General features: G+C 48.2%; 52 protein-coding genes (1 of these 52 running past the window's edge). 40 read left to right on the forward strand and 12 right to left on the reverse strand.

What is annotated here, in order from left to right; genetic code table 11:
- Window positions 1–32 precede the first annotated feature (32 nt).
- Entirely contained in the window at window positions 33–1889 is a 1857-nt protein-coding gene (locus AB3Y94_RS11500) for a cation:proton antiporter (RefSeq protein WP_367296336.1), read from the reverse strand.
- A gap of 331 nt (window positions 1890–2220) precedes the next feature.
- On the opposite strand from AB3Y94_RS11500, the gene helD reads away from it, so the two are divergent.
- From helD to AB3Y94_RS11540, 8 genes are all read left to right on the forward strand, one after another.
- A complete protein-coding gene (helD, locus tag AB3Y94_RS11505; RefSeq protein WP_367296337.1) occupies window positions 2221–4515 on the forward strand; it encodes an RNA polymerase recycling motor HelD in 2295 nt (764 codons plus the stop codon).
- Window positions 4516–5315: 800 nt separating this feature from the next.
- Complete coding sequence (gene coaA / locus AB3Y94_RS11510) at window positions 5316–6239, forward strand: type I pantothenate kinase (RefSeq protein ID WP_125683195.1); 924 nt, start codon at window positions 5316–5318, stop codon at window positions 6237–6239.
- An 11-nt stretch (window positions 6240–6250) separates the two neighbouring features.
- A complete protein-coding gene (locus AB3Y94_RS11515) occupies window positions 6251–6829 on the forward strand; it encodes a hypothetical protein (protein WP_367296338.1) in 579 nt (192 codons plus the stop codon).
- A gap of 92 nt (window positions 6830–6921) precedes the next feature.
- Entirely contained in the window at window positions 6922–8478 is a 1557-nt protein-coding gene (guaA, locus tag AB3Y94_RS11520) for a glutamine-hydrolyzing GMP synthase (RefSeq protein ID WP_367296339.1), read from the forward strand.
- Between the two features lie 608 nt (window positions 8479–9086).
- Window positions 9087–9632, forward strand: coding sequence for a hypothetical protein (locus AB3Y94_RS11525; RefSeq protein ID WP_367296340.1), 546 nt, complete (start codon window positions 9087–9089; stop codon window positions 9630–9632).
- A 63-nt stretch (window positions 9633–9695) separates the two neighbouring features.
- Complete coding sequence (locus tag AB3Y94_RS11530; protein WP_367296341.1) at window positions 9696–10226, forward strand: hypothetical protein; 531 nt, start codon at window positions 9696–9698, stop codon at window positions 10224–10226.
- A 76-nt stretch (window positions 10227–10302) separates the two neighbouring features.
- Window positions 10303–10869, forward strand: coding sequence for a hypothetical protein (locus AB3Y94_RS11535; RefSeq protein ID WP_367296342.1), 567 nt, complete (start codon window positions 10303–10305; stop codon window positions 10867–10869).
- A 304-nt stretch (window positions 10870–11173) separates the two neighbouring features.
- Window positions 11174–11401 carry a hypothetical protein gene (locus AB3Y94_RS11540; protein ID WP_367296343.1) on the forward strand — a complete coding sequence of 76 codons (228 nt, stop codon included), beginning with the start codon at window positions 11174–11176 and terminating at the stop codon, window positions 11399–11401.
- On the opposite strand, the gene AB3Y94_RS11545 is transcribed toward AB3Y94_RS11540, so the two are convergent.
- Window positions 11396–11707 (reverse strand): helix-turn-helix domain-containing protein, encoded by a 312-nt coding sequence (locus AB3Y94_RS11545; protein WP_367296344.1) that lies wholly within the window; start codon window positions 11705–11707, stop codon window positions 11396–11398. The genes AB3Y94_RS11540 and AB3Y94_RS11545 overlap by 6 nt on opposite strands.
- A 381-nt stretch (window positions 11708–12088) precedes the next feature.
- On the opposite strand from AB3Y94_RS11545, the gene AB3Y94_RS11550 reads away from it, so the two are divergent.
- The 6 genes from AB3Y94_RS11550 to AB3Y94_RS11575 all read left to right on the forward strand — a co-directional run bounded on the left by AB3Y94_RS11550 (window position 12089) and on the right by AB3Y94_RS11575 (window position 16680).
- Complete coding sequence (locus AB3Y94_RS11550; RefSeq protein ID WP_367296345.1) at window positions 12089–12520, forward strand: hypothetical protein; 432 nt, start codon at window positions 12089–12091, stop codon at window positions 12518–12520.
- 45 nt (window positions 12521–12565) lie between these two features.
- The gene (locus AB3Y94_RS11555; protein WP_367296346.1) at window positions 12566–13405 is read left to right on the forward strand and encodes a hypothetical protein; all 840 of its coding nucleotides are present in this window, start codon (window positions 12566–12568) and stop codon (window positions 13403–13405) included.
- A 108-nt stretch (window positions 13406–13513) separates the two neighbouring features.
- Window positions 13514–13645 carry a hypothetical protein gene (locus AB3Y94_RS11560; RefSeq protein WP_367296347.1) on the forward strand — a complete coding sequence of 44 codons (132 nt, stop codon included), beginning with the start codon at window positions 13514–13516 and terminating at the stop codon, window positions 13643–13645.
- A gap of 288 nt (window positions 13646–13933) precedes the next feature.
- Window positions 13934–14869, forward strand: a complete 936-nt coding sequence (locus AB3Y94_RS11565) for a C39 family peptidase (protein WP_367296348.1) — start codon at window positions 13934–13936, stop codon at window positions 14867–14869.
- A 41-nt stretch (window positions 14870–14910) separates the two neighbouring features.
- On the forward strand, window positions 14911–15948 hold the full coding sequence (locus AB3Y94_RS11570; protein WP_367296349.1) for a DUF5776 domain-containing protein: 1038 nt from the start codon (window positions 14911–14913) through the stop codon (window positions 15946–15948).
- 300 nt (window positions 15949–16248) lie between these two features.
- The gene (locus AB3Y94_RS11575; protein ID WP_367296350.1) at window positions 16249–16680 is read left to right on the forward strand and encodes a hypothetical protein; all 432 of its coding nucleotides are present in this window, start codon (window positions 16249–16251) and stop codon (window positions 16678–16680) included.
- A gap of 175 nt (window positions 16681–16855) precedes the next feature.
- Here AB3Y94_RS11575 and AB3Y94_RS11580 read toward each other — a convergent pair whose 3' ends face one another.
- Window positions 16856–17485, reverse strand: a complete 630-nt coding sequence (locus AB3Y94_RS11580) for a hypothetical protein (RefSeq protein WP_367296351.1) — start codon at window positions 17483–17485, stop codon at window positions 16856–16858.
- Window positions 17486–17763: 278 nt separating this feature from the next.
- Between AB3Y94_RS11580 and AB3Y94_RS11585 the strand changes: the two genes are divergently transcribed.
- The 3 genes from AB3Y94_RS11585 to AB3Y94_RS11595 all read left to right on the forward strand — a co-directional run bounded on the left by AB3Y94_RS11585 (window position 17764) and on the right by AB3Y94_RS11595 (window position 23073).
- Window positions 17764–18165: a hypothetical protein gene (locus AB3Y94_RS11585; protein ID WP_367296352.1), complete on the forward strand. Its 402-nt coding sequence runs from the start codon at window positions 17764–17766 to the stop codon at window positions 18163–18165.
- Between the two features lie 380 nt (window positions 18166–18545).
- The gene (locus tag AB3Y94_RS11590; protein ID WP_367296353.1) at window positions 18546–21758 is read left to right on the forward strand and encodes an LPXTG cell wall anchor domain-containing protein; all 3213 of its coding nucleotides are present in this window, start codon (window positions 18546–18548) and stop codon (window positions 21756–21758) included.
- A gap of 277 nt (window positions 21759–22035) precedes the next feature.
- Window positions 22036–23073: a hypothetical protein gene (locus AB3Y94_RS11595; RefSeq protein ID WP_367296354.1), complete on the forward strand. Its 1038-nt coding sequence runs from the start codon at window positions 22036–22038 to the stop codon at window positions 23071–23073.
- Between the two features lie 57 nt (window positions 23074–23130).
- Here the strand turns inward: AB3Y94_RS11595 and AB3Y94_RS11600 are convergent, their stop codons facing one another.
- Window positions 23131–24000, reverse strand: coding sequence for a LysR family transcriptional regulator (locus AB3Y94_RS11600; RefSeq protein WP_367296355.1), 870 nt, complete (start codon window positions 23998–24000; stop codon window positions 23131–23133).
- A gap of 127 nt (window positions 24001–24127) precedes the next feature.
- Between AB3Y94_RS11600 and AB3Y94_RS11605 the strand changes: the two genes are divergently transcribed.
- From AB3Y94_RS11605 to AB3Y94_RS11615, 3 genes are all read left to right on the forward strand, one after another.
- Window positions 24128–24916, forward strand: coding sequence for a PhzF family phenazine biosynthesis protein (locus AB3Y94_RS11605; RefSeq protein ID WP_367296356.1), 789 nt, complete (start codon window positions 24128–24130; stop codon window positions 24914–24916).
- 188 nt (window positions 24917–25104) lie between these two features.
- Complete coding sequence (locus AB3Y94_RS11610) at window positions 25105–25587, forward strand: flavodoxin (RefSeq protein WP_367296357.1); 483 nt, start codon at window positions 25105–25107, stop codon at window positions 25585–25587.
- Window positions 25563–25946, forward strand: a complete 384-nt coding sequence (locus AB3Y94_RS11615; protein ID WP_367296358.1) for a hypothetical protein — start codon at window positions 25563–25565, stop codon at window positions 25944–25946. Before AB3Y94_RS11610 ends, AB3Y94_RS11615 begins: the two co-directional genes overlap by 25 nt.
- Window positions 25947–26100: 154 nt before the next feature.
- Here AB3Y94_RS11615 and AB3Y94_RS11620 read toward each other — a convergent pair whose 3' ends face one another.
- The gene (locus AB3Y94_RS11620; RefSeq protein ID WP_125694810.1) at window positions 26101–26640 is read right to left on the reverse strand and encodes a hypothetical protein; all 540 of its coding nucleotides are present in this window, start codon (window positions 26638–26640) and stop codon (window positions 26101–26103) included.
- Window positions 26641–26988: 348 nt separating this feature from the next.
- Here AB3Y94_RS11620 and AB3Y94_RS11625 point away from each other — a divergent pair, with 348 nt between their 5' ends.
- Window positions 26989–29523 carry a M1 family metallopeptidase gene (locus AB3Y94_RS11625; RefSeq protein WP_367296359.1) on the forward strand — a complete coding sequence of 845 codons (2535 nt, stop codon included), beginning with the start codon at window positions 26989–26991 and terminating at the stop codon, window positions 29521–29523.
- Window positions 29524–30005: 482 nt separating this feature from the next.
- Here AB3Y94_RS11625 and AB3Y94_RS11630 read toward each other — a convergent pair whose 3' ends face one another.
- The 3 genes from AB3Y94_RS11630 to AB3Y94_RS11640 form a co-directional block, all read right to left on the reverse strand.
- Window positions 30006–31409: a C69 family dipeptidase gene (locus AB3Y94_RS11630; RefSeq protein ID WP_367296360.1), complete on the reverse strand. Its 1404-nt coding sequence runs from the start codon at window positions 31407–31409 to the stop codon at window positions 30006–30008.
- Window positions 31410–31697: 288 nt separating this feature from the next.
- Entirely contained in the window at window positions 31698–33080 is a 1383-nt protein-coding gene (locus tag AB3Y94_RS11635; protein ID WP_367296361.1) for an NAD(P)/FAD-dependent oxidoreductase, read from the reverse strand.
- A 61-nt stretch (window positions 33081–33141) separates the two neighbouring features.
- On the reverse strand, window positions 33142–33582 hold the full coding sequence (locus tag AB3Y94_RS11640) for a MarR family winged helix-turn-helix transcriptional regulator (RefSeq protein WP_367296362.1): 441 nt from the start codon (window positions 33580–33582) through the stop codon (window positions 33142–33144).
- A gap of 170 nt (window positions 33583–33752) precedes the next feature.
- Between AB3Y94_RS11640 and recQ the strand changes: the two genes are divergently transcribed.
- The 9 genes from recQ (at window position 33753) to AB3Y94_RS11685 (ending at window position 47260) form a co-directional block, all read left to right on the forward strand.
- Window positions 33753–35552 (forward strand): DNA helicase RecQ, encoded by a 1800-nt coding sequence (recQ, locus tag AB3Y94_RS11645; protein WP_367296363.1) that lies wholly within the window; start codon window positions 33753–33755, stop codon window positions 35550–35552.
- A gap of 170 nt (window positions 35553–35722) precedes the next feature.
- Window positions 35723–37966, forward strand: coding sequence for an ATP-binding cassette domain-containing protein (locus tag AB3Y94_RS11650; RefSeq protein ID WP_367296364.1), 2244 nt, complete (start codon window positions 35723–35725; stop codon window positions 37964–37966).
- Window positions 37967–38190: 224 nt separating this feature from the next.
- Window positions 38191–38775 carry a sugar O-acetyltransferase gene (locus AB3Y94_RS11655; RefSeq protein ID WP_367296365.1) on the forward strand — a complete coding sequence of 195 codons (585 nt, stop codon included), beginning with the start codon at window positions 38191–38193 and terminating at the stop codon, window positions 38773–38775.
- A gap of 344 nt (window positions 38776–39119) precedes the next feature.
- Window positions 39120–40211 (forward strand): GntR family transcriptional regulator, encoded by a 1092-nt coding sequence (locus AB3Y94_RS11660; RefSeq protein ID WP_367296366.1) that lies wholly within the window; start codon window positions 39120–39122, stop codon window positions 40209–40211.
- 440 nt (window positions 40212–40651) lie between these two features.
- Window positions 40652–42055, forward strand: a complete 1404-nt coding sequence (locus tag AB3Y94_RS11665; RefSeq protein ID WP_367296367.1) for a sugar porter family MFS transporter — start codon at window positions 40652–40654, stop codon at window positions 42053–42055.
- A 43-nt stretch (window positions 42056–42098) separates the two neighbouring features.
- Entirely contained in the window at window positions 42099–43700 is a 1602-nt protein-coding gene (locus AB3Y94_RS11670) for a xylulokinase (RefSeq protein WP_367296368.1), read from the forward strand.
- An 18-nt stretch (window positions 43701–43718) separates the two neighbouring features.
- Window positions 43719–44447, forward strand: a complete 729-nt coding sequence (locus AB3Y94_RS11675; RefSeq protein ID WP_125684551.1) for an L-ribulose-5-phosphate 4-epimerase — start codon at window positions 43719–43721, stop codon at window positions 44445–44447.
- A 55-nt stretch (window positions 44448–44502) separates the two neighbouring features.
- A complete protein-coding gene (gene araA, locus AB3Y94_RS11680) occupies window positions 44503–45927 on the forward strand; it encodes an L-arabinose isomerase (RefSeq protein WP_367296369.1) in 1425 nt (474 codons plus the stop codon).
- A 769-nt stretch (window positions 45928–46696) separates the two neighbouring features.
- Window positions 46697–47260, forward strand: coding sequence for a sugar O-acetyltransferase (locus AB3Y94_RS11685; RefSeq protein ID WP_367296370.1), 564 nt, complete (start codon window positions 46697–46699; stop codon window positions 47258–47260).
- Between the two features lie 333 nt (window positions 47261–47593).
- Here AB3Y94_RS11685 and AB3Y94_RS11690 read toward each other — a convergent pair whose 3' ends face one another.
- Entirely contained in the window at window positions 47594–47806 is a 213-nt protein-coding gene (locus AB3Y94_RS11690) for a hypothetical protein (RefSeq protein WP_367296371.1), read from the reverse strand.
- 217 nt (window positions 47807–48023) lie between these two features.
- Here AB3Y94_RS11690 and AB3Y94_RS11695 point away from each other — a divergent pair, with 217 nt between their 5' ends.
- From AB3Y94_RS11695 to AB3Y94_RS11735, 9 genes are all read left to right on the forward strand, one after another.
- Entirely contained in the window at window positions 48024–48341 is a 318-nt protein-coding gene (locus AB3Y94_RS11695) for a glycine cleavage system H protein (lipoate-binding) (protein ID WP_367296372.1), read from the forward strand.
- Between the two features lie 15 nt (window positions 48342–48356).
- Window positions 48357–49244 carry an RluA family pseudouridine synthase gene (locus tag AB3Y94_RS11700; protein WP_367296373.1) on the forward strand — a complete coding sequence of 296 codons (888 nt, stop codon included), beginning with the start codon at window positions 48357–48359 and terminating at the stop codon, window positions 49242–49244.
- 32 nt (window positions 49245–49276) lie between these two features.
- Window positions 49277–50020, forward strand: a complete 744-nt coding sequence (locus tag AB3Y94_RS11705) for a DUF1003 domain-containing protein (protein WP_367296526.1) — start codon at window positions 49277–49279, stop codon at window positions 50018–50020.
- 196 nt (window positions 50021–50216) lie between these two features.
- The gene (locus tag AB3Y94_RS11710; RefSeq protein WP_367296527.1) at window positions 50217–50753 is read left to right on the forward strand and encodes a GNAT family N-acetyltransferase; all 537 of its coding nucleotides are present in this window, start codon (window positions 50217–50219) and stop codon (window positions 50751–50753) included.
- A gap of 114 nt (window positions 50754–50867) precedes the next feature.
- Entirely contained in the window at window positions 50868–51320 is a 453-nt protein-coding gene (locus AB3Y94_RS11715; RefSeq protein WP_367296374.1) for a MarR family winged helix-turn-helix transcriptional regulator, read from the forward strand.
- A gap of 13 nt (window positions 51321–51333) precedes the next feature.
- Window positions 51334–51852: a GNAT family N-acetyltransferase gene (locus AB3Y94_RS11720; protein WP_367296375.1), complete on the forward strand. Its 519-nt coding sequence runs from the start codon at window positions 51334–51336 to the stop codon at window positions 51850–51852.
- An 84-nt stretch (window positions 51853–51936) separates the two neighbouring features.
- Window positions 51937–52344, forward strand: coding sequence for a hypothetical protein (locus AB3Y94_RS11725; protein ID WP_367296376.1), 408 nt, complete (start codon window positions 51937–51939; stop codon window positions 52342–52344).
- Between the two features lie 31 nt (window positions 52345–52375).
- Window positions 52376–53572, forward strand: coding sequence for an MFS transporter (locus AB3Y94_RS11730; protein WP_367296377.1), 1197 nt, complete (start codon window positions 52376–52378; stop codon window positions 53570–53572).
- 203 nt (window positions 53573–53775) lie between these two features.
- Window positions 53776–55056: a uracil-xanthine permease family protein gene (locus tag AB3Y94_RS11735; protein WP_367296378.1), complete on the forward strand. Its 1281-nt coding sequence runs from the start codon at window positions 53776–53778 to the stop codon at window positions 55054–55056.
- 514 nt (window positions 55057–55570) lie between these two features.
- On the opposite strand, the gene AB3Y94_RS11740 is transcribed toward AB3Y94_RS11735, so the two are convergent.
- A complete protein-coding gene (locus AB3Y94_RS11740) occupies window positions 55571–55906 on the reverse strand; it encodes an AzlD domain-containing protein (RefSeq protein ID WP_125682870.1) in 336 nt (111 codons plus the stop codon).
- The gene (locus tag AB3Y94_RS11745) at window positions 55897–56601 is read right to left on the reverse strand and encodes an AzlC family ABC transporter permease (RefSeq protein WP_367296379.1); all 705 of its coding nucleotides are present in this window, start codon (window positions 56599–56601) and stop codon (window positions 55897–55899) included. Before AB3Y94_RS11745 ends, AB3Y94_RS11740 begins: the two co-directional genes overlap by 10 nt.
- Before the next feature lie 187 nt (window positions 56602–56788).
- Between AB3Y94_RS11745 and AB3Y94_RS11750 the strand changes: the two genes are divergently transcribed.
- A complete protein-coding gene (locus AB3Y94_RS11750) occupies window positions 56789–57028 on the forward strand; it encodes a MerR family transcriptional regulator (RefSeq protein WP_367296380.1) in 240 nt (79 codons plus the stop codon).
- Between the two features lie 140 nt (window positions 57029–57168).
- On the opposite strand, the gene AB3Y94_RS11755 is transcribed toward AB3Y94_RS11750, so the two are convergent.
- Window positions 57169–57671 carry the 3' portion of a DUF4811 domain-containing protein gene (locus AB3Y94_RS11755; RefSeq protein WP_367296381.1) on the reverse strand. It continues 220 nt past the right edge of the window, so only the last 503 of its 723 coding nucleotides appear in the window; its start codon lies off the right edge, out of view; it ends in the stop codon at window positions 57169–57171.

Raw genomic sequence — 57671 nt, forward strand, 5'->3', positions numbered from 1 at the left:
CCAAGTCCACACTGGTTAACATCTTACCAGTTCTAGTTGAGGATGCCTAGTTCGCGCCGAATTTCACGAGCCTTTTCTGGTGTGCTGGTGAAGATGATGCGGTCATTAAATTTCAACGTGGTAGCACCGGTTGGGCGGACAAAGTGACCGTCCCGGAAAATCTGACTGATGGTGACGTCGCCGACAAAGTCTAGACTGTGGATAGCTTGGTCCGTGTAACGGCGGTTGCGGAGGGCCACTTCGTAGACAGCCGAGGTCGAGGAGGTCAACAGACGTAACGTTGTTGGCGTTTCAATCAGGCTTCTGAGCATTGCGATATTGACGTTCGGTGTGTTGTAGACTTCAATTCCTAAGTCGATCAGCTCATCCTCCCGTTCGTCGAGGATGTTGCGGTCTTCAAAGCGGGCAATGACTCGATTGACACCGTAAGCTTTAGCGGCCTTGGCTAACTCGAAATTCTTGGTGGCATTGAAATGGCCGAGCACCACGATGTCAGCGTCAAAGGCGTCCTTCTGCTCAGCGTCGGCAACTTCTAGGGAGTCTAAGAGTTCAACGTTGACCTCGGAATTGTAAGTTTTGTAGTTGGCGGCCTTGTCGGTGTACATGGTGATGTCGTACCAACTATTGGCTAGCTGCTGGGCTACGGGCACCGTAAGGAGGTTGGTGCCAATAAAGTGGACCGTCGATTTTTTGAGATCTTCGGCTTCGGCAGAATAGCCGGTGTTGAACAGGAGTGGCCCCAGCACACAGGTCAGAATGGCCGCCAGCAGGAAGGCGCCGGACTGTTGGGTTGTGACGACCTTCATCGTCTTGGCGACTTGTAAGACGGCCAGAACCATGGTGATCGTCGTGGCGGTAATGGCGGTGCCGGCGAAGGCGTTGCCGCATTTGAAACGTAAACGGAGAACAAAGTAGACACCGACCTTGGCTAACAGGTAGGCGGCAAAGAATGCTGGAATCAGCAACAGAGTGGCTGGGTCTGCCAGCAAGGTCCGCAGGTTCAACTCGGCCCCACTCATCATGAAGAAGATGGGGATAAAGAAGCCGTAGCCAATCCCGTCTAGGCGCACACGAGTGTCCTCCTGCGGTTGAAGTAGTTTCATCACAATACCAGCCACGAAGGCACCTAGAATCCCTTCAGCCCCGACAGATTCGGCAATGACGACCATGCTAAAGATGAGGAAGAAAGCTAGGCGAATGTCGAGCTGCGTGGTGGATTTGTTGATGGACTCGAAGAAGGTAAAGAAGGGCTTGAACCGGCGGAACAGGACCCCAGCGGCCAAGAAGACGAGTAGGAGGAGCCACAGGGATTTACTGCTGTCGCCGAAGATTGAGGCGTAGATGGTCAACGAAAACAGAGGAACGATTTCGCCCAAGGCAGCAATCAGGAGTATGGTCTGGCCAAAGGGCTTACTCAGGAGCTCCTTTTCCTTGAGCGTGGCAATGACGATGCCTAACGAAATGGTCATGAAGATAATGGCGGCCAACCACGGGTCCTTGAAAAGGCCAGTCCACTGGCAAATGAAACCCAGGAGCAGGGCACAGACGACGATGGCCGCGTAACTGGTGACCGCTAAGAAAACGGGTGAATAGCGCGGGGCGCTCCCGGCAACTTTGGCGGCCAACGGGGTTTGCGGGCGTTTGCGACGACCGAATAGGCTGAAATCAATTTCCATCCCACTCAGAAACATCAGGAAGATGACTCCCGTGTTTGATAAGAGACTTAACGTATTGTTGCTGTGGACAACGTTTAAAATGCTGGGTCCTAACAGGATACCCACGAGGATTTCCACGACGGCGGTCGGTAGTACGGTGAGCTTGAATTTCGCCATGACTAGCGGCGTGACCAACGCGGCGGTTAAGATAATTAACAAGGAAACTTGGTCCATAGTTTCACCTCCGAAAAAATTTCTCCTTTATTATAGCAAACCTGGGAAAAACTAACTGGATTCACGCCGGGCGGAATGCTTTATTTATAGGCTGAATTAGTGTAGAATTGAAAGTCGAATTATCATGGGTAACGTCTAAGATAGGGCGGTGGAGCCAGCATCACGAGTCGGTTGGCTGAGCGAATTTTTGCTTAACCGGCAATTAGTTTGTGGCTAGTAATTGTGTGACCACTCAGGGATTGACCCGTTGGTGACACTGTTGGTTCACCGCAGTTTAAATGGCGTATCCCGTTTCAACGTTTGTTGTTTAGTTAATCGAGGAGGGATTGGCTTGCCAGATTCAATCAAGTCCCAAGAGCAGAAACATTTAGATATGGTCGTCCAGAAGATTCAAACCGCCGAAAAGGAAGCTAAGCAACGGATCGACGTTGCGGAGACCGACGAGGCCGGCATCCGGAAGAACTTTGTGAATGACTTGCGGATTAAAACGGATAGCTATGAGGGCTTGTTAGAGACGGCGCTTTCTGTTCGGCAACAGCAACAACTGTTGGCTGAACGGCAGAATAGTTGGCAACATGCCACGACTGAGCTGAGTACGTTAAAACGCCTGGAGCAGAAGGCCTACTTCGCCCGGATCGACTTTCAAGAAGGACCTAAGGCGAAGGTTGAGACCATTTATATTGGTCTGGGATCTTTCTCTGACACCCCCGATCATTTTCTGATTTACGATTGGCGGGCCCCTATCTCCAGTATTTATTATGATGGGGAATTGGGCAACGTCAGCTACCAAACGCCTGACGGGGAACAAACCGTTGACGTTAAATTAAAACGGCAATTTCAAATTGAGGACGGCACCATCGTGACCCTGTACGATACGGATCAGACGGTGACCGACCAGATGTTGTTATCTGCGTTGAGTGAACATTCTGATACGAAGATGAAGAGTATTGTCACCACCATTCAAAAGGAACAAAACCAAATTATTCGAGACACCAAGTCCGACCTGTTATTTGTGCAGGGGGCCGCGGGTTCGGGGAAGACGGCCGCTATTTTACAACGGGTGGCATTCCTGCTGTACCGTTACCGGGGCCATCTGAACGCTGGGCAGGTCATGTTGTTCTCACCTAACCAGTTGTTCAACGACTACATTGATCAAGTGTTGCCTGAACTCGGGGAGCACAACATGGTCCAGATGACGTACTACCAGTACGCCGGTCGTCGGTTGCCGAAGATCGACGTGGAAACGCTGGCGCAACGGTTTGACGAATCCAATACGCCGGCACAAAAGGCCATCAACCAGCTGAAGGGAAGCTTGAACTTCTTTGATGCGGTGACCGATTACGCCGACCATTTGGAAAGTGCGGACATGGTGTTCCGCAACATCAAATTCAAGGGCGACGTCTTTATTCCTAAGGAAAAGATTCAAGAAATCTACTACAGCTTTAACCGCAATTACCACCTTGGTAACCGGCTCCAGGCCACTAAGGAAGCACTGATTCGAATCTTGAACCGGCGGATTTCTAGTGAAATGAAGACCAAGTGGGTTGAAGATACCATTCAGGACCTGAGTAAGGAAGAATTGGATTCGCTGTACGGGGATGACCCACGGGAGTTCGATTCAGCTGAAAAGGAAACTCAATTCCTGTCACGGAAAGTCGTAATGAAGGCCTTTGACCCGATTCGAAAGGCCATCGTCCGGGCTCGGTTCCTGAGCATCAACAACCAGTACGTGCACATGCTACGGGATATGCCGAATCGCGTGGACTTGAAGCGGGCGGGAATCTCTGTGGCAGACTGGAATGCTAGCGTGGAGGAATCCATCGACAAGCTGAAGGACCACCGGATGCAACTGGTGGATACCACACCATACCTGTACCTCTACGACAAGATGACTGGTAAGGGTGGCGAACGTGACATGCGTTACGTCTTCATGGATGAGATTCAGGATTATAACGCCTTTCAACTGGCATTCTTGAAGTTTAGCTTCCCTCGGGCACGGTTCACGATGCTGGGGGACCTGAACCAGGCCATCTTTACCAAAGAAAATAGTCGGACGCTCTTGCAGGAACTCAGCACGATGTTCGACCCTGATAAGACGCGAGTCGTCCAATTGACACAGTCGTACCGGTCAACGCAACAGGTAACCGACTTCACCAAGCACATCCTAAAGAATGGGGAAGCCGTTACGGCGTTTGCTCGTGAAGGGGAACTGCCAACCATGACGGTTGCTACTGATGAAGCGGCTGGGATTCAACGAGTCATTGCGCAGCTGAAACAAAATGATGAGGAACAAGAGACGACGGCCATCATTGGTAAGGATTTGGCGGATTGTCGGGACCTGACCGAGAAGCTGAAAGCTGCTGGTGTTGCGGTAACGCTGATTCAATCTGAAAACCAGCGACTGGCTCCCGGGACCATCGTGGTACCATCGTTCCTGGCCAAGGGGTTGGAGTTTGATGCCGTCATCGTTTGGCAGGCATCGAAGAGTCGTTATGTGGCTGAGGATGAACGGCAATTGCTATACACCATCTGTTCGCGGGCGATGCACCGGTTGACAGTCATTGGGATCAACGAGTTGTCACCATTGTTGAGCGACGTGCCTGAATCTGAGTTTGAACTGGTCTAGTTTGGCTGGAGCTGGATTGGCCGCCTTCGGCCGCCAGGGCGGGTGCCCGCTGTGGGGAACGCCTGCGGCCTGAGGGGCGGTCCTCCGGCTCGGTTGGCAGTCTCGGAAAATCACCGAGACTGCCAACTCGTCCCGTGGCCTAACCTCGGTAACCCGCCGAGCTAACGCCACTTTCACTGCGGCCACCCGCCCTGGCGTCCTACGGCTACGATTGGCTGTTCAATCACAGATTGGGGATTGGGCGGCATTCAGGCTGGTGGTAGGTTGTTCAGATTCGTGGTATTTTAACAAATTAAGTTTGATGAGAGGTTTCGGACATTTTGTGTCCGGGGCCTCTTTTTGTATGGTTGCTGAGTGAAGTGCTTGTAAGTAGGACTGTGCTTAATCGTGTTGGACCGGTATGAAGTAATCTACGGCGTTTGGAGGGAAAATGGAGCTGCCACCTTAGTTGCAATAGCTCTCAACTTTAGCGGAGGTGGCCAGGGGTGGGGCCGGCCGTGAAAATGGCGTTAGCTAGTGGGTTGCTAGCTTACGGCATGGGCGACTTTGAAGACAGGTGGGCTTGACCTGGCTTCAAATCGAGCGAGAAGCCCGTACTTTGGCTGAAGCGTCCCCACAGCGGGCCCCACCCCTGGCCGCCGGAGCGTACTGACGGATAAACTGACAGAAAATACTGAGTGAGTCGACAGTTTCGGTAGCGTTTCCATTTACGGCATACTTTGTGAAATCTCTCCCCGAAAACCGCAGAATTTGCGGTATAATGGTGGGTAATTATTCCTGACTAGAGTTGAGGTGTCTTCATGAGTGATCCGATTAATTACAATGCGTTTACCCGAGCACAGTGGCGGGCGTTTTCGGACGATGCCACGTTGCCATTGACCCAAGAGAGTCTGCGGCAGATCAAGGCGTTTAACGACCGCATTTCCCTGCAGGATGTGCAGGATATTTATATTCCGTTGATTCACTTGTTACACCTACAGTTTGATCACTATCAAAAACTGCAACGGGACAAGGCGGAGTTCCTGCAACAGAAACCTCACCGAGTACCGTTTATTATCGGCATCGCCGGTAGTGTGGCGGTGGGGAAGACCACGGCGGCTCGGCTGTTAGAGGTTCTACTGAATCACTACTTTACTGGCCAACGGATTCAATTGATCACGACCGACGGGTTTCTCTACAGCAATGAGGAACTGAAGAAGCGTAATCTCATGGCGCGTAAAGGGTTTCCGGAAAGTTATAACATGGGGGCGCTGATTCAATTCTTAAACGACGTCAAGGCGGGCAAAAAGCTCATTAAGTCGCCGGTCTATTCGCATAAGGTTTACGACATCGTGCCGGACCGCTACGACTACATCATGCACCCGGACGTGCTGATTGTTGAGGGGATTAACACACTACAACTGCCAACCAACGAGCAGATTTACGTCAGTGATTTTACGGATTTTTCTGTATACGTGGATGCTGACCCCGCATTGATTGAGGACTGGTTCTTAGAGCGGTTTAAATTGTTGCTGGAGACGTCCTTTCAAGATCCTAGCAACTACTACTACCCATATGCCATTGGTGATCGGGACGTGGCCTTAGAAAAGGGGAAACAGGTTTGGCGCGACATTGACCTGAAGAACCTGACCGAATACATTTTGCCGACACGAAATCGGGCGGACATGATTATTCACAAGACGTTCCATCACCGGATTGATCGGCTCCTGTTGCGGAAATACTAGGAGGGACCAGGATGTTACGAGATGCCACGATTGTAGACGCGGATGCGGTGGCCATGTTGGTCTTGCATGAGTTAGAGCGGCGCCAACTTCGGCAGCTGCGTCGGCTCAGTAAGGAACAGCTGTCACAATTGTTATTCGTAGGCTATCATCAGGAAAACTTCCGCTACGGTTATCCCCAAGCGCGCGTTTATCAGAATCAAGGAGTTGCGGTGGGTGTCGCTTATGGCTACCCGGCGGCGGTTGAACCAACGTTGGATAATCAGTGGGCGTCGCTATTCTCGCGTCTGCAAGAGACACCCCCGCAACAACTGGTGGTGGCGCCGCGGGCGTTGCCGGATGAATGGTACCTGGATCTGTTAACGGTTCGGAATCGTTCGAAGGGCAAGACGTTTCAGCAGAAATGGTTTGATGAGTGGCTGCTGGGTGGTGCGTTGCACCAGGCACGACTAAGCGGTCAAGCGGTTGTGGGGATGGACGTTCGTCCCGGGAGTTCTAATGCCAAATTGGCTGCGGAGTTTGGCTTTGTGGCAACGATGTGGCGACGGCTGGACCGGCAAAATTATCTGCATTTACGTTATCGGGTGAACTAGTCTTGTGGGAATTACCCGGGATTTAGATTGACCCGGGTTTGAGAAATCTGTATGATATAAGCAATGTTGAAAAAGAAGAAAGGGTGAATGGCTTGGCAAACGTTGATATGTCCAAATTCGATAAGATCATCGTCTTGGACTTCGGAAGTCAATACAATCAGTTGATTACGCGCCGGATTCGTGACTTAGGCGTTTACTCCGAACTGAAGGCACACACGATGAGTGCTGCTGAGATCAAGGCTTGGGGCCCCAAGGGGATTGTGTTCTCCGGGGGACCAAACAGTGTTTACGATAGTAGTGCCTTTAACGTTGATCCTGAGATTTTTAACCTGGGTATTCCCATCTTAGGAATCTGTTACGGGATGCAACTCATGGCACACCACCTGGCTGGTGGAAAGGTTGAATCCGCGGATAACCGCGAGTACGGCCGCGCAGACATTACCGTTTTGAGTGATGATGCCAAACTATTCAAGGGCACGCCAAAGGAACAAACCGTTTGGATGAGTCATGGGGACCTGGTTACCCAGGTACCGGATGGCTTCGAACGGGTTGCTACCAGTGAAAACTGCCCAATTTCCGCAATGCAGGACGTTGACCGCAACTTCTACGGGATTCAATTCCACGCAGAGGTGCGCAACTCGGAATACGGGAACGACATCCTGAAGAACTTTACCTTTGACGTCTGTGGTGCGCAAGCCAACTGGTCAATGGACGACTTCATTGACTTACAGATTCAACACATTCGGGACATGGTTGGCGACAAACGCGTCTTGCTCGGCCTGTCCGGTGGGGTTGATTCTTCCGTAGTTGGTGTGCTGTTACATAAGGCCATTGGTACGCAACTGACCAGTATCTTCGTTGATCACGGCCTGTTGCGGAAGGGCGAAGCTGAACAAGTTATGGCTAGCCTGAAAGGGAAGTTCGGCTTAAACATCGTGCAAGTCGATGCTCAAGACCGCTTCTTAAGTAAGCTGGCTGGTGTGACTGAGCCTGAAAAGAAGCGTAAGATCATCGGTAACGAATTCATCCAAGTCTTTAACGACGAAGCACAGAAGCTAGATGGTATCGACTTCTTGGCGCAAGGAACGTTGTATACCGACGTGATTGAAAGTGGGACTGACACGGCACAAACCATCAAGTCTCACCATAACGTGGGTGGGTTGCCGGAAGACATGCACTTCCAGCTGATTGAACCACTGCGTTCATTGTTTAAGGATGAAGCCCGTGAGTTGGGTGAAAAGTTGGGAATGCCTAGCGACCTTGTGTGGCGGCAACCATTCCCTGGTCCCGGTTTAGGGATTCGGGTATTGGGTGAAATTACCCCTGAAAAGCTTCAAATCGTGCGGGACAGTGACTTGATCCTCCGTGAGGAAATCAAGAAGGCTGGCCTCGACCGTGATATCTGGCAATACTTCACCGTCCTACCAAACATCAAGAGTGTTGGGGTAATGGGCGATGGCCGGACCTACGACTATGCCGTGGGTATCCGGGCCGTAACGTCGATCGATGGGATGACGGCGGACTTCGCTCACATTCCATGGGATGTCTTACAGGGGATTTCCGTCCGCATCGTCAACGAAGTGGACCACGTTAACCGTATCCTGTACGATGTTACGAGTAAGCCGCCTTCGACTATTGAGTGGGAATAATTCCCATAAACAAGTTGAGTCTTGGACGCCGATAAAACGGCATTTCGAGGGGCTATACCTAGTCGAATTTGGTTTAAAATCAAGTAGTTTCCTACCAAAAGCACGACCTTCTGTTTAAGGGGGGCGTGTTTTTTTTGGTTCTGCTGTTTATTTTTGGAAAGTTATCAAGAGGTCGATAGCTTTTCTAACCGTAGCTAGAGTATCGTCAAATCTATTCCGGTAGTCGTCTTTGTTCAAGAATAATAGAATGAGGGCTAAAGTCTTAATTCTTTGAATGAAAGGGACTAATTAGCCCAATATATTAAAATTTGATTGAACTATTAGAATTAGTAAATTATTATTTAGGAGTAGTGGTGAGTAAAGGTGATCATTATAGATGAATAGGGTTAATAACGAGAAAGCGGGTGTAAGCTATAAGTGAATTATGAAGCCGATAATTTGGCAGTGTAATTACATAAGGATCAAACTAAGGAACTTGATTACTGTACATCGGCGAGATATGGATGACTTATTGAGACTGCTGAATTAAGGTTTAGAGCTCGCATAAAGCGAACAAACGCCCAACTGGACTCAGGAGGCTAGGATCAAAATCAAAGGGGTTCTTAACAATGAAGAAAATGAATCACATTTTAGTTACCACCGTGATGGCATTAACCATGGCGAGCGGTACAGCGGTACCAAGCGCTGTTGCCTCAGCTGCAACGAAGACTGGTTATAGCCGGATTAGAAAGGTAAATACGTGGAACCATGCCAAGTATCGGGTCAAGAATACTAAGGGTCGGACTTACAAGATGACGGGTACTACTAAAAACGTAAAGTTGAAGACCAATCATTATTTGAAGAATTATAAGAAGAACAAGTGGAGTCGAACAAAAATCACCCAAATCAAGCATAGAGGTAGTTGGATGGTCTATTACTATATGACACCAATTACGAAAAAGAAGCATACTGGTGGTTGGGTTAAATTAACGGATATGAAGCCAGTTAAGACCTTTAAAGCATCCAAGCATGTTGAGGCTGATTTTGACACGTGGTATCGAACATTAACTAATACGGGTCGTACGCATTATGCGCACAGTACTGATGGTGCTGCGCTTAATGCGTTAGGTGATCCATCACAATTTGTTGATACCAGTAGTATTTACTTCAAATAACATAATGTCACGTTTGAGATATATTGCCAGGTGAAGATCAAAGGAGTTTTTAAATTGAGGAAAATGAATCGCGTTTTAGTTGCCACCATGATGACAGTGACTATGGTTGGCGGTACGTTGGTACCAAGTATTGCTGCGTCAGCTGCTAAGAAGACAGGTTATAGCCGGGCTCAAAAGTGGACAAGCGGCCTTAATCATGATAAATATCGGGTCAAAAATGTTAAAGGAAAAACTTATAAGATGGCCGGTACAACTAAGAATGTAAGGCTGAAGACCAATCATTATTTGAAGAATTATAAGAAGAATAAATGGGTTCGTACTGGAATAACCCAAATTAAGCATAAGGGCGATTGGATGGTTTATTACTACATGAAACCAATTACTAAGAAGAAACATACTGGTGGTTGGGTCAAATTAACTGATATGAGACCCGTAAAGACATACAAAGCTGATAAGTATCATACGGCTGATTTTGATACATGGTATCGTACATTAAATAAAACTCAGCGTAAAAATTATTCAGAATGGTCTCAAAATGGTGCATTGAATGGCGATGGAGAACCGTCGCAAATTACCAAAGATTATCTTAACTAAATTAGCCTAGTTTTGGTTATGGTTGCCTTTACTAAAACATAGGTCGTTTAGTCTAAAGATTCAGGGAGTTTTTAAAATGAAGAGAATAAATGTTGTGTTTACGGCCTTTGCCGCTGTGCTGATGCTCGGTGGTGATTTAATTCCTGCTACACCGGTTAATGCCAGTGCTAAATATCGTCGGACTAAAATTATTAAAGTCAAAAAGGTCAATTATGTTGTCCGAAACAAAAAGGGCAAGACCTACAGATTCAAGGGCAGTACCAAGAAACTGACATTGAAGACTAATCATTACCTGAAGAACTATACCAAATCAACCTGGAAGCGCACCAAGCAAACCAAGGTTTACCGTCAAGGTAAGAAAAAGCTGGTTTACTATTATGTGACGACTTCGAAGAATAAAGCTGCTGGTTGGGTTAAAAAGTCTGATTTAAAGGTTAAGCGTGCTAAAAAGACATCTGCGGTTACTAAAACTAGTTCAAATGCCGAAGTAGTAAAACAGACGACTACTAAGTCAACCAAGTCGACTAAAAGCAAGCAGGCCGCGGCAAGTGCCAAAGCTAAGACTGAATCCCGTAAGAGCGCGGAAGGCCGTGTAGGAACACGTGGTGCCGGTGGTGGTAAATTACCTTCATTTTGGGACTAGATAGTCAGTTTATATGGTTCTACCTGTAAGGTTCTACCAATAATTATGTAAAAAGACGCTAAAAAAGGACAGAGACTAACCGAAAAATTCGGCAGTCTCTGTCCCTTTGTTTTCAGGTTTGCGTTGGACTTGACACGTATGTTAAAATTAATTTACTTAAACAAATTTACCTGCCACAACACCAAATTAATTTTCAGATTTTTACAAGTCTGTTTTTTATTTGGCGGCGGCGTTAAGCTAGCTTTAACCAATTCGGTTGAAGTTAGCTTATTTTTTTGCTTAATTTTTGGGGAGTGACTAGCGTATGGAAAAGGTAGCAGATCCGTTGTTAAATAAATTGCAGTTGTCGCAAGATTTGAAGTTTCTTATCGACCAAGGTTCGGGTCATCGTCTTGATTACAGAAGATTTCGTATTTTTGAAATTAGGCTGACTACTGGTGTGATTGATCTGGTAGCCGAGTATCAGATGTATGCGAGTAAGTATACGCTCACCGAGATTGCCAACCTAATTGTTCAGAAGTACCAACTATAGTTTTAAAATCTTCAAAACACTTTCTGCAACTGTCTCACGTTGTTCTTCTGGGAGGGACTTTAGATAGGCAATTAATTCTAAAGTGTGGATGCCAGTTAGTGATTCATCTGTGAAAAAATCACTCAGTTTCAGGTTCAGAGCCGATGCAATCGACTGCAGCTTGTTAAGGCTGATATTCTCGAGCTCTCCACGCTCGATTCGTGATATTAAGCTAACGGAAACGCTAGCTCGTTCAGCTAATTTTTCAATGGTCAAGTCTAATGATCGTCGTTTCTGATTCACTAGTTTACTAATTGAGGTTTGCATGATTGGCTATCTCCTAATATGGCATTAAAGCTAACCATAATAGAGTCTTTATACCATGAACAGAGAAAATAAGAACGTTTTACTATAAAAATAAGGAAAATAATACCAGTTTGTTCTATACTGTACTATAATCACTTATTTTGAAGTAAGTGGAAAATTATCGGTTAGGAGGAGTGTTCTATGAGTCAGAAAATCGTGGCAATGTTTAAACGGGTGTTTTTGACCTGAACCAGCAGTTTATGACAACTCACACCGTTAAGTTAGCTTTCTGCGACATCGTTGTGAATTGTCGGTACTTAGATATTTTGAAGCCCGAATGGATACATTTAATAATCGCTGATTCAGAAATTGAAAGTTAATTATTGAAGGAGAACCAAGCTTATGAAAAAAAGACTTATCGCATTTATTCTCACTATCACATTGGTTGTCATGGGGGCCAGCTTACTGGGGTCGTCAGTGAACGCATCGGCATCAGCCAAATGGCAATTTGGAACCCCCAAAAAGGTTAGAGGCCTGTTTCGTACGAAAACGGTTAAGCACCATTACAACCAGCTCAACATCGCCCCAAACGTCGTGTACAACGAAATTCGAAAACCCAATTGGCCAGGAGAAAAAAGCGGGAAAATCACCTTCCTGCTGATGTGGCGGGTACCATCTCGCAAGCTTAGCTCACACCTTTATCAAATCAAAAGCGTTACCCGGTATGGCAAGCATGTTCGCTATTACATCAAAACCTTTAGTCACAATCGCTTAAAGATTTCGAAAACCAAGGCATTTGCGCACAAGCCTTACTATTACAGAACTAAGGATTAGTCATTCGTTGAATAATGACAGCAGTTTTTTTAGGAGGAACCAGCCATGAAGTTTAACTGGATAAACAAAGCGACGACAATCTTACTGAGCAGCGTTTTAGTAGGGGGCGTCGTCACTACCACCGCACCCATGTTCACGACCCAAGCACAAGCCTATAACAATGAAGACGCGCCAATCAGTTATCAAGTGTTTAAGGATGACGAAAGCAGCGTTAAACAGATTGTTAAAAAGGCCAGTCCTAAAGTAAAACAACAGCTCAATGCTGCCTTCTTTAAGCGGATGGAAAAGAAGCCGGTCAATGCGTATGGGACCTTCGCTGACTTCTCGGACGTCATGCATGTTCTGGCGACACACGCGGTCAGTGAACTTGGCCGGAAAGGTCAGGCAACCCCAGCTTTTAAGCAGGACTACCGGGCAATGCTGGCTGTTTACGATCAGTTTAAGGGACGCTTAGACACTGATTACCAAAATGCTGTCAATAATGATATTGATGATGCTGATCAACAAATTGCCGAAAATAATGTTGATTCGGATAGCATTGGCTATCTTGGTGATGATTTCATTCAATACTTTGAGACGAATATCCGGCCGGATAAAGTCACTGGTGTCCCACAAGTTAAGAGTAAGATCACCAAGTTAACCGCTAAAAAGACGTCTTCTAAAAAGTACGTTAAAGTTTCCGGGACTGTGAAATTAGGCAAAAAGGCCAACTATGCTCGGATCAAGACGTATAAGGGAACCCGTTATGCAAAACTAAAGGGTGCTCACAGTTTTAGCAAAAAAGTTTACGCACCTAAAGCTAAGAAGGTCAGTGCCACTGTTGGGTATTATTCACATGGCCATTTCTCTCCTGTAACTGCCACTAAGAGTGTGCACGTTAAATAGTTTTCAGATCATAGGAGAAATTTAGCCAGTTAAAGGAACCTGATGTAATCGCCGCTATGACTGATAAGGCTATTAATGATATTGATCTCAATACTGAGTTTAAATCCGGTGGATAAAAATTCTTATAATGCCGGTAAAGCCGTGACCTTGGCTTGCTTCTATGATGAAGATCACCACAACGGTCACCGTGACATTTTATTGGATGCTGACTTCAATGCCATTGGAATCGGTGCCGATTGAGTCAAAGATAATGCTGCTTCAAAGGTTGCCAATCCTGGCACCAAATAACAGCTAACCCAATCTGTTTTAACGCATGCACCAAAAAGAGACTGGAATTTTATCCCAGCCTCTTTAAGTGCACCTTAATTAGAGGCTTTTTGATTACCTGATGCCGTACTAACAGCGTTTCACGCACATGTCATTACCGTCAAACCTCAGCAACACGATGATAACAGCTATTAATGGTTGCGACACCAGCAAGCTATCTGTTTGCTAAACAATTTACTGCATACAAAGGTGGGAGCTCACATGAAACGACTTATCGAGAGTCTGGTCGTTGTTGGACTAGGTCTCTTTCTGGGCATGGTTCCCGGTGGCGTGGCTCACGCGGCAACTGCTACAGCGACCGCTTCGTCTGAATCGGTTGGCACCTCTGCCAATTCGTCAACAACGTCGACTCCTAAAACTAAGCCCAAGGCCCAGTCAAAACCACCAGTGCCTTACCGCAAGATTTTTGGTAAGCAAAAAGTTAACTACTACACCAAAATTGGGGCTAACCGAAAGCACAACTACCAGGTGTACCAAACGGGAGGAGCCAAGTCTTCCGCGAAGAATATGAAAGCCATTTCGACTGGACGACACTACGCGAATAAAAAGGTCCACGTTACCCGCGAAGAAAAAATGGGGGATGGGACTTGGTTGAAATTTACCTACCAGCACACCCAAACGGGCTGGATTCATCGCAATGGAACCGTCAAGTCCTACCGGTGGCTCAATATTCCCTTGATTGCGCAACGTCCTGAACTTCCCACGGGTTGTGAAATCACGGCGACGACCATGATGCTCCAGTACGCTGGGGCTAAGGTCACCAAGATGTCGCTGGCTAAAGAAATGCCGCGAAGTTCTAACCCCAACAAGGGATTCGTTGGCAGCCCTTATCGGCGCTCTGGTTGGTGGATCTATCCTAAGGGCCTCATGACGACCGTTAAGCGTCACCTTGGCTCGGCTAAGAACATGACCGGGGCTTCGTTTAAAAAGATGAAGACACAAATCAATCGGGGCCATCCCGTGGTTATCTGGGTCGCCGGGGTCGATGGCTTTGTAAATCATGCCATCACGCTTTCTGGCTACAGCAGTGCGCGGGCTTACTACAATGATCCGTGGACCAAGCGGAAAACCAGCATGACCCTAGCTAGCCTGCACAAGCACCGCAAACACGATGCGTATCGGGCTTTGAGTTATTAATTAGGTATTCATTCAATAATTTTACAAAGGAGTAGAGCAAAATGAAGAAAAAATGGTTATCCACATTACTTGTCGTTGCTGGTCTAACCAGCGTTGGCATCACGACCACGGCGCAAGCAAAGACTAGTTACTACACGACTAGCCCTGGCATCATCCGGGTTAAGAAGACGGTGGCCTACTACAAAGACGCCGCTAAGAAACATCATGCGGCTACGATTCATAAGGACCACTATGCCAAGATTTCTAAGGTGGTAACGGTCAAGGGGCACGCCCCTGTTTTAAAGACCAATACTGGCAAATACGTGACTGCTAACAAGTCATTCGTTGCTAAGACGAAGGGCTACCAAAACCCGAAAAAGTATTATCAGGTCAATTACAAGCAGATCAAACCTTACGGTAAGGTCGGGTATACGGTCAAGCGGGGCTACGAAGGCATCAAGACTTGGAAGATCATGCGCCGCTTAGGCACTGCTAATGGCTACAACAAGTACAATTCGGCAACGGTCTATGCCGTCAAGAATTTCCAACGTAAACATCACCTGAAGGTCACGGGGACGGTGAACGAGAAGACCTGGGTCAAACTCGGATTTTCTAAGTCTAGCTGGAAGAGCATTGATTCATACGTCGCGCCATTAGGTGCCCATGCTTGGAATGGCCGGACTGACCATATCGAGGCAATGATCAAGCAAGCATACAAGTATAAGGGAAATCCTTACCTGGTAGGTTCTTCCTCTAAGCCAGTTTATGGCACGGACTGCTCTGGTCTTGTCATGCAGGCGCTTTATGCAGGTGGAATCAATACCAAGCCAATCAGTTCGATCCATCACGCTTACCCAGGCAATGAATGGAATTCTCGTAACCTGTGGGCTAGCAAGAAGTTCCAACACGTTGCTTACAGCCACAAGAAGCGCGGCGACTTGGTCTTCTATTACCAACCTGGCACCCACACGATTTGGCACGTTGCCATTTACTTAGGCAAAGGTAAGGTCATCGAAAGCTGGCCACCACGCATCATGGTTCAACCAATCAAGAACGGCCAACGCTCAAACGTGGCGGGAATCGCGCGTGTTTTCCACTAAGATTTAAACAGTTTGATAGGTGTAACGGCGCTTTGTCGATGGATATTGATGGAGTGGTCGTGAAGGGGAGTCAATTTATTTTCGAATTGGCTCTCTTTTTTTGCGATGAATTTAGGTTGATTTACCAGTGTCGATGCTGGTGAACAGCCAACCTAATATGATGAAAACGGCAATTTTTTTAGTGTATTTACGGCCCAATAGTGCTATGGTTAATTTTGTTCTTAAATATATAAGATGGGAAACTGGTGGAAACTACATAAGGTTTACTGATCTTTAAAATTTTAAAGGTGGCGGTTTATAATGAAAAAATTAACGAAGCACATGTTACTGGCCTTGGGTGTGGCCGCGATACTTCTGCTAGGAATTGGTGGAACGACTGCTCAGGCGTCAACGACGACAACCTTCCAGCACAAGAGCACGACCGTTAAATGGCACAAGGGGACGCCTAAGAGTGTCCGTGGTAAGTTTAAGACCAAGCATTACGGGGCTGACTTGATGATGGAGACTAAGATTCGGGCAAAGTCTATCTGGTTCTGGGGGTCAGGCATGCCCGTCCAAAAGGGCTACAACGTGCACTACAAAAAGACTCGGCATAATCACTACGTTATTCGTTACGATGCCCACGCTTCAGGGATGTTCAAGGGCGGTAAGAAGCTGAAGATGTCCGTCGTCAAGGTTGGCAAGAAGAGCATTAAGGTCTTTGGGTACAGCAACGTTTTCCACAAGTATTAGACCATCATTCTGAGAAGCACGGTTGCCGGTATTTTGGTAAGCGTGTTTTTTCGTGTGCTTGTAGAAAAGTTGTTGAAATCAGAAAGTTGAAGAATGTTGTGAGGAAAATACAAAAGCCTGCTAGCTACGTCAAAGTAGTTAGTAGGCTTTTAGGGCACATTTGGAAGTTGAAATGTTAGTCAAAAGTTTCCATGATGAATGAATTTAATGACCGTTTCTGCTGATTTAGCGGTCCATTTTCTGTGGTACCGTAGTCAGGATTCAAATCGTTGTCTGAGCCGAAGATAGGTTCAATGTAGTACGAATCAGCGGCATCAAAGATCGGCGTGATGGCGTTGTCGGCTGAATCAAAGGCGGATTGCTTAGGCTCACCACTGGCAATTGATTTAGCCGAGTAGGCAAACGTAAACTGAGTGAAATCATCCTTCCCTTTTTGAACGAAGCCCAATCCCTTAGTGGTGTACTTGGTCTGCTTAACCTGAGCAAAGGTTGCGCGAATGGCTTTGCTGAAAGCCTTGGATTCCTTGGCCGGCTTCAGTTTGTTTCCCGTGATCTTAGCGACCTTGTAGCCGTTCTCTGCTGTCTTAATTGCGACCACGTGCTTGGCCCCTAGCGCCACTTTGAGTAATGCTTCATAGTTTTTATCGCTGGGGGTCGCCTTCAGCTTTTTTCCAGCTTGTTTGACTTTAGCTGCCTGAATCTCCGCCTTACTCGGCTCCTTGTGCGCGGTTGAATCTGAATGTGAGCAACCTGCTAATAACAAAAATGAGGCAATTGCTAAGGTGCTTAAAACTAATTTTTTCATCTTTTCCTCCATGTTTGACCGTCAGCCTGTAAGCTTGGCGGACTCGTCAAACTCAATAATAGTTCCCGAAAATAGCGAGCAAAAATTAGCTTACCATAGATTAATTGTCCGGTCATTACGCAGTATAACTGGGATGGCGAACTTATGGGGTGGACTAAAAATAATTAACATAATATCTAATTTTCCTTGGTGAAGTCTTCTTGACGGGCGTGGGGCAATGGTCATGCTATGATTGGCGTGTTCGGTAGATGACATCTAAGAGGGAGAATCATGAGAAGATGAAAAATATATTATTGGCATTAGCAGTTGTCACAAGCATCGGCGTAGGCAGTCTTAGTAGTAGCTCAGCCGACGCAAGTTCCTGGCATAAAGGGGTTCCCAAGGAAATCCGCGGTAATTTTGGGACCAAAGAATATGGGGCCAACTTAACCATGGGGTGTACTTTCCGGGCTAAGTCTCTGGTCTTTGGAGCCTCGGGGATGCCCACCCAAGTTGGCTATAACGTCCATTATAAGAAGCTTTATCGCCATAGTTATCTGCTACGCTACGATGCGCACGCCAATGGTTTGTTTAAGGGCGGTAGGAAACTGAAAATGCCAGTGAAGCGGGTGGGCAAGAACTTACGGGTGTTTGGGTACAAGATTATTTTCCACAGAGAGTCGGTTCATGCACACAAGTAGATTTACCTAAGCAACCCATTGAGACCAATTAAGCTCTCGAGGGGTTTTAGTAACCTTAAGATGCGGTGGCAGCATTGACCCTGTAACCGCACTAAAAAAATAATGGTACGATTCGGTAAACGTTCATTCCCTACATGAAATTTTGCATTTTACTCGCCTAAATACTGCTTAGCTGCAAATATTTAAACACCCATAAACTATCTGTGAATCCAAGCGTAACGGGGGTTCACTTAACGTTGCAATAATATTCGTCAACAATAACGTTTTAGGGGATTGAATATCTCTCACATACTGCCTATAATGGATAGTAATAACAGAGGTAACGACTATATTTGACATCACATTACCTGAGTTTGGTCATGTTAAGAGGGGGACCAATCATGAAGGATTATGAACGTAAAACACATTACAAGATGTACAAATCACACAGAGGCTGGCTAGTTGCTGGTATCACTGTCACCAGTATGGCAGTGGGGATTGTCGCTGGACCACAGGCCAGTCAGACCGCACAGGCTGCCGATAATGCGCCAACTACCACGACAACCATTTCCGGTCAGTCAACGACAAGTGGCACGCAGACCAAACTACCAGCTGTGCCAACGACGAACAAGTCAACTGGTCATGATAATGGTGATAAGACACCAGTACCAACCACACCGCAGAAGCCAGTAGTTGAGTCTACGCCCGTCCAGCCAGCTGACGGTGGCACGCCGGCTAATGATGCCGTTGGTACGCCGAAGGAGCCTTCATCTGATCAAACGACACCAGAATCAGCTGAAAAGCCGACTGCTAGAGCTGCCGTGACGACCGCTACACCCGTTAAGACCGGAATTTCTGTGCAGGATACCGATGATTTGACCAACAAAGTGGCCGCTAAACCGGCCTTTAACGTCAGCAAGACTGATCAATTACAATATACTTATAATCACGTAGATTCTACCGGACGTAGCACGGACTTAAGGGTCGTGGATGGTTATGATGGTAATCATCAGGTGCAGGGAGCGGGTACTTGGTTGGGTGAAACGTATGCGAACCAGATTGCCCAGGATGCCAAAGGGATTGATCCAGTTTCATCGGCTAAGTACGGGACCAAACTCATGTACATCGATGAATGGCTGCCAGACTATGGGCTTCAATACTTTCTCTGGCAAAATGACTATGCCAAGACGTATGCCACGATTACTGACTTTCGAAACAGTTTCTCGAAGGCCGAGTTGGCAACGCTTACGTCCATTTCTTCAAATCTTAATTTACAAGCCGCAGCCGGCAATCAACCGACTACTTTCTATCAGAGTATCATGGCCATGCAGACTCTTGAAGGTCTACAAAATGCGGTCAACCTTCAGGTATTAGATATCACACCAAACATGGACGTCAGTTTAGTAGCCTATGGGTCTTATGAAAAGAACAGCAACCTCTGGGATATTCGGGCGTTAAGTGGCCTGAAGAACCTACGTGAGGTTCAGTTACCAACGGCTTCCATCAATGATATCTCAGCACTAGGGAATCACGACAAGTTGACCGATGTCGGCTTGTTCGATAACCAGATTACGGATATTTCACCGCTGGCGACGGATAAGAATCTCTTGATTTCAAAGGCTAACCTGTTTCAGCAACACGTGCTGTTAGCCCCGATTAAAGTCAGCGATAAGTTGGCTAAAGGGGCCAATTCAACTGATGCAGGAATGCTGACCTACACGACGCCATCCTTTATCATCAAGGACCTGACTGCCAGCAACCTGCCAATTCAGGGCTTTGATAATGCCAGTGATCTGAGATACCCTTCCCTGTACCCGTCTAGTTCTGATGCCGGTAATCTGAACAGCAACACGTTGACCTGGTATAACTTATTAAATGGTACCGATTCCGCGTACGGTAGTCTGTCCACCACCTGGAGTGATACCAACAGTGACTTCGCGGGCTACATCATTCAGCCGTATGAATTGGCTGCCAATGTCAGCGATTTAAACGTTAATATTCAACTGCTACAAGCTAACGGCCAGCAGTTGAACTTGGCGCCAGCTACCCTGATTTCTGGTGATATTGGGTCGAGTGTGGACGTCCAACAGAATGCAACCGTCGTGACGTTAATGAATCAACAATTGTCTAAGGGTTACACGTTCTCCGGGCTGATTTTGGATGGTACGGGCCTGTATTCCGACTACGCGGCGAAGAACGGCAAGGCCAATGCGCAAGCGTCCTGGAGCACTACGCTGGGTGACGAATCCAAAAACTGGACGATTCTATTTTACAAGGACGTCATGCCCTGGACGTTGTCAGTTGGTTACGGTGTGAAGGACGCCAGTGGCAACTACACACCAATTACGAACGCGGATGGTACAGCCGTGACCGCCAATTACAAGGGGACGTCAGCTGATAAACTAGCTTTGACCGATTATGAAAAAGACTTTGATGACTACGTTTACACCGGTGCTGAAACGAGTGCTGATGGTCAGACCTGGACCGATATTAGTCAAGCGGCTGATATTCCTTACGTCAGCGACATTCAAGCAGTTCGGATGGTTTACGCCCAGGCTAAGAAAGCCACGGTGACAATCAAGGATGCTACCACGGGTAAGACGCTTCAGGTGTTGGATGCGACGACCAATCCTGAACTGAAGGGGGCCATTGGGTCCACCAGTTCCTTTGATTCCAACACGGTGATTGCACCTGAACTGGCGAAGGGATACACGGTGGTCAGTGATACCACGAAGAACGCTGACGGCACTAGTGCCATTGTTTTCGCCAAGGATGCCACGGGTAACCTGGACTACACGATTACATTGGCGCACGCTTTTAAGACCGTTGAGCAGGCCGTTCACGAACAGATCACGTATCAAGATAAGCAACAAAAGACAGTTGCTGCGCCAGTAACTAAGACGGTGAACTTTGCCACAGTGACGGACCAAGTCACCCAAGACGCCGTCACTTACAGTAAATTGGATGCTACGGCAACGCCTGAATTAGACGTCACTGGTAAACCCACTGACGCTAGCTGGGTGGTTTACCAAGCGGGTAGTAATCTGACATTCGCTACGGTGAAAAATCCAAGTGTGACCGGGATGCACGTTGTTTCAACAACTGATGCGGCTAACGATTTGACACAAACGATGGCCCAGCCAGTAACCCCAACCACCGCCGACCTGAGCTTTGTCGTCACCTATGAAGCTAATCCAACGTCCGGTGGCGGTGACAATGGCAACAACGGTGGCGGGACCGTTACGCCACCAGTGACGCCAACCACGCCAACGCCAGGCAATAATGGCGGTGGAGCTGCGGCCACGGTTACGCCTAAGAAACCAACGAAGCAGACAAAACCTAACCAGGGTGGCCAAGCGGTTGTCGTGAATAAGAAGACGACTCGCGGGGCTGGTCATCAGGCTGGTGCGACGGTCACTGCCGGTGGTCAAGCAGCGAAGGTTCAGTCCTTGGCTGCGCCGGTAGCGAAGCCGGCTGCAGCATCAACGACGGCTATGAAAACGGCTCAGTTACCACAGACTAATGAACAGCAACGTAACGGGTTAGCCGTCATCGGTTTAGCTCTGTTAGGTGCTTTGACTAGTGTCGTGGGCTGGAAGAAACGTCGCTTCTAAGTTTAAGCTTGCACATACAAGAGAGTGGGACAAAAGGCGGTTAGTCAATGAGCATTAACGTCGATAGACGAATAATCCTGGTTTTGGATTGTTTGTCTATCGGGGTTAAGCGGAGTTGACTGCCTTTTGTCGCACGTTTCCGCCATATACTTTCGGAGCGCACAAAGGGTCTGGGATTTTTGTCCCGGGCCTTTATTGCGTCCAATTTATTTTCCTTGCAATAAATCGGCCAACTAGCGCTATACTTAAATGGAATAATATCTTAGGGGGTAATTAAATGTTCAAAATTAGAAGTAGGGGTGCTGCCACTCTCATGTTGTTGGGTGCGTTAGTGGGGAGTCTCACGATGACTAACGCTTCAGCCATGAGTAACAGTACGCGCAAGACTTTAACACGACTGCAGACTAAGCAGGAAAAAGTCACCAAGACCAGTCGTAAAGTCGATCGTGAATTTGATCGGGTCGGGGTTAAAAATCTGAACGCGTTGATGCAAGTGGACGACAATGGCCAGGTACCAACTGAGCTGGATAGTGGCCTCAGTGTCTACCAACTTTCACGAGCAACAAAAGTGTCAGTTGGCGGTAAGAAGACGATGACCTTGCCCAAAGGTGCCATCGTGCGAGGCAGCAAGTATACGTTGAATCCTAAGTTCCCCAGCCGGTTCTCAATCAACATCGCGGACTTGACTAAGGCCAATCAGCGCAAGGCCTTTAAGGCTTTCGGCGTAACGACTGAGAACTGCAACTTTGTGCTTGATTCTAAGAACAAGACCCGATTGTTGCCGTATCAGAAGTCCACGGCATTTTCCTATAAAGGGGTCATGAATCTGCCGACTCTCCAGGCGAAGAACCTGCAGTCTTACTACGACAGTGACCGGCAGAACAATCCGTTTATCATTGTGACCGCGGATAACTACCTGAACTACTACACCAACTATCAGGCTAAGAAGTCGGGCCGTATTCAGTACGACCACTACGCGCAGTCGGTGAAAATTAAGAAGTTCACCCGGGGCGCAAGTACCTACACGTATTACTTAGCGAAACCTTTGAAGGGCTTCGGTGCGAAGAAGGTACGGGTCGGCAAGAAGACTGAGTATCGATTGACCGTTTCATTGGGCCATGTTTTCCAAGCCTTTGACAACGATAACTTGGACCCCGGCATGTACCGGATGACAGTCAAGGTTGGTAAGAAGGCGTTCTACGTGGACTTGGGCGGTATTTCTGAAGCCTATATCAACCGGTTGACGAATGATCCGTACGGGTTCAACGTGGTTGATCAGACTGCTGCACAAGCGTACATTCAAGGTTTGAAGTAAGATAGTAATGAAGGGTGTGAGAATAATCTCGCACCCTTTTTTAGGTTATTCGTCTGTTTAAGGTAGCTCGACCACGTGGGTCAGTATGAAGTCAATAAAGGTCTTACTGGCAATTGGTAGGGCGGCTGCATCCTGACTAACGATACCAATTTTTCGCGTGAGGTTTGGTTTCAGGGGACGGGTGATCACGTCATGGGCGGTCTTACTAAGGACGAGTTCGGGAAGAATGCTGACGCCCATTCCGAGCTCCACCATCGACAGGATGGAATAATCGTCATGGACCCGCATCTTGATGTGGGGGTGAAGTCCCTGTTCAGCAAAGGCCGTGAGGGGTTCACTGTAAGCCCCCTCCTCTAAGGCTAGAAATGGCTCGCTGGCGAGATCTGCCAGACTGACGGTTGATTGATCGACTAACCGGTGATGGGGTGGCAGAATCGCCAGTAAACGGCCAGATTTGAGGAAGGTGACGGGGGTGTTGGTCAGCGCGTCCGGGGTGACAAATCCAAAGTCGACCTCGCCAGTCCGCACCCACTCGGGAATGGAGGAGTAGTCACCCTGGAGGAGGACAAATTCCACGCGGGGATAGCGTTCCTGAAACGCCTTGATGAGCTTAGGAAGCCAGTGGGCGGAGATACTAGAAATCGTGCCGATCCGGATGGTGCCAGAGCCCAACTCATTAATTTCCTGGGCCTTATCTGACATGGCCTGATACTGGCGCAGGGTTCGTTGGAGGAAGGGGTAGAGTTGTTGGCCCTCTAAGGTTAAACGTACACCGGTGCGGGAACGGTATAGGAGCTTGATTTTAAAATCGGCTTCCAGGGTCGCTACCATGTGGCTGATAGCCGACTGCGTGTATCCTAGCGCGGCGGCTGCCTTGGTGAAGCTACCAAGTTCAACCACTTTTTGAAAGGCCAGTAGGCGATGCATGACAAATCAATTCCTTTCATAGTTCAAGTACTAATAGTCGCTTTACGAATAGATACATTCACTGTACGCTTACCTTAAAGGCCTGACAAGGTAATGGGCCGCGACGTTTTACGAATGGAGGAGTTACATGCTTAAAAGTTATGTGGTTGATGCATTTACCGATGAGGTATTTAAAGGTAATCCAGCAGCCGTTTTATTTTTGGATAAGTTTCCAGCAGATGAGATGATGCAAAAAATTGCCATGGAAAATAAGCTATCCGAAACGGCGTTTGCTGTGAAGGAGACGCCAGATAAGTATCAGTTGCGGTGGTTCACGCCGGGTGGTGAGATTGATCTGTGTGGTCACGCAACTCTCGCTACTGGTTTCCTGGTGTTTAAGTACGGTGCGCCGACTCAAGCGACGGTGACCTTTGCCACCCAGAGTGGAGACTTGACGGTCACAAAGCGGGGTGACCTGTACAAGATGGACTTCCCGTCTTATGATCTCAAACCGGTTCCCGTAACGGCCGCCATGACTGATGCTTTTGGCGTGGCACCGACTGAGGCCTACTTGGGCCGTGACCTGCTGTGTGTCTTTGACAGTGCAAAACAAGTGGCTGCGATGACACCGGATGTGGATAAGCTGGGTCACTTGGATGGGCTACTGCAGAATGTTACGGCAGCTGGCGATGGTCAGTATGACTGTGTTTCCCGGTCGTTTGCGCCTAAGCTGGCCGTCCCCGAGGATCCCGTCTGTGGGAGCGGGCACTGTCACATCGTGCCTTACTGGGCGAAAAAACTACAGAAGAAACAGATTCTGGCCTACCAGGCTTCGGCACGTTCCGGTGTGCTCCACTGCACGTATGAAGGGGCGCGAACGAAGCTGAGCGGGCACGCAACGCAGTACTCGGCTAGTGAGGTATTTTTGGATCTGTAATCGGTTTGATTAGTTGCTACATGGTTGAAACGTGCGTCAAAGGACGGCTGGTTCCGCTTAACCCCATTAGGGCAATTGGCCCTAACGACGTTAATGCTCGCCAGCCAAACGTCCTTTGGCGCACTCTTTTTAATTTGGTGTACGATAAAGGTACAGCGAGATAAAATCCCACACTAGGAGGGCTTACCATGCACAAACAAGTTATCTTATACTTTTCAAATACTGGGCACACCCAAGCCGTTGCTCAGAAGATTGCGGCAGTTACTGGGGCCAAGTTACTTCAGCTGAATGCTAAGCAACCGTATACGACCGCTGATCTAGACTATGACGATGCCACTAGTCGGACTTCTTTGGAAACGGCCGACGAGACGTCGCGACCAGCCATTCAGACACCGGACATGTCGGCGCTACGTGAGGCAGATACCATCTATTTGGGCTCACCGCTCTGGTGGGGGCAGGTGCCACACGTGATCAACACGTTGGTGGAAACGGACGTCCTGCGTGGCAAGCGGGTTTGGCAATTCTGTACGTCTGGTTCAACGGCCATCACGAAGGCTGCCAAGACGTTACGCGCAGACTATCCAGCAGTTCGGTGGGAACCCGCTCACCGCTTTACTAGTACCATTACTGGTCAGGAAGTTGAGACGTGGTTGAAGGAAAGTGGACACTGATTTTTCAGACCTGTGATACGGTGACGGTTGGGGCTTGCCCGTCCTTAGACTTAATGGCTTTTTTCCTAAGTGTAAAGCATAGGAATCTTCGAGGTGGAACGGGAAAGAGTTTAAATGGTGGGTTGGAGATTGGTGAATATATCAGTCAAGGTCAACAGTTTCAGACCTTGTACGTTGGTGCTCGAAAGAATGAAGTTATCCGTTACTATGAAGCAGGGGCACAGTGTAAGATGTTATCTCGTTGGTTTGAACAAGAGAAACGGTTTGAATTGTCAGTAGCACCTAGAGCAACGTATCGTAAACTGATTAAAGCTAACGGTGGTTATGACGATACATACTCAAAGCTTCGGTTGAATTAATGAACATTTGTTGATGAACTTGATACTGAAATCAATGGTTTTTGGGTGCTAATCTTGCCAATCAGGAAGATTACCAACAGCTTGTATAGCGTATTAGTCTAAAAAGGATTACCCGTGCTTACGAGTAATCCTTTAATAATTAATTGCTTAGTGTTTACTTAATACCCTTGTAGGCAAGTTTCAAGTTAGCCTTATCTTGAGCAGATGGTTTGGAAGCAAGTGCTAGGGCGCTGGTAGGGTCATCGCTGTAGTCTAAACCAATGGCAACACCTACGCTGCGTAAAGCCATTTGTTCTTTTTGCTTTTCCGTTGGATAAAATTTGGCAAATACATGACGATTTAATGCGATTTTTGAATAAAAAAGACCACCCCTGCCTTGAGAACCACTTAAACGGGTACTAAAGTCAATCCCCCCTTTAATATATTTTTTCGTCGTCAAGCGAATTTCAGCATTTGATGCCTTTTTCGCAGCGCGTAATTTGACGACATGTAAATCGTTCCATAACTTGATAGCACCTTTCCAATTATCCTTCCAATGCTTGGAAGTTGAATCGATATGATATGTAATCTTACGTGATGAGAAACTACCAATATATGGCTTGCTTGAAGCATTTGCCGTAACAGAGCCAATACCTAGCAAACTAACCCCGAGACCTAACATAGTTACAAACTTGATTAATCTAGTATTCTTCATAAATAGCGCTCCTCTTTTTTTCGAATTGTCTGGTTTTATTGCATGAGAGTAGACAATCACTATATTCAGATTATATATGAGTGGCATGACACAATGTGACGTTTTACTACTTGAGGAAAAAGTACAACCAATATCGGTTGTACTTTTTTAATTACCGTTGACGTTAGGTGTTGTGTAGGGGGCTAACCGAGAAAGAGTTGAGGATTCAAGTTAAAAACGGTTCAGCCGATTTCGTGGGAAGTTAACAGTCGTCGGTTTGCCTGCCCTTAAACTTAATGGGGTCATTCGTGGCGTCGACTACTGGTTTGTCGTATAATGGGATTATTCTTAAATTTTAAGGAGAAAATCATGGCAGAACTCACACATTTTTATGAAACGTTCCAACCCAGTCACTACGATATCTTTATCGATATCAACCGGGAAACGAAACAGATTAAGGGAACGTCCACCATTACCGGGGACGCCAAGACCCAATCCATTGCGATTCACCAAAAGTACATGACCATCAGTGCTGTTAAGGCTGATGGGGTTGCCGTACCGTTTAAGACGGATGACGCTAACGAAGCTATTCGAATCGATCTGAGTAAGACCGGCGACACGACACTAGCGATTGACTACAGTGCGCCTCTGACCGACAGCATGATGGGCATCTATCCTTCTTACTACGAAGTTAACGGCGAGAAGAAGCAGATCATCGGGACGCAGTTCGAGACTACGGCTGCCCGACAAGCCTTTCCTAGCGTGGATGAACCTGAAGCCAAGGCGACCTTTGACCTGGCCATCAAGTTTGACGAACACGCTGGTGAAACGATCATCAGCAACATGCCAGAAGTGAAGACTGAAAACGGCGTGCACTACTTTGACACGACCGTGCGGATGTCGACTTATCTGATTGCCTTTGCCTTTGGTGAACTACAAAGCAAGCTGACGACCACCAAGAGTGGTGTTAAGGTCGGAGTCTTCGCAACCAAGGCCCACCAAGCAAACGAGCTGGACTTTGCCTTAGACATTGCTAAGCGGTCAATTGAATTCTATGAAGATTTCTATCAAACACCGTACCCACTTCCACACTCATGGCAGTTAGCCTTACCGGACTTCTCTGCCGGTGCGATGGAAAACTGGGGACTGGTCACTTACCGGGAAGCCTACCTGGTCCTTGATCCAGACAACACGGCCTTAGACATGAAGCAACGCGTGGCAACAGTTATCGCCCACGAACTGGCTCACCAATGGTTCGGTGATCTGGTAACGATGAAGTGGTGGGATGACCTCTGGTTGAACGAGAGTTTTGCGAACATGATGGAATACGTGGCAATCGATGCCATTCAGCCTGACTGGCACATCTGGGAAGCCTTCCAAACGGGTGAAGCCCCAATGGCGCTCCAGCGGGATGCCACGGATGGTGTTCAATCCGTGCACGTTCAAGTGGAAGACCCAGCCGAAATTGATGCCATCTTCGACAGTGCTATCGTGTACGCTAAGGGTGCCCGGATGCTGGTCATGGTTCGTGCGCTAATTGGTGACGACGCCTTACGGAAGGGCTTGAAGGCCTACTTCGATGCGCATAAATTTGGCAATGCCAAGGGGGCCGATCTCTGGTCTGCCTTGGGCCAAGCCTCTGGCATGGACGTTGGTGCCATCATGAATTCCTGGCTGGAACAACCTGGTTACCCAGTCGTTTCCGCTAGTGTGGTTGCTGGTAAATTGACGTTGACTCAGGAACAATTCTTCATTGGGGATGGCAAGGACGCCGGTCGTCAATGGCAGATTCCTTTGAACAGCAACTACGAGGCTGCGCCGGAATTATTGACCGACAAGGCAGTCACTCTGGGTGACTATGACGCCCTGCGTTCAGCTAGTGGGGAACCATTCCGCTTGAACGTTGGGAACAATTCTCACTTTATCGTGAAGTACGACGACACCCTGTTACAGGACATTTTGGCCAACTTTACTGACCTGAATGCCATTGCTCAGTTACAGTTGTTGCAGGACTTACGTTTGCTGGCTGATGGTCGGCAGATTTCTTACGCCAGTGTTGTGCCACTGTTGCCACGGTTTGCGGACAGCACGTCGACGCCGGTCAACACGGCGCTGTACACCGTTGCTCACAACCTGTTGAAGTTCGTTCAACCAGGTTCAAGCGAGGAGCAGAACCTGCGGGCCTTCTATGACAAATTGAGTGCGCAACAAGTTACCCGTTTAGGTTGGTTACCTAAGGCAGGGGAATCGAACGATGACCAGTTGACCCGGCCATACGTCTTGAGTGCGGCACTTTATGCCAAGAATCCTAAGGCAATTGCCGCTGCGCACGACTTGTTCACGCAGAATGCTGCTAACTTAGCAGCATTGTCAGCCGATATTCGGGTTCTGGTTCTGCGCAATGAGGTGAAGAACTACGGCAGTGCCGACTTATTTGAAAAGCTACTGGCGGCCTATCGTCAAACGTCTGATGCCAGCTACAAGGCCGACCTCAGTGCCGCTTTGACCAGTACGCCGGATGCTAGTTTGATTGCCAAGATCATTGCTAAGTTTGAAGATGCTGAGACCATTAAGCCACAAGACTTGCGGGCTTGGTACCGCGGTGTGTTGAGCAACGATGACGGGCAACAAGCTGCTTGGGATTGGTTGCGTAACGACTGGCAATGGTTGGAAGACACCGTTGGTGGGGATATGGAATTCAGTACGTACATTACGGTGACGTCCGGAATCTTCCACACCGCACCACGCTTGGCCGAGTTCAAGGCCTTCTTCGAACCTAAGGTCAACACACCAGGCTTAACCCGTGAGATTACCATGGATACCAAGATCGTGGCAACTCGGGTTGACTTAGTGGAAGCCGAAAAGGATGCCGTTAACGCAGCAATTGCTAAAACGGTTAAATAATTTTGAATTAGACTGAAGGCCTCATCGCTAGATAAGCGGTGGGGCCTTTTTTGACGATCTCAGTGACTGTAAACGATATTAAGAATCTCGTAGCAGATATGAATTTAAATATTTATGGGCCTAGAAAGATGGTGGTGGCGAGTGCCTAACTCAGTACCGGATTATTTGCTGGGAGAATGGGGCTATACAGCCATGGGGTAAGGCAAGTAAGGTTAAATGAATGGAGAACGGTGTGCCATGGAGAGGAGTCTAATCATGACGATTAGTGACGAACAAGGAAGCGCAGTGCGTGCGTCCCATCAGTCAACGACCAGATATGAACCGAATTTGGCCGAAAAATCCAGTTCCATGACGAAAAAAGAATTAAACGCTCAGCTAGCCATTCAGGTATTTCGACAGGCTCTACGCCGAAATTGGATTTAAAACAAAAAAAGTCGGTACCAGCGATTGTGTTCGCTGGTACCGACTGATTAGAAAGATGATTAGTCGTTTAAGTTGTAACGTAACTTCATGTGTTCAGAACCAAAGGTAACCATGTCACCCAGCAGCTTGGTCTGACGCGTAAAGGATTCGTCGGACAGCTTTTCGTTAGCAGCCTTTAAGGTTGCAACGTCGGCACCATTTTCAATGGCAGCGTCGGTGTCGTTTTGAATCTTACGGTAGGCAGACATTGCTTCTAAGGCAAAGGTGTTCCGGAAGTCTTCGTACAGGTCGTAGTCCGTGTCACCCAAGAGAGCAGTGGTACAGCTCAACCAGTACATATGGTTCATGTTGAAGGTCCCATCAGCGTTCTTGTAGGCAGCTGGAGTGTCATCTACGTTGGCGTAGAATGGAACGACCGTGTTAAACGTGTTGGCACCAAAGGCCAACCAGTGAATCCCGGCAATGCTGTCAGGCACGTTGTTCCGAATCTGCAAGATGTGGACATCGTGATTCCGGTTGATACCGATTGGTCGGAACTTCGTCTTGTCACTTTCTGAACCGTCACCGTAAACGTCATACTTCGTGTTTTCAAAGTGAGAGCTCAATACGAACTTGACGTCTTCAATAGAAATCTTCCGGTTAGCATGGCAGATGAATGGTAAGTCTTGACCTTGAGGGTCCTGTTCAATTTCTGGGTTGAAGTACTTTTGACCAAACCAAGCACGGGGGTTGTTGTAGACCGTGTCCTTGATAGTGGCACTGCCAAAGATATGGCGTAAGTTAACTTCGTTGAAGTCGGGGTTTAAGGAGTACTTGGCGATCATGTCTTGCAGGTCGCTAGAGCTCATGGTGTCTTCGGCGTCGAAGTCAAAACTGTCGATGTTCATCCGGTTAGGAGCGACAACGTAGGCATCGTCTGGAATCCGCTTAGCGGCCCAGTGGTGACCACCGATGGTTTCTAGCCACCAGACTTCGTTGTTGTCAGAGAAGCCGATCCCATTTGGTTCGTAGGTCCCGTATTCTTCGAGCAAGCTTCCGAGGCGTTCGACCCCTTCACGTGCGCTGTGGATATAAGGGAGGACCAAGGTAACCAGGTCTTCTTCACCGATACCACCGTCAACGTAAGGATCGATTCCTAAGACCCGTGAGTTCGTGGTGATGGTTTCAGTGGCAGACATTGCAACGTTATCACTGTTAATGCCGGCAGCTGGCCAGATACCATTCGTCAAGATAGAGTTAGGGATGGACGTATAACGTAAAGGATTGTCAGGGAGTTTCACTTCAACGCCACTGATAACAGCCTTGTAGTCCCGTGGTTGGTCTGCAGGGTTAACAACGACGAATTTTTCGGGGTCAAGGGCCTCGTGACCGTCATCGTTCCGAGAAATAATTGTTGAACCATCTAAAGAGGCTTTTTTACCAACTAAAATCGTGGTACATGAGCCTTTAATTCTTTTTTTCATGAATGCAGCACTCCTTTTACCCAACATTATATCATTCATGGTCCGGTAAATTGAAGTGGTTACGCAAGTCTCTCTCATTCGTGTATTTGTTCTCGTCTTAGTTCCTGAAGAGCTGCCGCCAAGTCCCGATTTCGTTGTTCGATTGCGTATAGTTTTTCGGCGAGTTCGTGATTATCGTGGTTAACTCGTGGTTGGCAAAATAGGTGGTGAAGGTTGCCTATTATCCGGGAGAAAATCGTTAGAGGTAAAAAAGTCCTGGAGATTTCTCCAAGACTCGGGATGCAGCTATTAAGCTTCCATGGTTGCCATGGCAGGAATCTCGTCATGCTGAACCAGAAATGGAAGCAGCGTGTCAAGGACTCCTTGAATGGGGGTTGGGAAAGCGAAAATCATGCGTTGAAGATCTGTGGCCGTTAAACGTTGGTCAATGATCATGACCAACGCGTTGATTAGGTCTGGGGCGTCCATACCATAGACGGCAGCACCAACCAGTTGATTTTGGTTGTTTAGGACAACGCGTAAATCGGCATCTGGTTCGTTCTGGTAGCCGTAAGCCATAAGTTGGCCAAAGGCGATTGTGTGTTGCTGGTAGCCATCGGGTGCGGCATTCGCTTCATCAATGGTAATGCCGACTTGGGCCAAACGGGGTAGACTAAAAAGAACTTGAGGAATGGCAGGGTAGGCGATTGGTGCGGTACTTCCTAAAATCTGTTGGGCGATGTAGTTGGATTCAAAAATAGCCGTAGGCGTTAACTTGGGGACTTGTTTAGCCAGCACATCGCCACTGGCATAGATGTTAGCGCCATTAGCTCGTAAGTGGTCGTCCACTTCGATACCGGCAGCACTACTATGAATCCCAGCATTCTCGAGTCCAATCCCGGTAACGTTGGCTTCCCGGCCCGTGGCGTCAACCACGTAATCGGTCGGTATAATCAGACCACTTTCAGTGATGACTTGATCTTCTTTGGTCAGGCGCTTGACCCGTTTGACAGTTTCGTTGAATCGAACCGTGACACCTTGTTCTGCTAGCCTAGTTAGTAGTTTCTGCACGTGGACTTGGTTGAATGACTTAGCGGCACGGGCATCGTGTTGGAGGATGGTGACCTCCGTACCAAATTGACTGACTAAGGCGGCAAACTCAAACGAAATCACCCCGGCACCAATGAAAGTCATCCGTTTTGGTAAGGTGGGCAAGTCAAGAAAGTCGCGACTGTCATGGAGGTATTCTTTGCCCATAACTGGTAGGAAACGTGATTGTTGACCAGTTCCAAGTACGATGTTGGTTGCAGTGATGCGTTGCTTGCCTACTTGAATGCTGTGGCTGCCCATTAAGATGCCTTTGCCGTGGATGATATCAATGCCCATTTTAGTGAATAGGTTGGTCATTTGATTGGGGAGGGCGTCGATAACTCGATGTTTGTAGGCCATAAATCTTGGCCAATCAAGCTGGATATCGGCAGCCAAACCAACGTCTTGGTAGTTGGCAACTCTTGCCAAGAGTTCGGCGGGGCCATCTAAAAGAATCTTGGCATCGCAGCCGTAATTGGTGCAGGTTCCGGCAATCAAGTCCTTCTCAATGAGGACCACGGACTTACCGGCTTGTTTCAGGGCAACGGCAGCGTGCCAACTGGCGTGACCACTACCGATAAACGCAACATCATACTGTGTCATTACTATAAAAACCTCTTTCAATTTTAATCGCAGACGATTGGTTAGGGATGATGAAAAAATGTTAGTCTAACATTTTTTCTAGCTTGTTGACCAAAGCCTGATTGATGACTAGTGCTTGTTGATACTGTTCGCGACGAAAGCCTTGCTGACGGACACACTGTTGAACAGCGCTCAAAATGGACTCGCGAGATTCGCGGCCCTTGTCAGTTAAGGCAATAATCAGCTGGCGCCGATCACTAGGAGGCAATTGCCGAGTTAGCCAACCGCGCTGCTCCATCCGCCGAAGAAGCGGGGTGAGCGTGTTGCTACCAAAGTCAAGTTGTTCTCCTAATCGGTGAAGTGGTTGTCGGTCATTTTCCCACAGACTGAGCAAAACGAGGTACTGGGGATAAGTGAGTTCAAACGGCTGTAAAGCTTGTTGATAAAAACGCGTAAAAAGTCTGCTGGCGTGATAAACCGAGAAGCAGAGCTGATTGGCTAAGGTCATATCCTCTTCGGCCATAAGCATCCCTCCAATTCAATTGCGTACGATTTAATTTACTATAAGCGAATATGTGCGACCTGTCAACTATCTACCACTAAGATTGTGAAAATTAAAAAGGAATCCTGTTCGGTTGTCATGGACTGGGAATGCCAGTAGAATGGAAACATTGAATACTTAAGGAGCAGGTCATGATGGATTTAGCGGCAGCACAAAAAGTTTTAAAAACGGTCTTCGGCTACGATGAGTTTCGGCCGGGTCAGCGTGCAGTGATCGAGCACGTCTTGGCGGGAGACAACAGCCTGGCCATCATGCCAACGGGTGGTGGGAAGTCCCTGTGTTATCAGATCCCGGCAATGCTTTTTGAGGGGATCACGGTGGTAGTTTCTCCGCTGATTTCCCTGATGAAAGATCAAGTAGACGCCCTCAATGATAGCGGTATTCCGGCTACCTTTATTAACAGTTCGCTAGAATGGCCGGATATCCAGGAAAGATTGGCGGCGCTGCATGGTGGGGATTATAAATTACTTTACGTAGCACCTGAACGCTTGGACTCAGCGGCGTTTGTCAATGCCCTGGCCCAGTTGCCAATTGATTTGCTGGCGGTTGATGAGGCCCACTGTATTTCACAATGGGGGCATGATTTTCGGCCCAGTTATCTGGCGTTGAGTACAGCGATTGAACAATTGCCGACCCAACCGCAAGTCTTGGCACTTACGGCAACTGCAACGGAACAAGTGGCAACGGATATTTGCCAACAGCTTAAAATCAACCCTAATAACGAGGTCAATACTGGCTTTGCACGGGATAACTTAGATTTAACGGTGGTCAAAGACCAAGACACCGATCGCTATATTCTGGATTACCTCAAGGTGAATCAGGGTGAGACGGGCATCATCTATGCCAGCACGCGTAAGGAAGTTACGCGGTTGACGAAGATGCTGACCGGTCAGCACATTCAAGCCGCTGCCTATCACGCGGGGTTGCCAGATGATGAACGCCGTCAGAATCAGGAAGACTTCTTGTACGACCGGGTTCAGGTAATGGTGGCGACCAATGCTTTTGGGATGGGAATCGATAAGAGTAACGTTCGGTTTGTTATTCACGCACAGGTGCCCGGCACTCTGGAAGCCTACTACCAAGAAGCTGGTCGGGCTGGGCGAGACGGTCTTCCTAGTGAAGCCATCCTGCTGTACCGCGCCTCTGATCTGCAAATTCAGCGGTTCTTCATCGACCAGTCTGAAATGGATGAACAACATCGATTGCGCTCCTATCGAAAATTACAGATTATGAATCAGTACGCTAATACTCAGAATTGCTTGCAGCAGTTCATTCTGCACTACTTCGGGGAAGAGTCTGAGCCCTGTGGTCGGTGTAGCAATTGTCGTGATGACCGGGAAGCTCAGGACGTTACGACGGATGCCCAGAAGGTACTCTCCTGTGTTGTCCGGCTGCGTTCTCGCTACGGTAAGGGAGTTGTTGCCCAGGTCTTAGCAGGGGCACGTAACCAGCGGATTCGTGAGAATCATCTCGAGGAAGTGCCGACTTACGGGATCATGCGTAACCAGCGGCAAAAGACGGTGGGGGAGTTGATCGATTTCCTCACGGCGGCGGGTTACTTAGCCAGCGTGGGTGGTCAGTATCCGACCTTACAGGTGACGGGTAAGGGCGTGGGCGTCTTGAAAGGCGAAACGCAGGTCTTTCGCAAGATGGCACGGCAGGCCAAACGGTTGGCACCAGAGGATGATGCGCTCTTTGGCAAGCTTCGTGAGTTGCGTCGAGACCTGGCCGAAGAACAGCACGTGCCCCCTTTTGTGATTTTCTCTGATAAGGCCCTTCATGCGATGTGCGAGGTTCTGCCGACCACCGAAGCAGCTTTTTTAACGGTTAAAGGCGTGGGAGAAAGTAAGCTAGAAAAATACGGTGATGCCTTTATGGCCGTCATCCGTGAGAATCAAAGTAGTGAGTCAGCTGCGACGGAAAGTGATTAAGTATTAGTGGGGCCGGGCTAAAGTAACCGGTCCTTTTTTGTCGCTTTGGGGGTCCTAATGGTGATTTTGAAAGTCTTGCGAAGAAGGTGAGACGTCTCACTTGGGACACCCCCTGAAGTATGGTAATCTAGAAGCCTGTCCGTTACTTAAGCGCATGACTGGAGGTCCCCATGACTGAACCAGAATTCATTGAAATCATCAACGACCGCGAGAACAATCTGAAAAATGTTAGTCTGAAAATTCCCAAGAATCAGCTGACAGTTTTCACTGGCGTCTCGGGGTCGGGTAAATCATCCATCGTGTTTGACACTATTGCCCAAGAGGCCGGTCGGCAACTCAACAGTACATATGATAGCTTCACGCGACTCTATCTCCCCCGTTATCACCGGCCGGATGTGGATGAGGTCAACAACCTCGCAACCGCCATTGTGATTGATCAAAAACCATTGGGCGGGAATGCGCGGTCGACGTTAGGAACCGTGAGTGATATTAATCCACTACTCCGAATTCTCTTTTCTCGGTTTGGCAAGCCAAGTTATGGTGAGGCTAGTAATGCCTTTTCTTTTAACGATCCAGCGGGGATGTGCCCCGATTGTGAGGGGATCGGTAAAACCTATGTTTTAAAACGTGACGTGGCGGTTGATCGTCAGAAGTCACTCGCCGAGGGTGCCGTTCAGTTGCCTGGACACGGCGTGAATAGTTTCTACGATGAGGTTATGAAGGCGACTGGCTTGTTTGATCTGAATAAGCCGTTGGTGGATTATACGGCTGATGAGTTTGAAGCATTGATGAACGGTGAACAGGACGTCACCGTGGTTTACAAAGGGACGACGTTCAATACCACCTTTGAAGGCATTGAACGCCAATTTTACCGGCAGAACCTGAAGACGGGACAGGGGAGTAGTGAGGGTGCCCGAAAGAAAATTTCAAAGTTTGCGACCATGGTGCCATGTCCCACCTGCCACGGTACGCGCTACCGGCCCGAAGTCTTGGCTTCAAAGATTCAGGGGAGCAGTATCGCTGATCTCCTAGCGTTACAGCTAAACGATCTTCAGACCACGTTGGCTAGCTTTACCGATGAACGAATGGCTGGTATCCTGGCTGGTATTCAGGAACGGGTACAGGGCCTAGTCGACGTTGGCCTCGACTACTTGACGTTAACCCGAGAAACGACCACGTTATCTGGTGGAGAATCGCAGCGGGTTAAGACGGTCCGTTACCTTGCTAATAGTCTGACTGGGCTACTCTACATTTTGGATGAGCCGAGTACGGGGCTACATCCGCGTGACGTTCATCGGTTGAACACGTTATTACAAAAACTCCGAGATAAGGGCAATACGGTGCTGGTCGTGGAACATGATCCAGACGTCATCAAGGTTGCTGATTACGTGGTCGACGTGGGCCCGCAAGCTGGCATCCATGGCGGCGAGATTACTTTTACTGGGAGTTATCAGGCGTTGTTGGCGAGTGAGACGTTGACTGGAAAGTACCTGCTGCAACAATTGCCAGTCAATCCACAACCCCGCCAGCCCCAAGACTTTATAACTAGTGCACCGAGCCAGTTGCATAACTTGCAGGATGCTGTCTTGCGGGTGCCAACGGGATTGTTCACGGTGGTCACGGGAGTTGCTGGTTCAGGTAAGAGTACACTAGTTGATCAGGTCTTTGCTATTGACCATCCTGAGGCCATTCGGCTAACGCAGCGCCCAATTCATACCAACAGTCGGGCTAATCCGGCCACCTATTTAAGTGTTATGAATGAGATCCGCAAATTGTTGGCTACAGCCAATGACGTTAGTGATAGCCTGTTTAGTTATAACTCCAAAGGGGCTTGCCCGACCTGTGGTGGTAAGGGCGTCTTGGAACTCAATCTTTCCTTTATGGAAAATGCGACGATCGAATGTGATACCTGTCATGGTGGTCGGTTTGATCCCCAGGTTTTGGCCTATCAGTATCAGGGGAAAAACGTTGTCGAGATTTTAGCGATGACTGTTGAAGAGGCAGCCACGTTCTTTGCGGGCACCAAGGTCGCTCCTAAATTGAAACAAGTTTTGAACGTTGGGCTAGGTTATTTAGCCCTCGGGCAACCCCTGAATACGATTTCCGGTGGTGAGGGGCAGCGTCTGAAGATTGCGAAGGAGCTTAATAAGCGGGGGAACCTGTATATTTTGGATGAACCAACGACCGGGCTTCATGCCTCTGACACCAGCAACTTGATTAGTATTATCAATCGTTTGGTGGACCGCGGCAATACGGTGATTGTGATTGAGCATAATCTCGACGTGATTCGCAGTGCTGATTGGATTATTGATATTGGCCCAGATGGTGGGAGCAAGGGTGGTGAGGTTCTCTATGAAGGCCCCGTTAGTGGATTAACAACGGCACCGCGCTCCGTGACTGCACGGTATTTGTAGCAAGCATGTGCCAAAGGAGAGCTGAAGCTCACTAGTTGCCCACTGAAGCACTGCTTCGTAAGATAAATATGATGATAGAATAAAGGCCGGGAGTTTTGTCCCAGGCCTTTATTTATACGGATGATTATTGACATAAAATATAGGACCATATAAATAACGTTGAAATCGGTTTCAAGCCATGCTACGATTAAACCACTAACTTTTAGGAAAAGGGATGGCGGGCTATGGAACGATCGGAATACGACAAAATGATGGCGGAGGAACTCTACAACGTCAATGATGAACAGCTGGTCCAGGAACGGGTTGCTGCTCGCGACCTATACGAAGAACTAACGACAATTCCATTTCGGGATAAGGAGCAGCAAACGGCACTGCTGCGGCGGTTGTTTGGGTCAGTGGGGCAGAACGTAGAGGTGCGGCCACGGTTTGTCTGTGATTATGGATACAACATTCACGTGGGCAATAACTTTTTTGCAAACTTTGATTGTATCCTATTAGATACTTGTGACATTACAATCGGTGATAACGCTCTTTTAGCGCCACGGGTGCAAATCTACACGGCGGCCCATCCGCTCAACGTGGCCGCCCGAACGTCTTGGTTGGGGGTGGGACAGCCAGTGAAAATTGGCGACAATGTTTGGATTGGAGGCAATGCCACCATCTTGCCAGGTGTGACGTTAGGCGATAACGTTGTTGTTGGCGGTGGCTCAGTTGTAACCAAATCTTTTGGCGACAACGTGTTGCTTGCTGGAAACCCTGCACGGGTGATCAAGCAATTAGATGCACAGGGCAATCCAATAGAGAACTAAAGATAAGCATTTGGAACAAAAGTTTCAAATCCTGGTTGTGTTCCAAACGTTACTGCTCGTTGACTCACTGGCTCTTGTACCACTCGCTTATTTTTGTGTGGTGGCTTGCTTGAAAGAGATGAATGATGGTAGTTTAGCGAAAATTTGGCAAGATAATGCAAGAATGTCAGCCTTGTCCGTTGGAAAAACGAAATAAATTTGCTATGCTAACAATAACCAAACAAATTTACAAATAAATCGACGGCGAGCAATAACCACTGCGTTCGTCACGTATTTAGGGAAAATTCATTCGAATTGTCAGGTGGTAGTTGCTGGCGCGACCGAATGAGTTATGGAGAGAAAACATGGAAAATAAATATCAAAAGGTTAAAGATGCTTTGAAAGAAGCCATTCTTTCAGGCCGATATCAAATTGATCATAAACTGCCGACGGAAACTGAAATGATGGAGCAGTTCAACGTTTCCCGCTACACCGTGCGCCGAGCAGTCGGCGATTTGGAGACTGAACACTTCATTTACCGGATTCAGGGGGGCGGTATGTTCGTTCAAGACTGGCATAAGGACTGGACGACCGAGAGCGACAGTAACATGATTGGGGTCATTACGACTCACTTTGCAGATTACATTTTCCCGCGGATCATCTACGGTATTGATCAGGTTATCTCCGATAGTGGGTATTCATTGCTACTGGGAAACACCCATAACGACCATCAAAAGGAACGCAAGAACTTAATCAACATGTTGAACGGGAAAGTCGCGGGGTTGATCATTGAACCCACCCAGAGTGCTTTGCCTAACCCCAACATGGACCTCTACCAAGAAATCAAAGACGACGGGATTCCGGTCCTCTTTATCAACGCAAGTTACCCCCAGCTAGACTTCCCCGCAGTAACCACGGATGATGTGGGCGGCGAACGCCGGATCATGGACTACCTGTTAGAGCTCGGTCATGAGAGTATTGTTGGAATTTTCCAAGTGGATGATATTCAAGGGGTTCATCGGATGAACGGGTTCGTTCAGGCTTACCAACAACATCCAGAAATTTCCTATAAGAGTAACTTGATTATGTACCAATCTGGTGATGATTTTACCAAGATCACTAACCGGATTGATTCGTATCTGGCGACTGAGGATCGGCCAACGGCCATTGCCTGTTATAATGACCAATTGGCGATTCGGTTGCAAGCCTACCTTAAGAGCCAAGGGCTGCGAATTCCTGAGGATGTCTCCGTAGTCGGTTTCGATAATTACCAGATGGCGCAATACCTGAGTCCCAGCCTAACGACCTTGAGTCACGAAAAGGAGATTATGGGTCAGGATGCAGCGAAGATGATGCTAAAACTCTTGGACAAACAAGATGTTCAATCCATCACATACGATCCCCAATTAGTTATTCGGCACTCAGCGGGAAAACCGGGAAAATTAGCTGAAAATTAGTCCGGATTACCTAAAATTAAAGAGACTTGTCCAATTAATGCTTAGCGATTGGTTAGCGAGGACGATTTTACGACTTATTCGTAGAATCGTCCTCTTTTTTTGCCAAGAAACGGGGCGTTTACACAAAATAAAACGGTTTATTGGTCAGTTGGTAAATGCTTGGTTTAACGTTTTTCGATAACGCTTACAACTTTTTTTATAGCAAAAACCGTGTTATATCAACATTAAACCGGACAATTAATTCGAATAACAAAAGTTTTTGTTGATTTATGCGTACAAATATAATAAACTGTATTTGTTAACAAATGAAAGCGGTTCACAACCTCGTGATTTTTACAGCAAGCCGGCAAATTTCATGCACGGGATTGGCAGAGCCGCTAAATCGCAATTTAGTTAGAAAGCAATTATTGATAAAAACCGTGAAACAGGAGGAAAGAATTTTGGATAAGAAAAAATCGGTTTCCAGTAAATTTATCTTCTTCTTCGGGTCATTCGGGGGTATCTTGTTCGGTTATGACATCGGTGTTATGACCGGGGCCTTACCATTCCTGAAGACCGACTGGAATTTAACAAACGCTTCATTGATTGGTTGGGTGACTTCAGCTGTGATGTTCGGTGCCATCTTCGGTGCCGCTATCGCTGGGCAACTGGCCGATAAGTTAGGTCGTCGTCGGATGATCTTGATGTCCTCATTGGTCTTCGCGATTGGGTCTATCCTTTGTGGGTTCTCACCTAACAATGGAACACTTTACCTGATTGGGATGCGGATATTCTTAGGATTAGCCGTTGGGGCTGCTTCAGCCTTGGTTCCTGCATACATGTCAGAAATGGCCCCCGCACACTTGCGGGGAAGTCTTTCCGGGATCAACCAAACTATGATTGTTTCCGGGATGTTAATTTCCTACGTGATTGACTTTGTTTTAAAAGATTTACCAGAAAATATCTCATGGCGGTTGATGTTAGGATTGGCTTCCGTCCCCGCCATTATCCTCTTCGCTGGGGTGCTGAAGTTACCAGAATCACCACGTTTCTTGATTAAGGCCAACCGATTAGACGAAGCGCGCCAAGTACTGTCCTTCGTTCGGAAGCCTGAAGAAGTTGAAGGCGAAGTTAAAGCCATTCAAGAAACTGCTGCTACTGAAAAGAACTCAATGGAAAAGACGTCTTGGGCAACGCTGTTTAACAGCAAGTATCGCTACCTGGTTATCGCCGGTGTTGGTGTGGCTGCCTTCCAGCAATTCCAAGGTGCCAACGCCATCTTCTACTACATTCCATTGATCGTTGAAAAGGCAACTGGGAGCGCCGCAAGTTCTGCTCTGATGTGGCCAATCGTTCAAGGGGTCCTGTTGGTTATCGGGTCATTACTTTACATCTGGATCGCTGAAAAATTCAATCGCCGGACGTTGTTGACCTTAGGTGGGACGGTTATGGCTTTGTCCTTCCTGTTACCAGCCGTTATCAACTGGATCGTGCCAAACGCCAGTCCAATGATGATCGTCTTCTTCCTATCCATCTACGTGGCCTTCTACTCATTCACTTGGGCACCATTGACCTGGGTTCTGGTTGGGGAAGTCTTCCCATTAGCTGTTCGGGGCCGGGCATCCGGTTTGGCTTCATCCTTCAACTGGATTGGTTCATGGGCCGTTGGGTTATTGTTCCCAATCATGACCGCATCAATGTCACAAGAAGCCGTCTTCGCTGTCTTCGGTCTCATCTGTGTCTTCGGTGTTCTGTTCATCCGCTTCTGTGTTCCAGAAACGCGTGGTCACTCACTTGAAGAAATCGAAGCTCGTGGGACTAACCACGGTAAGAAAAAAGTTGAAGAAACTGTTGAAAGCAATTAATTAACGCACTATCACGATGATAAAAACCGGGAGGTAAAGTTAAATGAACTTAGTTGAAACGGCTCAAGCTGTTGAAGCGGGCAAGGTTTCATTAGGGATTGAATTAGGTTCAACCCGGATCAAGGCAGTTCTGGTGACCGATGACTTTAACACCATCGCATCAGGCAGCTATGTTTGGGAAAACCGTTATGAAGACGGCGTTTGGACCTACCCGCTTGAAGAAGTTTGGTCGGGGATTCAGCAGAGCTACACGCAAATGACTGCTGACGTTCAGAGCAAGTATCACGCAAGTTTGAAGCACATTAACGCTATCGGGATCAGTGCTATGATGCACGGTTACCTGGCTTTTGATAAGAATGACGACTTGTTGGTACCTTTCCGGACGTGGCGGAACAACATTACGGGTCAGTCAGCTGATGAATTGACCAAGTTGTTTGATTTTAATATTCCACAACGGTGGAGTATTGCGCACCTCTACCAAGCCATTCTCAATCATGAGGATCACGTGGCGAACGTCGACTTCTTCACGACGTTGGCTGGGTACGTGACCTGGAAGCTATCTGGGAAAAAGGTCTTGGGTGTGGGAGACGCCTCCGGGATGTTCCCAATTGACGAAAAGACCGGCACGTACAACCAGGACATGTTGGAGAAATTCAACAACCTGGATAACGTTAAGCCATATCCTTGGCAGTTAGCTGACATCTTGCCTGACATTTTACCAGCTGGTAAAGCAGCCGGTAGTTTGACGGCTGACGGTGCCAAGTTATTGGATGCCAGTGGTAATTTGGAAGCCGGTAGCGTCATGGCACCACCTGAAGGGGATGCTGGTACCGGGATGGTTGGTACGAACAGTGTTCGTCAACGGACTGGGAACATCTCCGTTGGAACGTCTGCGTTCTCAATGAACGTCTTAGACAAGCCACTATCCAAGGTTTATCGCGACATTGATATCGTGATGACGCCAGACGGTTCACCAGTTGCCATGGTCCACGTGAATAACTGTTCTTCAGATATTAACGCCTGGGCCAACATCTTCGGTGAATTTGCCGCTCGGCTGGGTGTTGATTTGAAGCCTGACCGGCTGTACGAAACGTTATTCTTGGCCTCAACTAAGGCTGACGCAGATGCCGGTGGTTTGGTCAACTACAGCTACCAATCTGGTGAGAACATTACCAAGATCCAAGCGGGCCGGCCATTATTTGTCCGGACACCAAACAGCCATTTCTCTTTACCTAACTTCATGCTGACGCAACTCTACGCTGCGTTTGCACCACTCCAAATCGGAATGGACATTTTAGTTAACGAGGAACACGTGCAAACGGATGTGATGATTGCGCAGGGTGGTTTATTCCGGACGCCAGTTATCGGCCAGCAGGCCCTGGCGAACGCCTTAAATATCCCCATCACGGTTATGAGCACGGCTGGTGAGGGTGGTCCTTGGGGGATGGCAGTTCTAGCCGCCTTTGCCCAACGGAATACCGGCGAAAGCTTGGAAGACTTCTTGGATCAAGATGTCTTCACCAACCCAGAAAGCATGACGTTAAGTCCCGAACCTGAAGGGGTCAAGGGCTACCGTAAGTTTATTGGCAAGTACCAAAGCGGGTTGTCAGTGGAAGCTGCCGCCGGCGATGCCATCAGTGACTAAGAGAGAGAGGTTACTTGAATGTTAGAAGATTTGAAGCAAGAGGTTTACGAAGCCAACATGCAACTGCCTAAATTAGGGTTAGTTACGTTTACTTGGGGCAATGTTTCCGGTATTGACCGGGATAAGGGGCTGTTCGTCATCAAGCCATCCGGTGTTGATTACGACAAGCTAAAGCCTAGTGACATGGTCGTTGTAAACCTCGACGGTGAAGTGGTTGAAGGGGAGATGAACCCTTCCAGCGACACCCCAACGCATACCGTACTTTACAACAAGTTCCCCAACATTGGAGGGATCGTGCACACGCATTCACCTTGGGCAGTTTCATTTGCTGGCGCCAACATGGACGTTCCAGCTATGAATACCACGCACGCGGATACGTTCTACGGCGATGTGCCAGCCGCTGACGCCTTGACGAAGGCTGAAATTGAAGAAGACTACGAAGGTTACACGGGTGAAACCATCGTGAAGACCTTCAATGAACGTGGTCTCGACTATGAAGCCGTGCCAGCAGCGCTGGTTAGCCAACACGGTCCCTTCGCTTGGGGGCCAACCCCAGCTAAGGCTGTGTACAATGCTAAGGTCTTGGAAGTTGTTGCGGAGGAGGATTATCACTCCATGCAACTGACTAAGAAGAATTTGGAATTGCCACAATACCTGTTAGACAAGCATTACCTCAGAAAGCATGGGGCCAACGCCTACTACGGCCAGAACAATGCTAAGTCCAAGGAACATGCTGCACGGCAATAAAACTGTTATTCAACTATAAAAATAAAATTACTACTATATTAAAGGAGTTTTTCTTATGTTATCAGTACCAGATTATGAATTTTGGTTCGTTACCGGTTCACAACACCTTTATGGTGAAGAACAATTAAAGTCCGTTGCTAAAGATGCTCAAGACATCGCTGACAAATTAAACGCCAGTGGCAAATTACCTTACAAGGTTGTCTTTAAGGATGTTATGACGACTGCTGAAAGCATCACTTCCTTCATGAAGGAAGTTAACTACAACGACAAAGTTGCCGGTGTGATTACTTGGATGCACACGTTCTCCCCAGCTAAGAATTGGATCCGTGGGACTGAACTATTACAAAAGCCATTACTTCACTTGGCTACGCAATACTTGAACAACATTCCATACGCTGACATCGACTTTGACTACATGAACTTAAACCAAAGTGCTCACGGTGACCGCGAATATGCTTACATCAACGCTCGTTTAGGCATGAACAACAAGATTGTTTACGGCTACTGGGGTGACGAAGAAGTCCAAGCTAAGATCGGTTCATGGGAAGACGTTGCTGTTGCTTACAACGAAAGCTTCAAGGTTAAGGTTGCTCGTTTCGGTGACACCATGCGTAACGTTGCCGTTACTGAAGGTGACAAAGTTCAAGCACAGATCCAAATGGGCTGGACCGTTGACTACTACGGTATCGGTGACTTGGTTGAAGAAATCAGCAAGGTCAAAGACGCTGATGTCGACAAGGAATACGCTGACTTGGAAAGCAAGTACGAAATGGTTCAAGGCGACAACGATGCTGACAAGTACAAGCACTCAGTTCGGGTTCAATTGAAGCAATACCTTGGTATCAAGAGTTTCTTGGAAAAGGGTGGTTACACTGCCTTCACCACGAACTTCGAAGACCTCTGGGGTATGGAACAATTACCTGGTTTAGCCGCACAATTATTAATTCGTGACGGTTACGGCTTCGGTGCCGAAGGTGACTGGAAGACCGCTGCTTTGGGCCGTGTCATGAAGATCATGTCCCACAACAAGCAAACGGCCTTCATGGAAGACTACACGCTGGACTTACGGAAGGGCCACGAAGCCATCCTAGGTTCACATATGCTGGAAGTTGACCCTTCAATCGCTTCCGACAAGCCTCGTGTTGAAGTTCACCCATTGGATATCGGTGGCAAGGCTGATCCTGCCCGTCTGGTATTCTCTGGTTCAGAAGGTGACGCCATTGATGTGACCGTTGCTGACTTCCGTGATGGTTTCAAGATGATCAGCTACGCCGTTGATGCTCACAAGGCTGAAGCTGACACGCCTAAGCTCCCAGTTGCTAAGCAACTCTGGACGCCAAAGGTTGGTCTTGAAAAGGGTGCCTTAGCTTGGATGCAAGCTGGTGGTGGTCACCACACTATGCTCTCCTTCTCATTGACTGAAGAACAAATGGAAGACTTTGCTACCATGGTTAACATGAACAAGGCTTTCATCAAGTAAACTTAGAATTTCTATCGTAAGAAATGGTCGGGGTCGCCGAGAGCGGTTCTGGCCATTTTTCTTTCTACGAATTGGTGTGGAGACCGCCTGCGGCTGCCAGGAGTGGCGCTGTGGGGTCGCTTCAGCCTGAAAAGCGGGCTTCTCGCTCGACTTGAAACCACACGAAGCCCGTGTGTTTCCAAGCTCGCCCCATGTTCTAAGCCGACCAAAAGCGTCGACTAAGAACATCGACACAGCGCCACTCCTGGCTGCCTCCGGCTCCAAACTGATGTGTCGGGTGGATAGCCGCTTGCTCTCGGCTTAATTGTTTGACTGGTGGTATGGGGATGGTGTTATGAAGTTTAAGTGGATGGACACCATAGCCGCCTGCGGCCGCCAGGGGCGACGCTGTGGGGTCGCTTCAGCCAAAGTGCGGGCTTCTCGCTCGACTTGAAATCACACCAAGCCCGTGTGTTTCCAAGCTCGTCCCATGTTCTAAGCCGACCCCAAACGTCGACTAAGAACATCGACACAGCGCCACTCCAGGCTGCCTCCGGCTCCAAACTGAGGTGGTAAGCAGTTAGCGCCTTTCTCTCAGCTTCATTGTCTGTTTGACTGGTGGCATGGAGCTTAAATGGAAGAACTATAGCCACCTGGCAGTTTCCGGCTACATTCAGATAAGCATGGTCGTGAAAGAATGGGTCCTTGGTATCGTGACTGACATGTTGTCATGTGCTCAAGTAAGAGGCGATTTGTGACAATAATATTCTAATAAAAATGGAGGTAAATTATGGCTAAGACAGAACAAGAAAAAATGGTTACCGGTGAATTGTTTGACGTCTATGACGCTGAATTAGTTGCGCAGCGGGATGCTGCTCGGCAACAGGTGGAGGCATTTAATGCGCTCGGGGAAAGCAATCCTGAGGAAAGTGAGCGGTTGATCCGAAAGCTTTTCGGTGCCACTGGCGAGTCAGTGAGTGTGCATCCCACGTTTCGGTGTGACTATGGCTATAATATTTATGTCGATGACGATTTCTTCGCCAACTATGACTGTGTCATGCTGGACGTAGGTCCCATTCACATTGGCAAACACTGCCTGTTGGGGCCGAAAGTTCAGATTTATTCCGTCAATCATCCAGCTGAGCCAGAGCTGCGGCGTAATGGTGCCATGGGTATTGGCAAGCCCGTTACGCTGGGGGATGACGTCTGGGTCGGTGGTGGTGCCATTATCTGTCCGGGGGTTACGCTGGGCAACAACGTGATTGTCGGTGCCGGTAGTGTGGTTACCAAGTCATTCGGTGATAACGTCGTCGTAGCGGGTAACCCGGCACGAGTCGTTAAGAATTTAAAATAAGTCGTTTCCCCAGTTTGTTAGGGATTAGGCGGTTTGCAAAGCGAACGACCAGTCGTTCTCGAAAATAAATAAAAAGTCTGGTAATCAACGTCGCGGTGACGTGACTACCAGACTTTTTGGATTTTGTGAACGACAAATGGTTCAATGGTCCTTCGAATGGCTAAATTGATTTCAGCTTAATGTGTATAGCCTCCGGTTACTAGGCATGACGTCGACAATATAGTCGATGTCATTTCTAACTAGAACTCCTGGATAAGAGCTGGTACGCAGGCCGCAGCCAAAGGTGGGCTTAACCATTAAGGATGACGACTTAACTAACCAGCAGGGTTGAGGCTAAAGAAAACAGCCCATCGCGCCCCAATTAGCCATTCCTAGCCAGCCGCCCATCCCCAGTAGGCCAACGGCGATAAGCGCAAAGATACTCAGTAAGACCACCGTATCTGTATCACGCCCCGTTTTCGGAACTAATTTTGCCACAATAAATATCAACAGTGCCAGACCACTAATAAAAATTAGTGTACCGGTTAATAAACTGCCACCCATCATTATACATCTCCCCCTTCATAGGTTTTATTATACCGACTTTTCTCGAGAAAGGGTGAAATGGCTCCCGTGTTTTTTGGGCCTATGGTAAAATATAAGGTAATTGTAAGAGAATGTGCGAGCAGCTATCAGTTAATGCGCGTTTCAATGATAGTGAAGGCCTTGGGATACTATCCTAGATGTCTTAGGCACGACTAGACTGCCAGAAGGGGTGACAGAGATGATTGATCGGATTGAAGCAAGTGCGGATGCTTTGTGGGTGACACCGCAGGAAGAGGGGATTTTGCGGTTGGGTTTTGCGGACGATGGGCGCGAGATGTTAGGGCCCGTAACTAAAATTTCCTGGTTAGCGACGACTGGTCCTCTTAAGCTGGGAACGCCATTCATGGTGGTGACCGGTGAGACGGATGAACTCACGTTACGGTCGCCCTTTGCCGGCAAGATTCTACAGATTAACTCGGAGTTAGCCGACCATCCAGAGCGGTTAAACAACCGTAACGATGATTTAGACTGGATGCTTGATTTAGCTGATGATTAGGGAGGAAGCGTCCGCATGGAATTGACGTGGCAGGTCACAGAACCGGTGACGAGCTTAAAACGTTTTTTAAACAATCAGGGTGTGAGTCACCGGGTCTTTAGTGATCTCAAACAATCAGGGACCATTCGAGTCAATGGCCAAGAGGTAACGCCCGCCGTAACGCTAAACGTTGGGGATATCGTAGTGGTTAGTTTGCCCGCAGAAGTAGCTGATGATGCTGTGGCGACGAGTCACGAAGCCATCAACGTGGTGTTTGAAAACCGAGATTGGCTGGTCGTAGACAAACCGGCCGGCCTCAACGTCGTTCCCGGACCCGCCAACCGGACGGATACCTTGGTCAATCGAATCAAGGGATACTGGTTGGATGAGCATGCAGAGAACCAGGTGCCGCATATTGTGACGCGCCTCGACCGCTTTACCAGTGGTCTTGTGTGGGTCGCTCGGCACCGGCTAGCCAATAGTTTAGCTAGCCAGCTGCAGGCGGCTCACCAGGTAGATAAACGTTACTTGGCCGTTGTCACTGGTCAACTTACCGAAGACCATGGCTTGATCGATGCCCCGTTAGCCTCGGATCCCGCTGGGTACAACCAAATGGTTTCACCCGACGGTAAGCCCGCACAGACGGAGTATTGGGTGCAGAAACGCTTCACAAACGCTACCCTGGTCAAGGTGCAACTCCACACGGGGCGGACTCACCAGATTCGGGCGCATTTTACCCACTTAGGCCACCCGCTAGTAGGGGATGAGTTGTACGGCGGCCCCCAGTTAGGTCAGATGACCAGACAGGCCTTACACGCACAGTCACTGGCTTTTACCGATCCGTTTACGCATGAACAGCGGTCGTTTGTGAGTGAGCCACCAACTGACTGGCAGCAATTGATTCAATCGTTAACCAAGGAGTGAGAAACGTGGCCGAGAATCAAATAAAATGTTTGGTGGACGGTGTGTCCGTCTCATTAGAAACGAGTCTACAACTGAACGAGCTAGAAGTGGGCCTGCGGAACCGCATTAAGCGGGATTATCCGCAGGCGAAGGTCACAGATTATATCTGTGGGCATCACCTGTTGAAGTATCGGTTGGAACACGTTGATGCCATGATCAACGCCGATCTAAAGCAAACCAAAAAGATTAACCACAAGCTGACCAAAGCACTGCAGAGCGATGACTACGATATTATCGATGTCAATGATTCTCTGAAGGAAAGCCTGACTTTTGGTCAAAAGGTATCGGATGATGTGGCCCGGTTTGGTGGGTCATGGGGGTTTATCTTTGTCTTCATGTTCGTCCTAATTGGCTGGATGATTGTCAATGGGCTCCACTTATTTGGGGTCAACTTTGACAACTACCCCTTCATTCTGTTAAATTTAGTTCTGAGCTGTGTCGCGGCGATTCAGGCCCCAATCATTATGATGAGTCAGAACCGTTCCGCCGACCGGGACCGGATGATGGCCGAAAATGACTACCATGTTAACTTGAAGTCCGAACACGAACTGCGGTTACTTCACGCTAAGGTTGATCATTTAGCGCAGAACCAGGTCCCCCATACTATGGAGATCGAACGGTTTCAGTTAGAAATTTTAGGTGAAATTCGTCAAGAACTAGCCGAATTGCGGGAGGCAAAGGCCGCCGCTTCGACAGAACGAAGGGAGTCTCACCATGAGAACGTGGATAACCGCTAGTGCGCTGTTTATCGTTGGACTAGTCTTTGGCCAACGGGTTGCAGGACGTGTGACCCATTAATTAAATAGGGCAGTTAGCAAATCCTTTGACAAAAGTGCAATCCTCCGGTAGTCTAGTGAATGAACTAGAAATGGAGGATTTTTTTTGATAATTCGTGAAGCTCGACCGACGGATGCGCCTCAGATAGCACCGTTGATGAACTTGATTTACGACGAGATGGAACTGACCGACCTCGAGGACGTACCTGGCCCCGACTTATTGAAGGTCATCACGGCGGCTTACCGCACGCGGACTTACCTGTCCGGTGCGGCAACCACGGTGGTGGCCGAGGCCAATGGCCATGTCGTTGGGGTAGCATTTGGCTACCCTGGCGAAAATGAAGACATCGTGGAAGATGTGATTACGCAGTTGACGGCTGAGAGTGCTGCATTCGACGGCCCGCTGGAAGCGGACTCCGAGACGGCACCGGGTGAATGGTATCTGGATTCACTTGCTGTTTCTCCTGATCACCAGGGTATGGGTATTGGTCGCAAGTTATTGCGGGCTTTACCAATCTACGCCCAACGCGATCGCCAATCCGTCATCGGGTTGAACGTTGACTTTGAAAATCCTGGCGCCATGAAGTTATATGAGCGAATGGGGTATGAAGTGACTGGAACCCAGATGATCGGTGATCATGACTACTACCACATGCAACTTGAGATTGGGAAACCAATCAGCATCGCAAATTAAAGACTATTGAGGAGACGACCGTCAAGTGGGTCGTCTTTTTTTTTGAGCACGGTTTTATGTTGTAAATACAACAAAAGTACGCTAGAATAATGATTATTGAAAGGGGCGAGTCCAGTGCCAGAAGTTTTAAGAACGGTGGGGAGCATTGCCCGCGCGTTAGATTCAATCGCTAATCATGAGTTTCAGCAGGTCGCCCTCACTAAGGGGCAGTACCTGTACTTAGCCCGGGTGGCCGAACATCCCGGCATCATTCAAGAACGGCTGGCGGAGTTGTTAAAAGTTGACCGGACCACGGCTGCGCGGGCGATTGCCAAATTGACCAAGCTGGGTCTGTTAGAGAAACGAGCAGACCCTCAGAATAAAAAAATCAGAAGACTTTACTTGACGAGCAGTGGCGCCGATATTTATCCCTTAGTTAAACGGGAGAATGACTATTCTAACGCTCAGGCGTTACGGGGATTCACGCCTGACGAAGCCAGTCAGCTGGCCGACTTTTTGGCAAGGGTCGACGTTAACGTGGCTCAGGATTGGCGCGATGTCAAAAGTGGCAAGCAACGGCAATATTAAGGAGAGTGAGTAGATGACTGGAGAAATCAAACAGTGCACCACCGCCGACTTGAAGCAGCTACAAGCTATTAGTCGGACGACGTTTACGGATACCTATGGGGCGGTGAATACGCCGGCTGACCTTCAAGAATATCTAACGGAGTCGTACAGTGATGACCAGCTATTAAGTGAGTTACAGCAACTAACCACCCAATTTGACTTCATTTACGTGGAGAACGTGTTAGCAGGGTATCTGAAGCTCAACTGGGGGCCGACACAATCCGAACATTATGGGGATGAGCTGCTAGAGATCGAAAGAATTTATATCTTACCGGCTTTCAAACGCCAGGGTCTAGGTCAACAGTTCTATCAACACGCCATCGCGACGGCCCAGAAGTTAGGAAAGCAGGCCATCTGGCTGGGCGTGTGGGAACATAACCCAGCAGCTCAGGAATTTTATCACCGGATGGGCTTTAAACAAATTGGCGATCACCGCTTTCAATTGGGCACTGATCCGCAGCGTGATTTAATTCTACGGAAAACGCTGGTATAATATTACCCATGCTGATTGTGCCTGGCTTTAAGTGGGCCTGAAACACAATGAATGATCCAAACAACTCAAGGAGGCGTTTAACCGATGAAAGATAATTTACAAATGGGTGACGAAGAATTTGCGAAGATGATGTTGGTCCTCAAACAACCCGTTACTCAGGCAAACCACAGGGATTACCGGTTCCTGGATGGCACCGAGACTGGTGAAATGCAGGAGATTGCGCCCAACATCTGGGCCATGCCCGCCTACATGCAGGAGGACGACGACTTCACCATGTTCTTCCTGACCACGCAGATTGAATCGGGTGAGACCGTGATGGCATTCGCAACTGGTGAAACCGATGGTGGTAACTTCCGTTTGAGTCAACCCCTGGTGACGGGTGCTGGTTTGAACGTGTTGAACGAGCAACAACCTAACCGGGCCAAGCGCGTTTTAAAATTCTTGAATGACATTTCTAAAGCTGATGAAGGTAGCTGGCGAATGGTCGACTAACAGACAATGACGAAGGGATGGAGGTGGTCGGATGAAACGACCGACAAAAGCCTTTAATCTGCCACTGCTGCTGGCACCCTTCATTTCCCGTTTGGGTGATGCCCTGTACTTATTTGGGTTAAATTGGTTCGTGGTCAAGGCCACGGGTAACGCCTCACTACTAGGGATTATTCAAGCCATTGGTGGGGTGGTCTTGTTCTTCGGGGATCTGCTGTGTGGGGTCGTCGTAGATAACTTTAATCGAAAGCACATTGTGGTTAGCGCAGAATTGTTGAGTGTGTTGGGCTGCCTTTTCTGTGCCTGGTGGCTGAATCCCCAACATATTACGGCGGCACCACTAATTACGCTGACCATTTTGTTGGATATTGGGTTGGCATTCAGCCTCCCAGCAGCGAAGGCCATGATTCCGGAACTGATTACTTTAGAGGGTCGTCAACGATTCAACGCAGTTAGCAACACACTGATTGACCTAGCAGATATTTGTTCGCCGCTATTGGGTGGGCTTCTACTAGCTCTCCATTGGTTAGATTTACGGGGATTTTTGTTATTAAACGCGACATCATTCCTGATTTCGTTTGGACTGTACTTAAGTATTCATTATCGCAAGCCCGTTGGGGAGGCCTCACAACTGGGCGTCAAGGACAGTTTGCTCACGGGGTGGCGTTACGTGTGGCAACGACCTGGATTGGTGGAGACCATCGTGTTAGGTGGATTGATCAACGTGTTGTTTGCGGCCGTGCGCTTGGTGTTGCCGTATAACGTCAACCATCTGTACGGTGGGGACTCCTCACGATATAGTTACTTGTTGGTAGTTCTGGCGGTGGGTGGCATCTTAGGCGGCTTGCGGTTGACATTAAACCGAACTGAACCTCATCGTCGCCAAAACTATCAAGACTTGATTTTGGCGGCTGTAGCCATCTTGGTGGCGGGGCTTTGGGCCAACTACTGGGTCCTACTAGTAGTGAGCGGCATCTTTGGTTTTTGTTATTCGTGTTTTGAGATTCGGGCAATTACTATTACTCAGAATCTAACGGAGCCGGACTTTTTAGGACGGATGTTTGGTATCTTATTCCTAGCCATTGATGCCTTTCAGCCGGTTGGTAGCTTCGTTTTCGGGTTCGTAACGGACTGGCTGGCTAACCTAACGCTGGTTATCATCGGTGGTTGTCTGCTATTAGATTTAGGGATTATCAATCAGTGGTATCAACGGCTTATCCAGCGGAACTGATTAGGGAAATAAGAGTTGACACTGCCGCTAGGCACTCCGTATAATGAATGGAAATATGTTCCTTTAAAGTTGTCCCGTGAGGCAACTAAGGGTGTAACGCTTCTGGGCTAGGGGATCAGACTAGGCTGGGCTAAAGGTGGACGCGCACGGTTCCTTACGGGGACTGGCGCGTTTTTTCTATCTCAGAAGTGGAGGCCTGCTACATGAAAGAACCAGCACGTTACCGCAATCCAGATGCTTTGATTGACATCTGGGAGCGACCTAGTTGGGGGCAATGGTTTGGATTGTCGCTTCAGCACTTATTTTCGATGTTTGGATCCACGGTTTTAGTACCCATCCTAGTGGGGTTAAATCCCGGAATTGCGTTGTTTAGTTCTGGGGTCGGGACGTTGATGTATATTTTAATTACCCGTGGCAAGATTCCGGCCTACATGGGCTCTAGTTTTTCGTTCATCGTGCCAATGGTTGCTCTGATGAAGACGACCGGGTACCCGGGCATCGCGCAGGGAACACTGGCGGTGGGGGCAGTTTACCTGATTGTGGCCCTGATTGTAGCTCTGGTAGGATCGGACTGGATTAATAAGGCCCTACCACCCATTGTGGTGGGTCCAATGGTGATGGTCATTGGGCTATCACTGGCCGGCAGTGCTGCTCAGAAGGCAACGGTCGACAGTGCTGGAGTCTATCACTGGCAGTTCTTTGCGGTAGCAATGGCGACGTTACTCTTAACCGTTGGGTTCAACCTCTACCTGCGGGGATTTCTGTCACTGATTCCCATTCTGTTGGGAATTGTGACTGGTTATTTGATTGCGGCCATGACGGGACTGGTGAATTTTAAACCAGTTATGGCGGCTGCTTGGTTTCAGCTCCCCAACTTTGAGGTGCCAATCCTGAGTTACCCGTTGCACTTCTACTGGGGTGCGGTGGTCAGCCTGGCACCGATTGCCTTCGTGACGATGACGGAACACATTGGTCACATCACCGTATTGAACGAGTTGACTCACCGAAACTTCTTTGAGGATCCGGGTTTACATCACACGTTGGCTGGGGATGGACTGGCTTCTATCATTGCTAGCTTCGTGGGGGGACCGCCCGTCACGTCTTACGGGGAAAATGTGGGGGTCTTGGCCATTACGCGGGTCCACAGTGTCTACGTCTTGATTGGTGCGGCCGTCTTTGCCATTATCTTCAGCTTTGTGGGTAAGTTGAGTGCTTTGATTGAGAGCATTCCTAACCCGGTCATTGGTGGGATCAGCTTCCTGCTATTTGGGGTGATTGCGTCCAGTGGGATGAGAATCTTAATTGAAAAGCACGTCGATTTCAACCAGAAACGTAACCTGATGATTGCCTCGGCCATTCTAGTAATTGGAATTGGGAATGCGTATCTCAAAGTGGGACAATACGAATTTTCTGGTCTGGCGGTTGCGGCGGTGCTGGGTATCGTATTGAACCTGATCCTACCGCACGATGATAAGGGACAATAATTTTGTGCAAATTAACAGGGCTTCAGCGGCATGTGTTTACGTCACTGAAGCCCTGTTCTATTTAGTCTGGTAATATCCGCCTCCGGTAGCCAGGGGATGGCGCCTGCTGGGGGACTGACTGCGGCTTGAGAAGCGGTTCACAGTCTCGACTTGAAATCTCGGTAAGTCACCGAGGCGCCAAGCTCGTCCCACGCAATAAATCAACATAAAACGCCAACCAACTGCGTCGGCACAGCTGGCACCATCTCCGGCTACCTGCGGCTGAATTGGTGAATTGACATGAAACTTGATTGGTTAAAAAAAGTCATTGATTTAAGCTGGCCAAACTGTATTGCAACGTCTAGTAATCTGACATTAGCCGATGTTAGATTTACAGCTTAGCTATGTGGTAGGCATACACCAGGTTATTACTAATGCACCTTCACTAATGGGTTATGTAGTGTAGTAGCCAGCTTATCTATTAGTGAGAGTGATTGAATTATCAATCGTAGCCGCAGGCGGTCAATTTAGAAGCCTAGCCACCAATAGAGAAGTAGCGAAGCACGGCCATAGCCATGATACCGATGACCACCACCATGAGCAGACTCTTGGTCAGCACGCCAGCTAGGGTCGCTGGAATCGCCGCTAAGCAGTTGGCAACGTTGAGTGTGGCCCAATGTCCCGGATTGGCGACAAAGAGGCTCTGGCAGCACAAAGCGGTCATAATCGTGATGGGAACAAAGGTAAGAAAATCAATCAGCCAGGAGGGCATCGTCATCTGTTTGACGAAGACGAAGGGCAGTGCCCGGGAGAGAACGGTAATCGCGCCACATCCTAAAATAACCCAAAGTTCCGTTAGACTTATCGCCATTTCTTCATCCCCATTCCAAACAGACAGCCAGCCACGGTAGCGGCCAGTAGCGCGAAGTTTTGACTCATGACGCCAATCGCCAGGTAGTAGACCAAGGCGACGAACGCCATGACGTAGAGCTGCAACGAGATTCCCAGGTGCCGGTCACTGATCAGTTGGAGATAGACCAGGCCAATGAACATGGCGGTGAGGGCGAAGTCGAATCCAAACCGAGTTGGATCGGCAATCAGACCACCCAACATTGCACCGATAACGGTCGCAATGCCCCAGACCAGGTAAGCGACCAGGTTAGCGCCGGATTGCCAAGCGAAGCTGAGTTTACCTTTGGTCTTATTTTGCTTGTTCATAGCGAGGGCGAACGTTTCGTCTGTGACCAGCGAGCCAATCAAGAGGTTTTTGAACAGGGACTCGTGGCGGAAGTACTGGGCCAGGCTGGTACTCATCAGAATCATGCGTGAGTTGACCAGAAAAGTAGAAATGAAGATCCCAGAAAGGGGGTCGTGCAGCAGAAGCATGCTAGTGATAATAAATTGTGCTGAACCTGCGTAAACGATAAACGACATCCCAGCAACGACTAAGAGGCTTAAATGACTGGTATGGGCAACGATACCGAAGGCCAGGCCAACGCCAATGTACCCGAAGACGGTGGGGAGGACGTCCCGAACGCCGGATTTAAAGGTAAGTGAAGGATTCACGGACGGACTTCCTTTCTGGTTGATAAAATTATTTTTAACTACCAGTTTAGCCCTGTGGCGGCTTGCCGTAAACTAGTAATTTATTTGTAATTTTGGTAAATGAAAATTCTGGGCAGAAAAGGTTGCAATTAGGTAAAGACGGTTGTATGATACTCTCATTGATAACGAAGAAAGCGAGGGTATGGCGATGAAGATGAACTTAACTGAACTGGCTGCATCAGCTGGTGTTGACGCAAGCCGCATTGAAGAATATGCGAAGAACGGGTTGTTAGGCGAGAATCATTCAACTAAGGAATTCGACGATTCAGATTTATACTGGATCGACATGATTCAATGTTTTCAGGACAACGGAACGTCTTTAGACGACTTATCCGGATTACTGCCACGTTGCCGTAAAGGGCAAACAGCGTTAACCCAGGTGAACTAGTTTAGGTAACGAATTGGTAAAATGCACCATCAAGCAGCTCGGCGAGAATCCTCGCTAGCTGCTTTTTTGTATGTCACGGTTACACAAAAAAGACCCATAACGCCTCTCACTGGGGGGGTATGGGTCTTTAAATTAGTCGGTTACTTTTTAACTTGCGCAATCAATTGCTTCATTGCTTGGGCTTGGTAAGCGGCCAAGGCTTGTTTAGTCACTTGTTTTTGTTGGGCAGCAGACATGGTTGGATTCTTCATCATCGCAGTCATGACTTGCTTCTTAACGTAAACCGTTGCGGCAGTTTTTTGTTGTGCCTTGAAGTGCTTGGAACTAGCCATCTTCTGTAACTGCTTGGCTTGAGTGGTACTCAACACGGTCCAGCTCTTGTTGAGGTAGATGGTGTTGGTTTCCTTCAAGTAAGTGTGGCCGTTACCGGACAGACCAAACCAGAATTTAGCGGCAGTACTCTTGTATTCCCAGTAAACCTTCTTGGTCACGATGCGGTTGGCACCAGCCGTGCGTTTAACCACATTGTTCGTGGTAATCTTCGCCTTAGTATGACTGGTCTTCTTAGCGTTCGCACTGGTTTTGTAAACGTAGACGCGATGTTTGTCAGCAGTTCCAACTGATTGGTAGATCATCATAGGCA

The organism is Levilactobacillus yonginensis (genome assembly GCF_964065165.1).
GTDB lineage: Bacteria > Bacillota > Bacilli > Lactobacillales > Lactobacillaceae > Levilactobacillus > Levilactobacillus yonginensis_A.

What these genes read in the sequence shown, in the direction of transcription:
- AB3Y94_RS11500 (WP_367296336.1), bottom strand. Translation starts at nt 1,889, where the DNA reads ATGGACCAAGTTTCCTTGTTAATTATCTTAACCGCCGCGTTGGTCACG.
- coaA (WP_125683195.1), top strand. Translation starts at nt 5,316, where the DNA reads ATGAGTGATCCGATTAATTACAATGCGTTTACCCGAGCACAGTGGCGG.
- AB3Y94_RS11515 (WP_367296338.1), top strand. Translation starts at nt 6,251, where the DNA reads ATGTTACGAGATGCCACGATTGTAGACGCGGATGCGGTGGCCATGTTG.
- AB3Y94_RS11525 (WP_367296340.1), top strand. Translation starts at nt 9,087, where the DNA reads ATGAAGAAAATGAATCACATTTTAGTTACCACCGTGATGGCATTAACC.
- AB3Y94_RS11530 (WP_367296341.1), top strand. Translation starts at nt 9,696, where the DNA reads ATGAATCGCGTTTTAGTTGCCACCATGATGACAGTGACTATGGTTGGC.
- AB3Y94_RS11535 (WP_367296342.1), top strand. Translation starts at nt 10,303, where the DNA reads ATGAAGAGAATAAATGTTGTGTTTACGGCCTTTGCCGCTGTGCTGATG.
- AB3Y94_RS11540 (WP_367296343.1), top strand. Translation starts at nt 11,174, where the DNA reads ATGGAAAAGGTAGCAGATCCGTTGTTAAATAAATTGCAGTTGTCGCAA.
- AB3Y94_RS11545 (WP_367296344.1), bottom strand. Translation starts at nt 11,707, where the DNA reads ATGCAAACCTCAATTAGTAAACTAGTGAATCAGAAACGACGATCATTA.
- AB3Y94_RS11550 (WP_367296345.1), top strand. Translation starts at nt 12,089, where the DNA reads ATGAAAAAAAGACTTATCGCATTTATTCTCACTATCACATTGGTTGTC.
- AB3Y94_RS11555 (WP_367296346.1), top strand. Translation starts at nt 12,566, where the DNA reads ATGAAGTTTAACTGGATAAACAAAGCGACGACAATCTTACTGAGCAGC.
- AB3Y94_RS11565 (WP_367296348.1), top strand. Translation starts at nt 13,934, where the DNA reads ATGAAACGACTTATCGAGAGTCTGGTCGTTGTTGGACTAGGTCTCTTT.
- AB3Y94_RS11570 (WP_367296349.1), top strand. Translation starts at nt 14,911, where the DNA reads ATGAAGAAAAAATGGTTATCCACATTACTTGTCGTTGCTGGTCTAACC.
- AB3Y94_RS11575 (WP_367296350.1), top strand. Translation starts at nt 16,249, where the DNA reads ATGAAAAAATTAACGAAGCACATGTTACTGGCCTTGGGTGTGGCCGCG.
- AB3Y94_RS11580 (WP_367296351.1), bottom strand. Translation starts at nt 17,485, where the DNA reads ATGAAAAAATTAGTTTTAAGCACCTTAGCAATTGCCTCATTTTTGTTA.
- AB3Y94_RS11585 (WP_367296352.1), top strand. Translation starts at nt 17,764, where the DNA reads ATGAAAAATATATTATTGGCATTAGCAGTTGTCACAAGCATCGGCGTA.
- AB3Y94_RS11590 (WP_367296353.1), top strand. Translation starts at nt 18,546, where the DNA reads ATGAAGGATTATGAACGTAAAACACATTACAAGATGTACAAATCACAC.
- AB3Y94_RS11595 (WP_367296354.1), top strand. Translation starts at nt 22,036, where the DNA reads ATGTTCAAAATTAGAAGTAGGGGTGCTGCCACTCTCATGTTGTTGGGT.
- AB3Y94_RS11600 (WP_367296355.1), bottom strand. Translation starts at nt 24,000, where the DNA reads ATGCATCGCCTACTGGCCTTTCAAAAAGTGGTTGAACTTGGTAGCTTC.
- AB3Y94_RS11605 (WP_367296356.1), top strand. Translation starts at nt 24,128, where the DNA reads ATGCTTAAAAGTTATGTGGTTGATGCATTTACCGATGAGGTATTTAAA.
- AB3Y94_RS11610 (WP_367296357.1), top strand. Translation starts at nt 25,105, where the DNA reads ATGCACAAACAAGTTATCTTATACTTTTCAAATACTGGGCACACCCAA.
- AB3Y94_RS11620 (WP_125694810.1), bottom strand. Translation starts at nt 26,640, where the DNA reads ATGAAGAATACTAGATTAATCAAGTTTGTAACTATGTTAGGTCTCGGG.
- AB3Y94_RS11625 (WP_367296359.1), top strand. Translation starts at nt 26,989, where the DNA reads ATGGCAGAACTCACACATTTTTATGAAACGTTCCAACCCAGTCACTAC.
- AB3Y94_RS11630 (WP_367296360.1), bottom strand. Translation starts at nt 31,409, where the DNA reads ATGAAAAAAAGAATTAAAGGCTCATGTACCACGATTTTAGTTGGTAAA.
- AB3Y94_RS11635 (WP_367296361.1), bottom strand. Translation starts at nt 33,080, where the DNA reads ATGACACAGTATGATGTTGCGTTTATCGGTAGTGGTCACGCCAGTTGG.
- AB3Y94_RS11640 (WP_367296362.1), bottom strand. Translation starts at nt 33,582, where the DNA reads ATGGCCGAAGAGGATATGACCTTAGCCAATCAGCTCTGCTTCTCGGTT.
- recQ (WP_367296363.1), top strand. Translation starts at nt 33,753, where the DNA reads ATGATGGATTTAGCGGCAGCACAAAAAGTTTTAAAAACGGTCTTCGGC.
- AB3Y94_RS11650 (WP_367296364.1), top strand. Translation starts at nt 35,723, where the DNA reads ATGACTGAACCAGAATTCATTGAAATCATCAACGACCGCGAGAACAAT.
- AB3Y94_RS11655 (WP_367296365.1), top strand. Translation starts at nt 38,191, where the DNA reads ATGGAACGATCGGAATACGACAAAATGATGGCGGAGGAACTCTACAAC.
- AB3Y94_RS11660 (WP_367296366.1), top strand. Translation starts at nt 39,120, where the DNA reads ATGGAAAATAAATATCAAAAGGTTAAAGATGCTTTGAAAGAAGCCATT.
- AB3Y94_RS11670 (WP_367296368.1), top strand. Translation starts at nt 42,099, where the DNA reads ATGAACTTAGTTGAAACGGCTCAAGCTGTTGAAGCGGGCAAGGTTTCA.
- AB3Y94_RS11675 (WP_125684551.1), top strand. Translation starts at nt 43,719, where the DNA reads ATGTTAGAAGATTTGAAGCAAGAGGTTTACGAAGCCAACATGCAACTG.
- araA (WP_367296369.1), top strand. Translation starts at nt 44,503, where the DNA reads ATGTTATCAGTACCAGATTATGAATTTTGGTTCGTTACCGGTTCACAA.
- AB3Y94_RS11685 (WP_367296370.1), top strand. Translation starts at nt 46,697, where the DNA reads ATGGCTAAGACAGAACAAGAAAAAATGGTTACCGGTGAATTGTTTGAC.
- AB3Y94_RS11690 (WP_367296371.1), bottom strand. Translation starts at nt 47,806, where the DNA reads ATGATGGGTGGCAGTTTATTAACCGGTACACTAATTTTTATTAGTGGT.
- AB3Y94_RS11695 (WP_367296372.1), top strand. Translation starts at nt 48,024, where the DNA reads ATGATTGATCGGATTGAAGCAAGTGCGGATGCTTTGTGGGTGACACCG.
- AB3Y94_RS11700 (WP_367296373.1), top strand. Translation starts at nt 48,357, where the DNA reads ATGGAATTGACGTGGCAGGTCACAGAACCGGTGACGAGCTTAAAACGT.
- AB3Y94_RS11710 (WP_367296527.1), top strand. Translation starts at nt 50,217, where the DNA reads ATGAACTTGATTTACGACGAGATGGAACTGACCGACCTCGAGGACGTA.
- AB3Y94_RS11720 (WP_367296375.1), top strand. Translation starts at nt 51,334, where the DNA reads ATGACTGGAGAAATCAAACAGTGCACCACCGCCGACTTGAAGCAGCTA.
- AB3Y94_RS11725 (WP_367296376.1), top strand. Translation starts at nt 51,937, where the DNA reads ATGAAAGATAATTTACAAATGGGTGACGAAGAATTTGCGAAGATGATG.
- AB3Y94_RS11730 (WP_367296377.1), top strand. Translation starts at nt 52,376, where the DNA reads ATGAAACGACCGACAAAAGCCTTTAATCTGCCACTGCTGCTGGCACCC.
- AB3Y94_RS11735 (WP_367296378.1), top strand. Translation starts at nt 53,776, where the DNA reads ATGAAAGAACCAGCACGTTACCGCAATCCAGATGCTTTGATTGACATC.
- AB3Y94_RS11740 (WP_125682870.1), bottom strand. Translation starts at nt 55,906, where the DNA reads ATGGCGATAAGTCTAACGGAACTTTGGGTTATTTTAGGATGTGGCGCG.
- AB3Y94_RS11750 (WP_367296380.1), top strand. Translation starts at nt 56,789, where the DNA reads ATGAAGATGAACTTAACTGAACTGGCTGCATCAGCTGGTGTTGACGCA.